Origin of the sequence: Niveibacterium sp. (assembly GCF_041909475.1) — a bacterium.
Classification (GTDB): Bacteria; Pseudomonadota; Gammaproteobacteria; order Burkholderiales; family Rhodocyclaceae; genus Niveibacterium.
The window spans coordinates 57,169-104,061 of sequence record NZ_JAYRDJ010000018.1 but is presented as its reverse complement, the minus strand read 5'-3'; the positions used below and the strand labels follow the sequence as shown (position 1 = coordinate 104,061).

Genomic DNA, 46,893 nt, shown 5'->3' with positions numbered 1-46,893 from the left:
GAAAAGGAGGAAAAACCGAACCGCAGGAACAACTGACTTTCACAGACCAAGGCCCCCTCGGGTAGCCTTGCAGGGTGGGTCAATTTTCAACGATCGCACTGGGTCAGTTTTAGGTGATCCTCAACACAAGGTGAGCAACTCCGTACAGTCAGAACTTGTTAGGTGCGGACTTCGCTGCTGACCGAATCAGCCGGGGGGACTGTTGGCCATCGCCCGAATGTACTATCCAATGAGTGACGCGCAAATACGGCTCTACGCCTCTTCTTGTTCATCTGTCATCTTACGCCATGGATCATCTGCGTCGGGAGCCTGAGCTTACGCATGGAGAGCCAGCCCTTCCGTCCGGAACGTTAGAGCCTCGTTTGCGCGAGGGATTCAGCCACTCAAGCCCGTAGCGAGCAGAGCGGATTTCTCTGCTGATATCCAGACGAGGTGCTCTGCACAACAAAAAGGCCCCTTTCGGGGCCTTTTTGTTGTGCACGTTTGTCTCATCAATTCGTGAGTTTCTTGTCTCAAGAATCAGGACTTTTTCTCACTTATTCGGGTTGCGCGCAGCACCCAACAATAATTACACATCAATATTCCGGGCATACAAGGCATTGCTTTCAATGAATTCACGCCTCGGTTCAACTTGATCGCCCATCAGAGTGGTGAATATTTCGTCGGCGGCGATGGCGTCGTCGATCTGCACCTTGAGCAGGCGACGGACAGCAGGGTCCATGGTGGTTTCCCACAGCTGCTCGGGGTTCATTTCGCCGAGGCCTTTGTAGCGCTGCTTGCTCAGATTGCGTTCGACTTCGTTGAACATCCAGTCGATCGCTTCCTTGAAGCTGCTGACGGCCGCGCCCTTCTCGCCACGGCGCATTTCTGCGCCTTCGCCGATCAGGCCGTTGATCATTTCTGCTGCGCGACGGATCTGCGCGTAGTCGCCGGAAACAAGGAATTCAGCGTCGATGAGGCCACGTCGGACGTTGCCGTGGTGCATGCGTTCCACAGCCAGCTCCCAGGCTTCACTTTCCTGATCGAAGTGCGGGTGAACGTTGACGCCTTTGGGCATCGAAGCTTGCAGACGAGCGGCGGAATCAGTGGCGGCGGCTTCGTCGGCGAGCGAGATCTGGATATCACCAGCCAGCATCGCGTGCAGCGCTGCAGGGTCGATGAAGCCTGAAACCCGGTTGATCACGGCTTCGGCGAGCAGGTAGTTGCGCGCGAGTTCGCCAAGGGTTTCGCCTTCGATCGGCGTAGCACCGGCCGACGGAATGAGTTGCGCACTGTCGAGGCCCATGCGCAGCAGGTGGGCGTCGAGTTCAGCGTCGTCCTTGATGTAGCGCTCGTTCTTGCCGTGCTTGATCTTGTAGAGCGGCGGCTGCGCGATGTAGATGTGACCGCGCTCGACGAGCTCGGGCATCTGGCGATAGAACAGCGTCAGCAGCAGGGTGCGGATGTGGGCGCCGTCGACGTCCGCGTCGGTCATGATGATGATGCGGTGGTAGCGCAGCTTCTCGGGCTTGAAGTCGTCCTTGCCGATACCGGTCCCGAGCGCGGTGATCAGCGTGGCGATCTGTTCGGAGGAGATGAGCTTGTCGAAGCGCGCGCGTTCGACGTTGAGCACCTTGCCGCGTAGCGGCAGGATCGCCTGGAACTTGCGATCGCGGCCTTGCTTGGCTGAGCCACCTGCGGAATCACCCTCGACGATGTAGATCTCGCACAGCGCGGGATCCTTCTCCTGGCAGTCGGCGAGTTTGCCGGGCAGGCCGACGCCATCGAGCACGCCCTTGCGACGCGTCATTTCACGCGCTTTGCGAGCAGCCTCACGGGCGCGCGAGGCCTCAACGATCTTGCCGCAAATGGTCTTGGCGTCGATAGGGCGTTCGAGCAGATATTCGGAAAGTTTGGCGGCGACCACTTCTTCGACGGCCGGCCGTGCTTCGCTGGAGACGAGCTTCATCTTCGTCTGCGAGGCGAACTTGGGATCTGGCATCTTCACCGACAGCACACAGGCAAGGCCTTCGCGCATGTCGTCACCGGTGATCTCGACCTTGGCCTTCTTCGCGATCTCGTTCTCTTCGATGTACTTGTTGATGACGCGGGTCATCGCCATGCGCAGGCCGGTGAGGTGGGTGCCACCGTCGGACTGCGGGATGTTGTTGGTGAAGCACAGCACCTGTTCCTGGTAGCTGTCGTTCCACTGCATCGCGACTTCTACCGTGAGCTCCACCGTGCCGCCGCCACCGCTGACCGGCACTTGCGTGGCGCCCGCGGCGTAGAAAACGTTGGGGTGCAGCACCGTCTTGGCGCGATTGATGTACTCGACAAAACCACGTACGCCGCCGGAGAAGGCGAAGTCTTCCTCACGGTTGGTGCGCTGATCAATCAGGCGGATGCGCACGCCGTTGTTGAGGAAGGAGAGTTCGCGCAAGCGTTTCGCGAGGATTTCGTAATGGAACTCGACGGTGCCGAAGATCTCTTCGTCGGCGAGGAAGTGGACTTCGGTGCCGCGCTTCTCGGTGTCGCCGATGACACGCAGTGGCGATACCTCAACCCCGTTCTGGACTTCGATCAGCCGGTCGACCGCATGGCCGCGGTTGAATTCGAGGAAATGCTTCTTGCCGTCGCGGCGAATCGTCAGCCGTAGCCATTTCGACAGCGCATTCACACACGAGACGCCGACGCCGTGAAGGCCGCCCGAGACCTTGTAGCTGTTCTGGTTGAACTTGCCGCCGGCGTGCAGCACACACATCACGATTTCGGCCGCCGAGCGTTTCGGTTCGTGCTTGTCGTCGAACTTGATGCCGACCGGAATGCCACGACCATTGTCGGTCACCGAGATCGAGTTGTCGGTGTGGATCGTGACGACGATGTCGTCGCAATGGCCGGCCAAGGCTTCGTCGATGGCGTTGTCGACGACCTCGAACACCATGTGGTGCAGGCCGGTGCCGTCCGACGTGTCCCCGATGTACATGCCAGGGCGCTTGCGTACTGCCTCCAGCCCTTCAAGCTGCTGGATGCTGTCTTCGTCGTAGGCGGGTTGCTGGTTCTGTTCGGACATCGGGTGACCTTGCTTCAAAACTTGAATTCTTCACCACGGATCAAGCGACCAGGCGCGAAGGGCCTTTCAACCGTTCGCGCCTGCCTGCTAATCCGTGGCCTAAGGCTGGGAGTGACTGCCGGCTTAGATCCGCATCGGCATCACGACGTACTTGAAGCGCTCGTCGCCCGGAAGGGTGATCAGCGCGCTGGAGTTGCCGTCGTTGAGCCGCAGTTCGATCTCGTCAGTGGCTGAATTCGTCAGCACATCGAGCAGGTAGGTGACGTTGAAGCCAATGTCGACCGAGTCGCCAGCGTAGTCGACTTCGATCTCTTCCTGAGCCTCTTCCTGTTCGGCGTTCGAACTGATGATCTTGAGGCTACCCGAGGACAGTACCACACGAACGCCCCGGAACTTCTCATTGGTGAGAATCGCAGCGCGATGCAGCGAGGCAAGCAGCATCGTGCGGCCAAGGATCAGCAGCTTCGGATGGTTCTGCGGAATCACGCGTTCGTAATCGGGGAACTTGCCGTCGATCAGCTTGGTGATCAGTTCGATCGGGCCGAAGCGGAAACGGGCCTGATTGCCGGCCAGTGCGATTTCGAGCGGTTCGTCGCTGTCCGCAAGCTGGCGTGCGAGTTCAAGCACTGTCTTGCGCGGCAGAATCACCTCGGTCTTGGGCAGATCAGCGTCGATCTCGGCAGATGCGAAGGCAAGACGGTGACCGTCAGTCGCCACCATGCGCAGTTCATTGCCCTGTGCAACGACCAGCAGGCCGTTGAGGTAGTAGCGGATGTCCTGCGCCGCCATCGAGTAGGCAACCTGCGCGAGCTGACGCTTGAAGGCCTTCTGCGACACGGTGAAGCTGACCGCTTCCGCATCATTGAACTGCATGCGCGGGTAGTCCGACGCGGGAAGCGTCTGAAGCGCAAAGCGGCTCTTGCCGGCATGCAAGGACAGGCGGTTCGCCTCCAGCTTGAGGTTGACCTCGGTGCCGTCGGACAAGGCGCGCAGGATGTCCTGGAACTTGCGTGCCCCCACCGTAAAGCTTGCATCAGTACCACCGCTTGCAACGCCGGAAGTACGGATCTGAATCTCAATGTCGGTCGCGAGCAGCGTGACGTCGTCGCCGTGCTTCTCGATCAGCACGTTCGACAAGATCGGCAGCGTGTGCCGCTTTTCAACGATCCCCGAAACCGACTGCAGGGGGCCCAACAAAGCTTCACGAGAAGCTGTTAACAGAAGCATTTAAGTAAACCTCTATTATTAGTTAACTGCACCCGGTTTCTGTGGATAAACACAGAATATCCAATAGATACAATCGCTTGATGTACTTAAAACCCTGTTCATAAACTGCGTAGCGTTTGATGAACAAGTGGGGAGCGTTTTGTTGCTCGCCCAAAATGATGGGTTTATCCCCAAATCTTGCCACGGTCTTCCCACTGAATACTCACACACACGCGGTTTCTGCTTCGGTCTGACGAAGGTAGACACCAAGTGCTCGAACACGCATTTGCGCCGTGATCAGTTGTTAACAAGATCTTGTAAACATATAACTACTATTAGTAAACCAAGGCCCGTTTCTGTGTATAAGTGACATTTATCCAATTTAAACAATCACTTAAAGCAAGTTAAACCCTGTTTGAAACGTCGGTACTGTCTGATGAACAAGTGGGGATGCTTTGTTGCCGCTTCCAAATAACTGAGCTTGTCCCCAAACGCCCCCTTGTCCTGTCCACGCTGAATCCACAGTTTTCGGTGTTCAGCCTCGCAAGGTTTGGGTCAGCACGTGCAGATCGTGGTTGAGCTGCTGATCGGCCAGTCGTAGCTCGGCGATGGTGCGACAGGCGTGCAAGACGGTCGTGTGGTCACGGCCGCCGAAGGCCTCGCCGATCGATGGCAGCGACGACGGCGTCAGTTCCTTGGCAAGGAACATCGCAACCTGGCGTGGCCGCGCGATCGCACGCGTGCGCTTCTTCGAATGCATGTCGGCGACCTTGATCTTGTAGTAGTCGGCGACAGTCTTCTGGATCAGTTCGAAGGTGATCTGACGGTTGTGCGCTGCGAGCAGGTCGCGCAGCGCTTCCTTGGCCAGTTCCAGGCTGATCTCGCGGCCGTGGAAGCGCGCGAATGCGAGCACCTTCTTCAGCGCGCCTTCGAGTTCGCGGACGTTGGAGCGTAGGTTCTTCGCGATCAGGAAGGCGACGTCATCGGTCAGCGCGATGCGCTCGACCTCGGCCTTCTTCTTCAGGATCGCGACTCGCATTTCGAGTTCGGGTGGCTCGATCTGAACCGTCAAACCCCAGTCGAAGCGCGAGATCAAACGGTCTTCGAGGCCGGCGACGTCCTTGGGATAGGTGTCGCAGGTGATCACGATCTGCTTGCGCGCTTCGGTCAGCGCGTTGAAGGCGTGGAAGAACTCTTCCTGCGTCCGGTTCTTGTTGTTGAAGAACTGGATGTCGTCGATCAGTAGCAGGTCGAGCGAGCGGTAGTAGCGCTTGAACTGGTCGAAGCTCTTCTGCTGGTAGGCACGTACCACGTCAGCGTAGTAGTCCTCCGCATGCACGTAACGGATCACCGCTTTCGGGTTGTGCTTCCAGACTGCGTTGCCGAGCGCGTGAATGAGGTGGGTCTTGCCGAGGCCGACGCCGCCGTAGACGAAGAGCGGGTTGTAGCTGGTGCCGGGGTTTTGCGCGACCTGCATCGCGGCAGCGCGAGCGAGATCGTTGGCGCGGCCGGTGACTAGGTTGTCGAAGGTGAAATCCGGGTTCAGCCGTGTGCGCTCGTAAGCCGCGGTCTCGCGGTTCTCGGCCGGCTGCGGCGCGCGCGCTTCGGTGTGTTTTGTCTGTGCCGCGGGTGCGCGTGGGGCGTCGGCGGTATGCACCGGCGAGGTGGCCGCCGGCTTTGGTGCCGCAGCGCTCGCGCGCGGCGCTGCTGCTTTGGCGCTGCCGCCGATCGCGAGACTGACTTGCACCGGTTCACCGAACAGTTCGGTGCCGATTTCCTCGATGCGGCGCAAGTAACGTTCGCGTACCCACTGCAGTACGAAGCGGTTAGGGGCGAGCAACTCCAGGCTGCGGGGGTCGGCAGCCGGCGAAGCGGACAGGGCCCGGATCCAGGTGTTGAACTGTTGTTGCGGCAGTTCAGCTTCGAGGCGGGACAGGCAGGTGGACCAGAATTCGTGACTCACGTTTTGCGCGAATGGCGCCCACCCCGCGGCGACGCGGTTAGCGTCGAGCGGTTCGGCATCAACTCTTTGTTTTTTATGTGGTTTTGAAGCTCGCCCGAGGCTTCGCACCGATGCTTCGCGGTGCAGTTCGGACGGCCATGGAAAGCGGTCTATTCTACGCTTCATCGACAGATTTATCCACAGGCTGCAACCTGTGGAAAAGATAAAAACGCTTGACAAACAGAGCTTTACGCTGTGTAATCGCGCGTTTTTCCCGGTTAGCAAGGAAACAAGAACATGAAGCGCACTTACCAGCCTTCCGTCGTCCGCCGCAAGCGCACGCACGGCTTCCTCGTCCGTTCGCGCACCCGTGGTGGCCGCGCTGTCCTCGCCGCTCGTCGCGCCAAGGGCCGTCATCGTCTCGCCGTCTGAACGGCAGGCTGAATCTGTCGGCTTCGAGTTGCTGGCAGCCTATCGGCTGCATACCGGCGACGAGTTTTCGACGGTTTTTGCCTTCCGCAGGGTTGTACGGGGCAGAGTTTTCAGCCTGCACTACCGACCCAATGCCTTGCCCAGTGCGCGAATCGGCTTGGTGGTTGCAAAGAAGCTGGCGCGCCAGGCAGTGCAGCGCAATCTGATCAAGCGGATCGCCCGCGAGGCGTTCCGCCTTCGGCGCGCGCGTCTGCCATGCTGTGACCTCGTACTTCGACTTTCGGCATCGCCGAAGACCGCCAGTCGCGCCGAGTTGCGCGCTGAGGTCGATGCCTTGCTCGACCGATTGCCGCAGGGATGATTCGCGATGAAAACCGTGTTGATCATCCTGCTGCGCGCCTACCGTTATTTCCTCAGTCCGTTCCTCGGACGTAACTGCCGCTTCCACCCGAGCTGTTCTGCGTACGCGATTGAAGCGCTGCAACGTTATGGTGCTATCAAGGGCACCTTGCTTGCGGTTCGCCGCGTCACGCGCTGCCATCCGTGGAACCCGGGCGGGTATGATCCGGTACCCTGAGTCGCGTCGCCGACGCCACTGTCTGATACACCTATCCGAAACGACCGAATCCGATGGACAACCGCCGCCTGATCCTTCTGGTGATCTTCAGCATGTCGCTCGTCATGCTGTGGGACGCCTGGCTAAAACATAACCAGCCGAAGCCTGTTGCCGGGCCGAGTGTGACGCAGAGCGCGACGCCGACACCTACCGCGCCGGGGCAGGTCGCGGCACCAGCTGCAGCTCCGCTTGCAGCAACCAGTGCGGAGCGTGCAAAGGCACCGAAGCTGACGGTTGAAACCGATACGGTGCGTGCTCAGATTTCGGCGCTTGGCGGCGATCTGGTTCGCCTTGAACTGCTCAAGCATGGTGCAAACAATGATCACACCAAGCCCTTTGTGCTGTTCGAAGAGGGCGGCGCGCACAGCTATATCGCGCAGAGTGGTCTGATTGGCGCTGGGCTGCCGAACCACAAGACGGTGTTTGCGCTGCCTGCTGCTGACAAGCTGGTATTGAAGGATGGCGAGCAGGCGCTGAGTGTTCGCCTCGAGGCGCCGGAGCAGAACGGCGTGAAGGTAGCGAAGGTTTTGACCTTCCACCGCGGCAGCCATGTCATTGATGTCGCTTACGAGATCGCCAACGGCAGCAGTGCCGCTCTGGCGGGGCACTCGTACTATCAGCTCACGCGCGATACCAAGGCGGCGGAGAACACCGCTGGCTTCTTCGGTGGTGCGCAAACGTATACCGGTCCGGCGTTCTACACCGATGCGGACAAGTACAAGAAGGTTGATTTCAAGACCATCAGCAAGGGCGAAGCGAAGCTGCCCAAGGCGTCCCCGGATGGTTGGGTCGCGATGGTTCAGCATTACTTTGTGTCGGCTTATGCGCCCAAGCAGGGTCAGCGTGAGTTTTTTGCACGTCCGCTCGACGGCGAAATGGTCGCCGCCGGCTTGATCCAGCCGTTGCCGCAAATTGCGGCCGGACAGAAGGCGACCGTGTCGGTGCCCTTGTACGCTGGTCCGCAGGAGCAACGCGAGCTGTCCGATCTGGCGCCGGGTCTTGATCTGGTGGTCGACTATGGTTGGCTGACCGTCATCGCCGCGCCGATCTTCTGGGGCCTGTCTTGGCTGCACAAGCTCGTGGGTAACTGGGGCTGGGCGATCATCCTGCTCACGGTGCTGATCAAACTTGCGTTCTTCCCGCTATCGGCGGCGTCCTACAAGTCCATGGCCAAGATGAAGACGGTCATGCCGCGCATGAAGCGGATCCAGGAGCAGTACAAGGATGACCGGATGAAGATGAACCAGGAGATGATGGAGCTGTACAAGAAGGAGAAGGTCAACCCGATGGGCGGCTGCTGGCCGATGCTGATCCAGATGCCGGTCTTCATTGCCTTGTACTGGGTGCTCCTGGGGGCGGTCGAGATGCGGCAAGCGCCGTGGCTCGGTTGGATCACCGATCTGTCGATCAAGGATCCGTACTTCATCCTGCCGATCATCATGGGCGTGACCAGCTTGGTGCAGATGCGCCTGTCTCCGTCGTCGCCAGATCCGGTCCAGCAGAAGGTCATGATGTTCATGCCGATCTTCTTTACCGTGATGATGGCGTGGTTCCCGTCCGGTCTCGTGCTTTACTGGGTCGTGAACAACATGCTGTCGATCGGTCAGCAGTGGTACATCACCCGGATGTTCGATAGTGGCGCAAAACCTGCGAACAGCTGAGTCGATAGCGGCGATTGCCACTGCGCCCGGGCGTGGTGGCATCGGCGTGGTAAGGGTGTCGGGCGGCCAATTGGCCGCCTTTGCACTGGCGCTGACCGGAAAGCAGCCCACGCCGCGGATCGCGCACTTCGCGAAGTTTCTGGATGCTGAAGGCCGGCCGATCGATGCCGGCCTCATGCTTTTCTTTCCTGGCCCGAATTCGTATACCGGCGAAGATGTGCTGGAACTGCAGGGACACGGCGGCCCGGTGGTGATGCGCATGTTGCTGGCCCGTTGCATCGAACTGGGTGCGCGTCTCGCGCGGCCCGGCGAGTTCACCGAGCGGGCGTTTCTGAATGACAAGCTGGATCTTGCGCAGGCGGAGGCCGTCGCGGATCTGATCGATGCCGATACCTCGGCAGCGGCACGTTCGGCGTTGCGTTCACTGGATGGTGATTTCTCGCGCAGGGTGCATGACTGGCGCGACAAGCTGGTCGATCTGCGGATGCTGGTCGAAGCGACGCTGGATTTTCCGGAAGAAGAGATTGATTTTCTGCGGGCCGCACGGGCCTTCGAGCGCCTTGATGTGCTGGGTGCCGATCTCGATGCGCTGTTGCTGAAAGCGAAGCAGGGCAGTTTGCTGCGCAGTGGCTTGCATGTGGTGTTGGCTGGTCAGCCGAATGTCGGGAAGTCGAGTTTGCTGAATCGTCTGTCGGGTGAGGATCGCGCGATCGTCACCGACGTGGCGGGTACGACGCGCGATGTGCTGCGGGAGACGATTCAGATCGAAGGCATCCCGCTGCATATCGCGGACACTGCCGGGTTGCGAGATGCGACCGATACGGTCGAGCGAATCGGCATCGAACGCAGCTGGAAGGAGATCGGGCGCGCCGATGTCGTGGTGCGTCTTGTCGATGCACGTTCGGGTATCAGCGCCGAAGATCATAAGATCGATGCGCGTTTGCCGGCGGGTGTTCCGGTAGTGTGGGTGTTCAACAAGATTGACTTGGCGGGCAAGACCGCCATGCGCGTAGACGAGGAAGACGGCGTCGAGGTGTTCGTATCGGCGGCGACAGGCGAGGGCATCGATCTGTTGCGCAGCGAGTTGCTGCGGATTGCCGGCTGGGAAGCGCATGGTGAGGAAGTCTTTCTCGCGCGTGAACGGCATCTGGAAGCGCTCCGAGAAGGGCGCGATCGGATTGCAATGGCACTCGCGCGTGCCCACGAGGATTCACTGGATCTGATGGCCGAAGAGTTGCGGCTGGCGCAGGAAGCAGTGAACAGGATTACCGGTGAGTTCGGCGCGGATGATCTGCTCGGCGTGATCTTCTCGCGTTTCTGCATCGGCAAGTAGTTTCCCCCCGAGAAGGTATTGATGATGAGCGAATTCGATCTGAAGTATTACGACGAAGAGGCGTCGAAGCTTGCACTGGAGATTGAGCGCAAGCTGGTGATCCTCGGGCTGGATTGGCAGAGCGAGTCGACGATGCGCACGCTCGCCTCCGAAGTGCTGGAAGTGAATCACTCTGGTCGGCAGATAGGCAGCGGCGCCGAGTTCTCCCAGGATCAGACCTACGAGGAGTTGTACGGCTTGATCGGGTTGATGAACAAGCTGATGGGCGAGGCGGCGGCGAAAGGTGTTTCGGTTCACGGCAACGATGCGTGGAAGGCAATCGCCCGCGCGCTGTGGGCACAGAAGGAAGTCAGGGACACGAGTGTCTGAGTGACGCTCTAGCGATGTTCCACGTGGAACATCGCGACGGAGGACGGAATGGATTGGGCTGTACTGATTGCGGGCGCCTTCATTGCCGGCATGGTGGATGCGGTAGTGGGCGGCGGTGGACTAATCCAGATTCCGTTGCTACTGACTGCCTTCCCCGCCGTGTCGATTCCAGTGCTGTTCGGCACCAACAAGGTTTCATCGGTCGTCGGCACACTGAGCGCCTGCGTCCACTACGCACGAACCATTTCGATCCCTTGGCGGATCGCGATGTGGGCGGCAGCGGCTGCCTTTGTTGGATCGTGGCTCGGTGCGCAGGTGGTGTCACTACTGCCGAAGGAGACGATGAAGCCCTTGGTGCTCGGTCTGCTTCTTGTCGTCGGTGCCTACACTTTCTGGCGGAAGGACTTCGGCAAACTGGAACGTCACGCGATGACACCGCGCTGGGTCGTCCCAGCATCGCTTCTGGCGGGTGGCGTGATCGGCTTCTACGATGGTTTCTTCGGGCCGGGTACGGGCAGTTTCCTGATCTTTATCTTCGTGCGTTGGTTCGGCTTTGATTTCCTCAAGGCGTCGGCGTCGGCCAAGGTGGTCAACGTTTCCACGAACCTCGCCGCGATCGCTTCGTTCGCAACGCACGAAGGCATTCTGTGGCGAGTGGGTTTGGTGATGGCAGTGGCGAACCTCGCGGGCGCTCAGCTTGGATCCCACCTCGCGTTGAAACACGGCAACGGATTTGTCCGCTGGTTGTTCTTGGTGGTAGTCACCATACTGATTGGAAAGCTCGGCTGGGAGCTGCTCGGCCCCCTCCTTTAACCGGATGTTCCACGTGGAACATCCATCGATTGATCAAGCGCCTCGATCGGCCTAGGCATTTTCTGAGCCGCGCCTTATCATTCCGCCCCTTCCCCTGAACCGGTCTGTCCGGGAGCACAACATGCTGTACCCCACTCGTTTTGATGTCATCGTTGTCGGCGGCGGTCATGCCGGCACTGAAGCTGCACTGGCTGCCGCCCGGATGGGCTGCGCAACCCTGCTGCTGACTCACAACATCGAAACCCTCGGGCAGATGAGTTGCAACCCGTCGATCGGCGGCATCGGCAAGGGCCATCTGGTCAAGGAGGTGGATGCTCTGGGTGGTGCGATGGCTGAAGCCACCGACGAGGGCGGCATCCAGTTTCGCATCCTCAACGCCAGCAAAGGCCCCGCCGTCCGTGCGACGCGCGCGCAAGCGGACCGCATTCTGTACAAGGCTGCAATCCGCCAACGGCTGGAGAATCAGCCCAACCTGACGCTGTTCCAGCAGGCGGTGGACGACATCACTGTTGTTGGCGATCGGGTGACCGGCGTGATCACGCAGATCGGGCTGCGCTTTGAGGCACCAACCGTGGTGCTGACCGCCGGCACCTTCCTCAACGGTCTGGTTCATGTTGGCCTCGAACATTACACAGCGGGCCGGGCCGGAGATCCGGCGGCGGTCACGCTGTCGTACCGTCTGCGCGACTTGAAGCTGCCGGTTGGCCGACTAAAAACCGGTACGCCGCCACGTATCGATGGCAAGACGATCGATTTCTCGCAGATGGAAGAGCAGCCGGGTGATGACCCGGTGCCGGTCTTCAGCTTCCTCGGCAAGGCCGCGCAGCACCCCAAGCAGTTGCCGTGCTGGATCACGCGGACCAACGAACGGACGCATGAAATCATCCGCGCGAACCTCGACCGTTCGCCGATGTACACCGGCGTGATCGAAGGGGTGGGGCCACGATACTGCCCGTCGATCGAAGACAAGATCCACCGCTTCGCCGACAAGGATGGCCACAACGTCTTCCTTGAACCCGAGGGCCTCTCGACCCACGAGTTTTACCCCAACGGTATTTCGACTTCGCTGCCCTTCGATGTGCAACTCGCGATTGTGCGTTCGATCCGCGGCATGGAGAACGCCCACATCCTGCGGCCGGGCTATGCGATCGAATACGACTACTTCGATCCGCGTAACCTGAAGAGCAGCCTTGAGACCAAGTCGATCTCCGGCCTCTTCTTCGCGGGTCAGATCAATGGCACAACCGGCTACGAAGAAGCGGCGGCGCAAGGCCTGCTCGCCGGCGCCAACGCTGCACTGCAGGCGAAGGGCAGGGCGAGCTGGTGCCCGGCACGTGGTGAGGCCTACCTCGGTGTGCTCGTCGACGACCTGATCACGCGCGGCGTATCCGAACCGTATCGCATGTTCACTTCGCGCGCCGAGTACCGCCTCAGCCTGCGTGAAGACAACGCTGACCTTCGCCTCACCGAAGCCGGCCGCGACCTCGGCCTGGTTTCTGACACGCGCTGGGATGCGTTCTGCCGCAAGCGCGATGCGATCGATCGCGAGACCGAGCGCCTGCGTTCGACCTGGGCGGTGCCGCACAAGTTGGCTGCCGGCGAGGCTGAAACCCTGCTCGGGCAGCCGCTGGAACGGGAAGCCCGCTTCTTCGATTTGCTGCGTCGTCCCGGCATCAGCTACGGCGCGCTGATGGCGCTGTCGACCGCACCGGCCGATCCGGTGACCGATCCGCAGGCGGTTGAGCAGATCGAGATCTCGGCCAAATACCAGGGCTACATCGATCGCCAGCAGGACGAAGTTGCCCGCCAGGCGGCGCAGGAGAACACGCCGCTGCCGATCGATCTCGACTACGCGCAGGTACGTGGACTGTCGAACGAAGTACGGCAGAAGCTTGCCGCACATAAACCGGAAACCATCGGTCAGGCGAGCCGCATCCAGGGTGTGACCCCGGCTGCGATCTCGCTGCTGCTGATCCATTTGAAGAAATCCAGCCAGATTCGCGACGCCGCTGCATGACGCCCAATCAACTGCTCGACAACGGCTTGGCCGAACTCGGCCTCGACCTGCCCACCGACACCCGCGAACGCCTTCTTGCCTACGCCGCGCTGATCGCCAAGTGGAACAAGGTCTACAACCTCACCGCGATCCGTAACGCGGAGGAGATCATCACGCTGCATCTGCTCGATTCGCTGACGGTGCTGCCGCATGTAAGTGTCGATCGCATCGCCGACATCGGCGCTGGCGCCGGCCTGCCCGGCATCGTTCTGGCGATCGTGCGGCCGGATCTGGAAGTGCATACGGTCGATACGGTGCAGAAGAAAGTCACCTTCATGCGCCAGGCGAAGATCGACCTGGGCTTGAAGAACCTTGAATCGCACCACGTCCGCGTCGAGCAATGGCAGTCGCCGGTGCGGTTCCCGGCTGTGATCTCGCGTGCTTTCTCCGACATGGCTGATTTCGTCAGGCTGACCGATCATCTGCTTGCTGATGGCGGTCACTGGCTGGCCATGAAGGGCGTGTATCCTCACGAAGAACTCGCACAGCTGCCGGCCGGCGTGCGGATGAAAGAAGCAATCGCCCTGCGGCTGCCCGGCGCGGCCGACACCCACCGACATTTGATCGTTCTCGAGCGCAACTGATGGCCCGCATCTTCGCAGTCGCCAACCAGAAGGGTGGGGTCGGCAAGACCACCACGACCGTCAATCTTTCCGCCGCACTGGCGGCGCATGGACAGCGCGTGCTGCTGGTGGATCTCGATCCGCAGGGCAACGCGACGATGGGATCCGGGGTAGATAAGCGTAGCCTCGCGACCTCGGTCTACCACCTGCTGGTCGGCCTGAATACGCTGCCGGAAGTGCGTGCGCGTTCGGAAGCCGGTGGCTACGACGTGCTGCCGAGCAACCGCGACCTTGCCGGTGCCGAAGTCGAGATGGTCGATCTCGACAACCGCGAGAACCGACTGCGCGATGCGCTACACGCCGTCGATGATGAATACGACTTCGTGCTGGTTGATTGCCCGCCCTCGCTGTCGATGCTCACCCTCAACGGCTTGTGCGCCGCGCACGGCGTGATCATCCCGATGCAGTGCGAGTACTACGCACTGGAAGGCCTGTCGGATCTGGTGAATACCATCAAGCAGGTGCACGCCAAGCTCAACCGCGATCTGAAGATCATCGGCCTGCTGCGCGTGATGTTCGATCCGCGCAGCACGCTGTCGCAGCAGGTTTCTGCGCAACTCGAATCGCACTTCGGCGACAAGGTCTTCAAGGCCGTTATCCCGCGCAACGTGCGGCTTGCCGAGGCGCCGAGCCACGGCCTGCCGGGCGTGGTGTTCGACAAGGCCGCCAAGGGCTCGCAGGCTTACCTCGCCTTTGCCGCTGAGATGATCGAGCGGATCCAGACGATCTAGCCCGACCATGGCGGCCGCATTCGATCCGAGCGCGATTCCCGAGTCCCTGCGCGACGCGCGTGACGCGCTCGCTGCACAGGCCGAGGATGCCGGCCTCAACGCGACCCATGTGCGCGAGCAAGCGCTGGTCGATGGCTGGCTGGTACGTTTTGCCAACAGCCGGGCAAAGCGGGCGCGTTGTGTGAACGCGATCGGCGACGGCAGCATGTCGATCGACGCGCGGATCGAACGTGCCGCGGCGCTGCTGCAAGCCGCTGGCTTGCCGCTCACTTTCCGCATCACGCCCTTTTCGCAGCCTGCGGGTCTGGACGCGGCGCTCGCAGAACGTGGCTTCCTCGCCCTTGAGGAATCCCGCGTGATGTGCCGTGAGCTGGTGGCGGGTGATCTGCCGGCCAGCACGCTGCCGCTGCATGAAGTGGGGCCACGCGAGTTCGCCGACAAGGCGGGGCGGCTGTACGGCGACGCGCCCGAACGCATCGCGGTGGACGTCGAACGCGCGGTGGCTTTCGCCGGCAGCGGTATCCGCCTGCTGATGGGTGAACGGGATGCGCCGGTCGCAGCGGGCTGTGTGCTGTTCGATGGTCGCATTGCCGGCCTCTACGGCGTCCATACGCAGGCCGAGATGCGCGGTAGGGGGTACGCCGCCGCGCTCGTCGAAACGCTGCTCCAGCGGGCGCAGAACGCCGGCGCGCAGCATGCGTGCCTGCAGGTGGGCGCTGGCAATGCCGTGGCGCGAGCGCTGTATCAGCGGCTCGGCTTTGCCGACCACTATGCGTACTGGTACCGGGCGCGCGAAATCGAATAGCACTACCCAGGCAAGCACACCGGGTCTCGTCGCGAATCGTGCGGCGGTACCCCTGAATTTGAACATCAGGAATCAGAAACATGGTCAAGAAACCCAAGGGCCTCGGCCGCGGGCTGGAAGCCCTGCTCGGCGCCGACACTTCCGCCGACAACAAGGGCCGCCTCGACACGCTGTCGATTGACGAACTGCAGCCCGGCAAGTACCAGCCGCGCACCCGCATGGACGCCGGCAGCCTGGAAGAGCTGGCCGCATCGATCCGCGCTCAGGGTGTGATGTCGCCGATCCTGGTGCGCCCGATCGGCGGTGGTCGCCACGAGATCATCGCGGGTGAGCGTCGCTGGCGTGCTGCGCGCATCGCCGAGCTGGCCGAAGTACCGGTGCTGATCCGCGAGATCCCGGACGAAGCCGCGCTGGCGATGTCGCTGATCGAGAACATCCAGCGCGAGAATCTGAACCCGCTCGAAGAAGCGCAGGGCATCCAGCGCCTGATCGACGAGTTCGGCATGACGCACCAGCAGGCGGCCGACGCGGTCGGCCGTTCGCGTCCGGCCACGTCGAACCTGCTGCGCCTGCTGGCACTGCCTGAACCGGTGCGTGAGCTGCTGATGCTGGGCGATATCGAGATGGGCCATGCGCGTGCGCTGCTCGCACTGGACCCGGCGCAGCAGATCCTGCTCGCCAACCAGGTCGTCGCACGCCGCCTGTCGGTGCGCGAAACCGAGAAGGCGGTGCAGAACGCGCAGAAGCCGGAAGCCGAGAAGCTGCCGAAGGCGGTCAATCGCGACGTTGCGCGGCTGGAGGAAGACCTCGCCGACAAGTTGGGCGCCACGGTGAAGATTGCGGCCAACAAGAAGGGTGCTGGCAAGCTGGTGATCGAGTTTGGCAGCCTCGATCAGCTCGACGGCATCCTCGGCCGCATCGGCTGAGCGCAGTCGAATCCGGCCAGGCCGCCTTCGGGCGGCTTTTTTGTTTTTTTAAGTTTTTACATCTCAAGCTCAAGTCTGCAGCAGAAACGCCCGTCAACTAAACGACGAGGCAGGCTGCCTGCCGGATGGAGCGTGCGATGAAGCAGCTGCAGTTGCTGGCCGACCATGTGAAGATCGGCGTACCGCTGCCGTGGAATGTCCGCGACGCGGTGGGCAATCTGCTGCTCAGTCGTGGCTATACGATCCAGAGCGAAGCGCAGCTGCAGACCCTGCTGGTCCGCGGCATGTTCGTCGATGAGGAGGAATTCCGCCGCCAGCGCCAGTCTTCCGAGAAGCCCAAACCGCAGGCTTTCGATCCGATCTGGCTGTGGTCGGATTTGCAGACCAAGCTGTCGCTGCTGCTGCGCGACAACGTGAAGGACCCGGACTTTCTCGACAAGCTGCAGCAGCTATCGATGCTGTTGCAGCTCCTCACCGATCGCGATGCGGATGTTGGCGTGTTCGTCATGATGCAGGCGGATTCGACCAAGTACGCGGTGGCGCACTCCTTGCACACGGCCGTGATCTGCGAGCTGATTGCCCGCAAGACCGAGGCATCGGACGACGAGCGGCGAACGCTGATCAACGCTGCGCTCACGATGAACCTGGGCATGTTCGAACTGCAGGCGATTCTGGCCGCGCAGAGCACACCGCCGACCGACCGCCAGCGCGCCGACATCAACGCCCATCCGGCACGCAGCGTCGCGATCCTGCAGCAGGCGGGCCTGCGCGACACCGAGTGGCTGCGCGCGGTGGCCGAACACCACGAAACGCCGGACGGTAAAGGTTATCCGCGCGGCGTGAAGAACATCTCCCCGCTTGCCGAACTGATCCGCCATGCCGACATCTTCGGCGCCAAGATCAGCCCGCGCGCCGGCCGCTGTGCGCTGCCACCGAACCGCGCCGCACGCGAGAGCTTCCTCTCGATGGGCGGGCAGGAGAATCCGCTGGCGGCTATGCTGGTGAAGGAAATCGGCATCTTCCCGCCGGGCGCCTTCGTACGGCTCGCCAACGGTGAAGTGGCCATCGTGCTGCGCCGTGGCAAGCTCGCCACCACGCCGACTGTCTTCAGCGTCACCAACAGCAACGGCGTGCCCTACGTTGAGCCGGTGCGGCGCGATACCGCGCGCAAGGAACATGCGATCGATTCGATCGTGCCGCGGCAGAGCGTGATGGTGCGGATCAATCCATCCCGCCTGTTCGGTTACGAAGCGCATTGAGCGCATGCGGCCCGCCCACACCGATGAATCAGGAGGTGGCGCATGAAATTCTGGTTCAGCTTGCTGGTGATGGCTGCGCTACCCGCCAGCGCAGCGGACGACAGCGTCCTCGTTTTTGGTGACGACAACTACCCGCCGGTGATCTGGGCCGAGAAGGGCGAGGCGCGTGGCGAACTGCCACGCATCCTCAAGGCGCTGGAGCCAGCGCTGGGGCAGAAGTTCCGGTTCGAACTCTCGCCATGGCGGCGTGCGTACGAGAGCGCGGCGGCCGGCCGTGGCGCCCTGATCGGCGTATCGCTGACCAGCGAACGGCAGAAACTGTTCGACTTCTCTGACCCGGTTTATGACGACAACATCAACGTCGTCGTGCTGCGCGGACGGGAATTCGCCTACCGCGAACTGCACGACCTGCGCGGCAAGAAGCTCGGAGGACAGCTCGGCGCGAGCTATGGCGAAGCCTTCGACCGCGCGCTACAGTCGGGCGATGTGGCCGTGGAGCGCGACACCAACCAGGTGCTGCGGCTACGCAAGCTGCTTGCCGGTCGCATCGACGCCGCCCTGGTCGGCAACGGGCAGGCCGGCATCGACGCCACGATTGCGGCCGACCCAGAACTGCAGCGCAACCGCGAGCGTTTCGTCGCACTCGATCGCCCGCTGACGGTCGATCAGCTCTACCTCGCCTTCCCGAAAAGCATGATGGCGAAGCCGCTGCTGCTGCAGTTCAACGCTGCCTTGCGCGCGATGCGCCCGGTCGCTACCCGCTGATCACGCCGGCCAGCACACCCGTACCCGCAGCCCGCCTTCCGCGCGGTTCTCCAGCACCACCGTGGCGGCATGCCGCTCTGCGATGCTCTTGACGATCGCGAGCCCGAGCCCGGTGCCCGGCTGTTCGGCGCCGGCAAGCCGGAAGAAACGCTCGAACACGCGCTGGTGCGCCGCTTCCGGGATGCCGGGCCCGCTGTCTTCGACGCGCAGTTCCACGCCGCCGGATTCGCTGCGCAGCACCGACACATCGACTTGCCCGCCGGCCGGTGTGTAGCGCACCGCGTTGTCGATCAGGTTGTTCAACAGCATGCGCAACTCGGCCTCGCTGCCGTCCACCGTGGCGGCGATGCAATCGCCAAGGCCGAGGTCGATGCCGCGCGCTTCCGCGAGCGGCGATTGCGCGATCACGCTGTCGCGGGCGAGGGTTTCCAGCGCCACTGGCGCGCGGCCCGGCTGATTGTCGGGGTCGAGCCGCGCCAGCGCGAGCAACTGCTCGACGAGATGGGTCGCGCGCAGGCAGCTCGCTTCGATGTTGGCAATCGCGCTGTCGCGCTCGGCCGCCGTCTCGGCGCGCTGCGCCAGTTGCGCATACAGGCGGATTGCAGTGACCGGTGTGCGCAGTTCGTGCGCCGCATCGGCGATGAAGCGGCGCTGGCCTTCCAGCAAGCCTTCAACGCGTTCGAGCAGGCCATTCAGCGTGCCGACCAGCGGCACCAGTTCGCGCGGCGCATCGTCCACCGGCACCGGCGTCAGCGAACTCGGGTCACGCGCCGACAAGGCGGCACGCAGCGCGGATAGCGGTGCCAGCGCGCGATTGACGCGTATCCCGAGCAACACCGTGAGCAGGGTCGCGAGCCCGGCCAGCACCGTCAGCATCGGCAGAGAGATCCGCATGAACAGCTCGCGCCGTGCACCGGCCTCGCGCGCGACGAGGATGGTCTGCCCGCCGTAAGTGCGCGCAAAGCCGTGCCACGAACGGTCGTCGTAGGAGAAGTCGAACTCGCCCAGCTTCCTGGGCTTGGGCACCGCCGGATCGTGACTCGCGTAGGCCAGGCGTCCGTTCGCGTTCCACACCTGGCTGAGAAAGTCGCCCGGCTGCTCGTCGTCGTCGGTGTCGGGCTCCACGCCATGGCGCGCCACGGCATCGGCGATCTGTGCGAGTTCCAGGTTACGCAGCGTCTCGAACGAACGCACCGCCAGCGTGTAGGCGGCCAGCACCGCGACGCAGCCGAGCAGCAGCATCGCGCCCAGCTGCCAGCCGAGCACCGTCGCGCGGATCGAGCGCGGAGCGCTCACGCGACCACCTTGTAGCCCACGCCGCGCACATTGCGGATGCGATCGGCGCCAAGCTTGCGACGCAGGTTGTGCAGATGTACTTCGAGTGCGTTGGAGGAGGGCTCCTCACCCCAGCCGAAGAGCTTTTCCTCCAGCTTCTCGCGCGACAGCACCGCGCCCGGCTTTTCGAGCAGGATTTCGAGCAGCGACAGCTCGCGTGCCGACAACGTGACCGGTTCGCCATCGAGCTTGACGGTGCGTGCCTCGGTATCGAACGCGATCGCACCGCAGCTGATCACCCGCTGCGTGCGGCCGCTGTTTCGCCGAATCAGCGCGCGCAGGCGGGCGACCAATTCGTCCAGGTCGAAGGGTTTGGTCAGGTAATCGTCGGCGCCGGCGTTGAGGCCGGCGACGCGGTCCGACACTGCGTCGCGCGCCGTGACCACGATCACCGGCAGCCGGTTGTCCTGCTGGCGCAGATGCGACAGCAGCGACATGCCGTCGATCTTCGGCAGCCCCAGATCCAGCACCGCGGCGCTGTATTCGTTGGCTTCGATCGCCAACTCGGCGGCGCGCCCGTCGCGCACCCAGTCGACGGTGAATCCAGCTGCAAGCAAACCCAGCCGGCTTGCATCGCCGACCATCGGATCATCTTCCACCAGCAACACGCGCATCCAGCTCGTCCCTTCCGGTTTTCGTGGCGGCGATTATCGTTCAGGCGCCAACAAAAAAACGGGCTCCGGCAAGTTGCCGGAGCCCAACTCTCCCCCTCCGCCGCTAGGGCGGCCGGACGGGTTACTGCTTGACCGGCGCTGCTTCGGTTTTCTCGGCAGCGGGCTTTGCGGCCTTCTTGTGACTGGTCTTCTTCGTTTTCGTCGTCTTGGCCGGCTTGGCGGCTTCGGCCGCCGGTTTTTCGGCCGGGGCGGGTGCGGCGTCGGCGGCGAACACGCCGGCAGCAAAGGTCATCGCAAACAAGGCAGCAAGCAGCTTCTTCATGGTCATCACTCCTGATCGGTTGGGGTTCGTTGCTGTTCAACGCGCTTGCATCTTGCAGGCGCGAGACTTAACACCGACTGAAGCCGACTTAAGCGAGACTTAAGACTGCCACCGCGCGGCCGAGCGCGAGATCGAGCCGCGCAAAGCCGGCAGCGTCGGCTGGCAGGCCGAAGCGCAGGCTTTCCGGGTTGTCGAAACGCCGCACCAGCACGCCCTGATGCGCCAGCGTGTGAGCAATTTCCGCCGCGTGCTCGCTGCGCACCCACTGGAACAGCGCGTTGCTGCCGGTGGGCGGCAGGCCGTGGCGCGCGAGCAGGGCGCGCAGCGCTTCGGCCTGTTGCGGCAAGCGCTGGCGTTGGGTTGCCTGCCATGTGTGGTCGCCCAGCGCGAGCATCGCCACAGCCCGCGCCGGCCCGCTGACGGCCCAGGGGCCCAGCAGATGTGCCAGCCGGCCGCGCAGCGCCGCGTCGGCGAAGACAAAGCCGACGCGCGCACCGGCCAGCCCGAAGAACTTGCCCAGCGAGCGCAGCACGATCAGCCCGCGCATGCCGGCATGGGTGACCAGGCTTTCCGCCGGTGTCGCATCGATGAAGGCTTCATCCACCACCAGCCAGCCACCACGGGCCGCGAGTTGGCGGTGCCAGCCGTGCAGCCGCGCGATCGGGTAGCGCTCGCCGGTGGGGTTGTTCGGATTGACCAGCACCAGTGCGTCGAGCGCTGGCAGCAGGCTGTCGATCGTGTCCGGCTCGACTTCCTCAACATGGTGCCCGGCGCGCAGCCAAGCAGCGGCGTGCTCCGCGTAACTCGGCCCGACCACGCCGACGGCGCCGTGCGGCCGCAGCCAGGGCAGCGCCTGCAAGGCGGCCTGCGATCCCGCCACTGGCAGCAGCATCTCGCTGCCGTAGTACTGCGCCGCGGCGATTTCGAGCCCGTCGTCGTCTTCCGGCAAGCGCTGCCAGCAGCTCAGCGGCAGCGGCGGCACCGGCCAGGCGACCGGATTCACGCCGGTCGATAGGTCCAGCCATTGGTCGAGCGCAATGCCATAGCGGCGCGAGGCTTCGCGCAAGCGTCCGCCGTGCGGGCTCGCCAACTCAGGTGCCGATGCAGGTCGCAAGGAGGCCTCCCAGGGTGATGGCTGCGAGCCACAGCAGCAGCGCGCGGCGCGTCAGGCGCAACGCCGCGTCGATGTCAGCCGACGTGGCATCGCGGCCACGGCCCAGCGTCGGGCGTTGCTCCAGCTTTCCGTGATACACCGCCGGGCCGCCGAGCGCCAGCCCCAATGCACCGGCGCCGGCTGCCATGACCGGCCCGGCGTTGGGGCTGTCGTGGCGCGCGGCCTGGCTGCGCCAGCAATGCAGCGCGTTCGCGCATTGGCCGGCGAGCGCATAACTCAAAGCGGTGAGCCGCGCCGGGATCATGTTCAGCAGATCGTCCAGCCGCGCCGCCGCCCAGCCGAAGTGCAGCAGGCGTGGCGTGCGGTAGCCCCACATCGCATCCAGCGTGTTGGCGAGGCGGAACAGCATTGCGCCCGGCGCACCGGCGACGACGAACCAGAACAGCGCGCCGAACACTGCGTCGTTGCCGTTCTCCAGCACCGATTCACAGGTTGCGGCGGCGACACCGGATTCGCCGAGGGTTGCGGTGTCGCGGCTGACGATCATCGCCAGTGCCTGCCGTGCCGCCGCCAGTTCGCCGCGCTGCAAGGGCGCGGCGACAGCGCGCGCATGTTCGGCGAGGCTGCGTGCGCCGATGGCGAAGTACAGCACCAGCACTCCGAACAAGGTATCGAGCGGCGCGGGCAGCGGCAGCGCACACAGGGCCACCGGCGGCAGCACCAGCAGCGCCCAGCAACCGAGGCCGGCAAGCCGGGCGAACGGGCGGCCGGCTCGCCGGTTGCAACGTGCTTCGAGTGCCTGCGCCAGACGGCCGAAACCGACCAGCGGATGCCAGCGCCGCGGTTCGCCGAGCAGGGCGTCCAGCGCAAGTGCCAGCAGCACAGCCGCTACGGTGCTCACTGCACGAGCCCTGTCTGCGTTTGATCGACGCGTGTGGTGGGCCTCATGTGCGTTGTCCGCGTGGCGCGGTGTGCGCCAGCATCGCGAAGCAAGCGTGCACGCCGGTTGCCATGACGATCCAGAAGGCGGTGTTGCTGAGATCACCGGGCAGGTAGGTCGCCATCCGTTCCGCGAACACCGTGAGCGTGGGCGCCGCGAAACGGCCGGAGAAGAAGTAGAAGCTGCCGCTGGAAATCAGCTCGCAGATCACGACTCCGCCCAGCGCGCACAGCGCCAGCCAGGGCAGGGCGCGCAGCGTGTCGCTATGGCGCGTGGCGTAGACCCGGCCGGCAACCCACAGCGCCGCGTAGGCCGGGATCAGCGCGGCGTAGGCGGCACTGACGCAGACGTCGCTGACGCCCTGCCAGGCGATCGCGACGTAGTCGAGCGAGAAGGCGAGGCCGAGCAGGGCCGGGAAGGCCCAGCGCGGGCGCAGGTAGGCGCCGGCGAGGAAGAACACCGCCCAGGAGGCGCCAGGCAGATGCGCGAGCGAGGCAAGGTGATGGCCGCGGCTGGCGATCATCAGCAATACGAGGGAGACGGCAATCGCCTGTTGCGGACGGCGGGCGGGTGCAAGCATGGAAAGACCCTTTCGGAGCGGACCGGGGCCAAGCTGGCCGGCACGGTCGCGTTGCGATACCCCGAAGCCGCGCAACGCCCGCGCCGCATCGGGAACGAACGGGCTCGTCCGGGGGGAAGGTCGCGCCAGGGCCAAGGCCCCACGCAGCACCGCCAACCCGCGATACCCGCTGTCAGCGTCAGGCCGGTCTCCGGGCTTGCGAGCGTGCCGGCTGGCACCGACGCAGCGCCTTCCCGTGTTGCCACAGTGGCGTGTTGCCGCGTCTTCAATCGCTTACCGTTGCGGGGGCAGCGCCGGAATGGCCCGAGGGCGCACCGGCTTCCCGTTTCACCCCTCCGGCGAACGCCGTCGGGGCACCTGCTGCTGTGAGGGCTGAGTGTACCCGCACGGTGTGGTGGCGGCGAGCGCCGTGTGCTTGATCGGATCGGCACCGAAATCGATCGGCTCAGCACGCAAAGCGCGGTGTTCAGTGCCGATACTGGTTACACCGAAACCCTGCAAGGAAGCCCGCCATGCAACTCAGACCTCTCGCCCTGATCGGCGCCCTGATCGCGATGCCAGCCAGCGCGGCCGATTTCACACTCCGCAGCGATGCGCTCGCGAGCGGCAAGCTGGCGCCGGCGCAATACGCCAACGCGTTTGGCTGCAGTGGCGGCAACCTCTCGCCCGATCTGCGCTGGGACAACGCGCCCGCCGGCACCAGGAGCTTTGCGGTGACGATGTACGACCCGGATGCACCGACCGGCTCCGGCTGGTGGCACTGGGTCGTCGCGAACCTGCCGGCCGACACGAGCGCCTTGCCGGCCGGCGCCGGCAGCGCAGCGGGCAAGCTGCCGGCGGCCGCGATGCAGCTCAACACCGATACTGGCCAGCCCGGGTTCCTCGGCGCCTGCCCGCCGGAGGGCGAAACGCACCGCTACATCGTCACCGTGCATGCGCTGAGTGTGGAACGCTTCGACCTGCCCGCTCACGCCACGCCGGCGATGCTCGGTTTCATGATGCGCAGCGTTACGCTCGGCCGCGCTGCGCTCACCGCCACCGGCGCGCGCTGAGGGGTGCAGATCGGCGACACTGGCGGGTATCCACATCCGCCATGTGACCCATGAGCCCCGAGATCCACACCCGCCCCGGCGTCGGCAGCACCGCGCGCATCGTGCAGCGACAGGCGCTGCGCTTTGCGCGGGTGTTCATCGACACGCCGATCCTGATCTTCATCACGCACGGCGAGAAGGCGCTCAGCTGGGCCGATGGCGACTGCGTGTTGCACGCCGGCGAGGCGCTGGCGATTGCCGGCGGGCAGCATTTCGATGTGACCAACCGGATTGGCCCGGACGGCCGCTACGAGGCTTTCTGGCTGGTGTGGGAGCCGGCGCTGTTGGCCGCACAGGTTTGCGACGCACCGCCGATCCGCGATGTGCTGGCGATCCACCCGCAGGGCGACGCCTTCGCCAACGCCTGCCTGCATGCGCGCGACGCGATCGCGCAGGCCGACACGGTGCCCGCAGGGGTCGCGCGCCACCGCATGGCCGAGCTGCTGGTGTGGCTCGCCCATCACGGCGGCCGCTTCGCCGAGGCGCCGCCGCCGTCCTTCGTGCGGCGGGTGCGTGGGCTGCTCGACGCCGAACCGGGCCGCGCGTGGAACACCGACCAGGTTGCCGGCGCCATGGCGATCAGCGAGGCCACGCTGCGCCGCCGCCTCGCGGCCGAAGGCACGGCGCTGAGCGAACTGCTGGTCGATGTGCGCATGACGCGCGCAATGCAGCTGCTGCAATCCACCGCAATGCCGGTCACGCGCATCGCGGAGGCGGTCGGTTACGAATCCGCCTCGCGCTTCGCATCGCGCTTTCGCAGCCGTTTCGGTTTCGCACCGACGGCGATCCGCGGCCACCGCCGTGCGCTAGCCGAGCCGGCATAGGGTTGTTGCGGGCTTGACCAGCCCGCACCCGCGGCACCACCATCGCCGACTCAACAGAACCCGTCGGGGAGCCGTACATGGACCGCAGCGCGCCGCAGATCACCTCTTTCCACCCGCCCCGTCGCGTGCTGATGGGCCCCGGCCCGAGCGATGTACCGGCGCGTGTGCTGCAGGCGATGGCGCTGCCGACGGTCGGCCACCTCGACCCCGCCTTCACCGGCATGATGGAAGAACTCAAGACCCTGCTGCGCTGGGCCTTCCAGACGAAGAATGAACTGACTTTCCCGGTCTCCGCGCCCGGTTCGGTCGGCATGGAAACCTGCTTCGTGAACCTGGTTGAACCGGGCGATACCGTGATCGTGTGTGTCAACGGCGTGTTCGGCGGCCGCCAGGCCGAGAACGTGCGGCGCTGCGGCGGCACGCCGGTGATCGTGGAAGACGAATGGGGTGCGCCGGTCGACCCGGACAAGGTGCGCAAGGCCTTCCAGGCGCATCCGCAGGCGCGCATCCTCGCCTTCGTGCATGCCGAAACCTCGACCGGCGCACTGTCGGACGCCGCCACGCTGGCGCAGATCGCACGCGAACACGATGCGCTGACGATCATGGACTGCGTCACCTCGCTCGGCGGCGTGCCGGTGCTGCTCGACGAATGGGGCATCGACGCGGCGTACTCGGGCAGCCAGAAGTGTCTTTCGAGCACGCCAGGCCTCTCGCCGGTGAGCTTTGGCGAACGCGCGGTGGCGAAGCTGAAGGCGCGCAAGCATCCGGTGCAGAGCTGGTTCCAGGATCTGAACCTGGTGCTCGGCTATTGGTCCGGCGCCGGCAAGCGCACCTACCACCACACCGCGCCGGTGAACCCGCTCTACGGCCTGCACGAATCGCTCGTGATGCTGGCAGAAGAGGGGCTGGAAGCATCCTGGGCGCGCCACCGCGCGATGCACGAGATGCTGCGTGACAAGCTCGAAGCGATGGGTATCGAATTCGTCGTGCGGCCCGATGCGCGACTGCCGCAGCTCAACGCAGTGCGTATCCCGGCTGGCGTGGATGACGCCGCCGCGCGCGCGGCGCTGCTCAGCGACTACGGGCTGGAGATTGGTGCCGGCCTCGGCGCGCTGGCCGGCAAGGTGTGGCGTATCGGCGTGATGGGTTACGGTGCACGCGTCGAGAACATCCGCCTCTGCACCGCCGCGCTGCGCGACGTACTGGGTCGCTGAGCGGCGTCACCGGCGAACCGGGCCGCGCCGCTGGGCGTTTGCGCACTGCGGCCGGCGCATCGAGAAACCAATATGGACAACCCTTACCTCGGCGTTACGCCGACGCGGCTGCTGTGGTCGTTGATTGCAGTGGCGGTGGCGATCGGCCTCGTCACCGCGCCGTTGTCGTGCAGCAACGGCCGCATCGAGAAAGCGAACGTGGTGCTTCAGTGCAAGAACGCCACCCGCTTCGATCCCAAACAGCGCACGGCATTGGAATCGACCAAGGCCTTCGTCGCCTGCGTCGATGCGAAGTCGGACGAAGCCGGTCGGCGCAGCTTCGCCGAGCGTCGCAAGCTGTTCGACGCGCTGCCCAATACGCCCTGCGAATACGTCGGCATCTGGGCGGCGACGCGTGGTAACGAGCACTACCGCGTGGTGCTGGACGAAGACGGCAGCTTCCGTGCCGATGCGTATCGCGACACCGCGCGGCCGCGCACCGCGATGTCCGGCTCCTGGGGCATTGCCGGCAAGCAGATCGTGTGGATGTACGACACCGGCCTGGTCTGGCCGCCGGATGTAAACGCGATCACGCCGCTCGGCAAGGACGCCTTCGAGCTGAAGGAAGTGGACGGCAGTACGACCCGCTACGACTTGCTCGATCGCACGCCGTTCGAGCGCTGCGGACCGCCAAACGCTGGCTAGAGCTGCGATTCGATCGGCAGCAGGCCAAGGAACCACACGCCGATACGGCGCATCAGGCCAACATCCGGCTCTTCGGTGCGCGTCAGTGCGCCGTCCGGCGTTTGTTCGATCCAGACCAGTTGCTTTCGGCCGTTCGCATCGGGTGCCAGCGCGAGCCGCCACGCGACGGCATCGAGATTGTTCTCCAGCCCTTCGGCCATGCGGCGCGTCATGTCCGCGCTGTCGCAGAGCAGGCCGATCTCGGTGTTGAGTTCGATCGATCGCGCGTCGAGGTTCAAGGATCCGATGAACACGGCGTGCCGGTCGAACAGGAAGGTCTTGGCGTGCAGCGATGCGCGCGACGCGCCAAACAGCTTCTTCTTCTTGTCCTTTGCTGCTTCGATGGCGGTGGGCTTGAGTTCATAGAGCCGCACGCCAGCCTCAAGCAGCGCCTCGCGATAGCGCTTGTAGCCCGAGTGCACGGCGCCGACGTCGCTGGCTGCGAGCGAGTTGGTCAGGATGGTGACCTTCACGCCGCGATCGGTGAGCTTGCGAAACCAGGCAACGCCAGCGTCACCAGGGATGAAGTAGGGCGACACCACGAACAGGTCGGTGCGCACCTCGTCGCCGATGTTGCCGAACTGGGTCAGCAGGGTGCCTTGTGCCTGCCCGGGTGCATGCTGGATCTTGTTCGGGTCGTCGTGCAGCAGCCGCGCTTTGCCCCAGAACCACTGGCCGTCGCGCTCGTCCGTCACGCGCGCAACCTCCGCGGCAAGGCCCTGGACATACGGGCTTTCGTTTTCTGCCACTACGAAGTCATCGAGTGCCGCGCGGGTACTTGCGAGCGCTGCTGCGTCGCCAGCGCGCCCGGCGAGCGCTGCGATCGGCAACGAGGCTGCGGCGTTCCAGAAACTGTCGAAGCTGGCCGAGACCTCCGGCACCACCGGGCCGAGGGTCAGCACGTCGAGGTCACCAAAGGCGACGTCGCTGCCGGCGTCGAAGTACTCGTCGCCGATGTTGCGGCCGCCGAGGATCGCGGCCTGGTTGTCGGCGATGAAGGCCTTGTTGTGCATGCGCCGGTTGGTGCGCTCGAAGTCCGAGACCATGCCCAGCATGCGGAAGCTGCGGTTGGCGACCGGGTTGAAGAGGCGGATCTCGATGTTCGGATGCGCATCGAGCGCCAGCAGCACCGCGTCGTCGGCGCCGGTACCGATGTCGTCGAGCAGCACCCGCACGCGCACGCCGCGATCGGCGGCGTCGAGCAGCGCATGGGCGAGGTGGCGGCCGGTCAGGTCGTCGCGCCAGATGTAGTACTGCAGATCGAGCGTGCGATCCGCCGCCTTCGCCAGTGCGAGCCGCGCAAGCAGGGCGTCGACACCGTCGGGCAGCGGCCGGAAGCCGTTATCGCCAGCGTGGGCGGCTAATCGGGGTGCCGCGGCGCGGCCGAGCCGTGTGTCGGCGGTGTCACTCAGGGTATGGGATTCGGTGCGCGCGATATCGGCCGGCAGCGTCGCGCAGCCACCGATGGCTACCGCACCGGCGACCAGGGCGGCGCGTAACAGCTTCAGCGGGCGCATTCGAGGGCGATATCCGCGTAGTCGCCGCTGGCCTTCGCGCCGGTGTTGTCGGTGTCGCTCATCACCGCCACACCCAGCACCGGCCCCGCTTCGCTGCCCCAGGCACGGCGATAGTCGGCCGCGAGGTCGCGCGACACGCTTTGCCACTGCCCGAGCGCGCCGGCTGCGATGCTGATCATCTTGACCTGACTGCTGTGGGCCGAGGGCACCACCGTGTCGTTGGGGATCTTGTCGCTCCAGGTGTACATCAGCACCGCATAGGGCACGTCCTTGCCAAGCAGCCGCTTGGCGCGCGTGAAGCGCTTCTGCTCGGCTTCCGGCAAGGTCGAGATGTCACCATCGAAGGCCACGATCACGCGCAGCGGTGCGTCTTCCTTCGTCTTGTCGCGGTTGTCGGCGCCCGGCACCGCAGCGTCGGTTTTCCAGCGCCAGCTCAGCCGTGGCGGTGCGCTCACCGGGCTGGCGAGGGCATTCGCGAAGAACGAGGCCGATCCATCGGCCTCCGCATGCAGCAGCTTGGTGCCGCCGTTGTCGAGCAGCGTGTACTTCGTATCGCGCTTGGTCTTCGACAGCGGGCGGTGGGTCCAGCCGGGCTGGTCGAAACCGAGTTTTCTCGGCGTGCACGGCGCGTCGGCCGCAAAGCCGGCGCCTGCGAAGCAACCCAAGGTGAGCGCGAGCAGCGATGTGCGAAGGGCAGCGGACATGCGGAACTCCGGTCGGCGGCGGGATGCCGGCATCTTGCGCCGCTTTGGCGGCCCGTGCACCGCGTCAGCGCGCGAGTTTGTCGCGGAACAAATCGATCAACGCATGGTTGGCCTTGTCCGGGTCGATCGGCATGCCGTAGCCGTAGTACAGCGCGAAGTGGTCTTCGTGATAGCTGTGCCAGGTCCAGGGCAGATCGGCGGCTTCGGCCAGATCGACCATGTCGGCGGCCCAGCCGATGCCGTTGCGATTCGCCTCGAACGCGGCGCGGATCAGCCCGAATTCGCCGAGGTAGAGCGGCACGCGATGGCGCGCGCCCCAGTCGAGGTAGCGTTGCAGGCCGGCGGCGAGTTCGGCGCGCCGTGACGGCCCCCACTGGCCACCTTCCACACGCGCCATGCCGGCCCAGGGGGCGTGCGCGTGCGTGAAGGCGAAGGGTTCGTAGAAGTGGAAGGTGTAGACGACGTTGGGGTCGTCGATGGTGACGAAGTTCATCTCGGCATCGTTGTCCCACTTTCCGGCGACGGCGTTCACGCGCTCGACGATCACGCTGTGGCGGCGGTCGACCTCGCGGATCGCGTTGGCGGTGCGCTGCGCCAGGCGTTGCCATTCGCGCTTGTCGTGCGGCACGACAGGCTCATTGAGCAGGTCGTAGCCGGCGATCACCGGCTCGTTCGCATAGCGCGCCGCAATGGCCCGCCACATCGCGACGAAGCGATCCTGGTTGGCCGGCTGCGACCAGAGCGCACCGCCCTCACCGAGCGACTGGAAGCCGCCCTGCGGCGCATGCACATTCAGGATCAGGTACACGCCGTGTGCGCGTGCCCACGCGATGTTGCGGTCGAGCCAGGCCCAGCCCTCGTCCTTGTAGTGGAAGGGCGCCGCGTCGTCTTCCAGCGTGCCGTAGTAGAGGTAGAAGCGCACCAGGTTCATGTCCATCGCACGCAGCCGCGCGTAGTCGGCTTCGCCGTGGTGGGCCGTCGGCAGCGGGTTCTTCGAGTAGACCTCGTTGCCGAAGGCGATGCCGCGCAGCCGCACGGGCATGCCCGCGCCGTCTACCCAGCGGGCGCCGGCCGCATGCAGAAAGCCGTGTGGGCCGACAGTTTCCGGTGCGGCACGCTTGAGCGACGGTGCGGCGGGTGGCGCGTAGTCCGGCGCGCTGGCGCAGGCGGATACGGTGAACAGCAGCGCAATCAACAGTCGGCGCATCGGCGTGGCCCTCGAACGGCGAGCGCCCATCTTGCGGCGCGATACCGGGCCTGCAAAGCCAGCCGCCGCGGTTTTGCTGACTCAGCTCAGAAGCTCGCGCCAACGAGGTAGAGATCGAGCAGCACGATCAGCGTCGTGGCGGAAACCAGGGCCACCTTCGCGAAGCCCCCCAGCGCAAGCCGGCCCATCAGTTCGCTACGGCAGGCCAGCCACGCCAGTGGTACCAGCGCGAAGGGCAGGGCAAGGCCCAGCACCACCTGGCTCAGCACCAGCAGGCCGTCCGGGTCACCCACGCCGCGCCAGGCCATGAAGGCGAGCGCGATGGTCACCGCCGCGAGCCGGGTCACGATGCCACGCAGGCGTTCGGACCCGGTTTCGCCACGGAAGCCGCGCGTCAGTGCGCTGCCCGCCATCACACCGGTGATCGCTGAACTTTGGCCGGCGGCGTAAAGCGCCACGCCGAAGGCAATCGCAGCGAGCGGGCCGAGCTGGTCGCGCATCGCCGCGTAGGCGCCGTCGAGGCTGCTGACATCGGCGCCACCGGCCAGCGAGGCGGCTGCAACGATCATGATCGCGCCGTTGATCGCCATCGCCAGCGTCAGCGAAACCACGGTGTCGTTGCGCGTCACGCGCAACGCGTCGATGCGTGCCTGCACGCCGAGGCCCTGCGCACGGCGGGCGATCTCGCTGCCGTGCAGGTAGAGGTTGTGCGGCATCAGCGTCGCACCGAGGATGCCCAGCGCGATCATCAGGCCCTTCGGATCGGCCAGTGCGCTGCCGGTCTGCGCCACGCCCTGCGCGGCCGCGCCCCAATCGGGGCCGATCTTCACCAGCAGCAGCAGGAAGGCGAGCGCGACGATCGCCACCAGCGCACTCACCAGTTGTTCATGCGTACCGCTGCGCAGCCGCGACACCGACAGCACACTGATCGTGCCGATCGCAGTCAGCACCACGCCGACTGGCAGCGGCAGGCCGAGCAGCAGGTTCAGGGCGATACCGCCGCCGATCAGTTCCGCCAGCGCGGTCGCGAGAATCGCCGCCTCGCCCGCCAGCCACGCCGCCTTGGCAACCGGGGAAGGCAAGTGCCGGCGCGTGAGGCAGGAAAGATCCTCGCCGGTCGCCAGCGCGAGCCGCGCCACCAGCACCTGGAAGCCCATAGCCAGCACGCTGGCGAACACCACCACCGCGAGCAGCCGGTAGCCAAAAGCGGCGCCACCGGCGATGTCGGTCGCCCAGTTGCCCGGGTCCATGTAGCCGACCGCGACCATCAGGCCCGGGCCGACCATGCGGCGCAGCGTGGCGGGCGGCAAGCTCGCCTCGCGGCTGCCCGACAGGGCAAGGATCAGCTGGGTCATGGCGCGGCTCCCGGTCGCGTGGTTGAGCTTGCAGTGTCGCGCGCCCCCCGAGGCCCGGTCGAATTGCATCTTGCTGTCGCGGCGATTGTTTCGCCCTATCGGTGCAAAAACAAACGGGCCGGGCTCGCTATGGAGCCCGGCCCGTCTGATTGGTGTTCGCGGCGCTTACTTCTTCGGCGCTTCAGTCGGGGTGCCGGCCGGCGCTGCGTGCGCCTTGCTGGCCTTCACCTTGTGCGTCTTCGCCTTCTTCGCGGGTGCGCTGGTCTTCGTCGGGGTCGTTGTGGCAACCGCCTCGCTCTGCTTGGCCGGCGCCGCCGTTTCGGTCTTGCTCGTCTTGGCCGCTTCGGCGGTCTTCACCGCCGGTGTGGCGGTCGGTGCGGTCTTCGCGGCGGGTGCGGCATCGGCAGCGAACACGCCGGCAGCGAAGGTCAGGGCAGACACGGCAAGGATCAGCTTCTTCATGGTCATTCTCCGGTTGTTTGCTTGGTTCGGCGACTCGTCATCGAGTGCACGACTGCATTCTGCAAACGGCTGGATTAAGACCTGCTTAGGCTGAATTAAGCCCGGCTTAACGCCGGGCGTCTTGCGCGGGATTCAGCGCCAGGCGTCGAACATCGGGCCGACTTCGATCTTGGCGACTTCGGCGCGCGCGCTGAACCAGCCCTCGACCGCTACGCGGTTGGCCTCGCTCGGTGAGCCGCGGTGGCGCGACGCCACGCTGCCGAAGATTGCACCGTCTTCTTCCAGGCGGGCCATGCCACCGACGATCGGGCCGGTGTCGCCGACGAAACGGCCGAAGGCTTCCGAGAAGTGTGCGAACTCGCTGGCCGACAGCGGCGAGTGGGTCGCCAGCCGGAACGCGAAAACGAACTCCTGGAATTCGCCGACGCGGATCTTCTTGCGCTGGCGGCGGTTCATTCCACGGATGCGGGTTCGGGTATTGGCGTGGGGCATGGCAGATCCTTCGCGTTGACGCGGCAAAGCCCGGGCACACCGGTGGGCGTGCAGGGCGAGTGGTACGGGATGGCGCATCGGCGGGCCGGGTAGGCCGCGCCGGAGGGCAATCGGTGTCCGAGCGGGAACCGAACTGAGGAGGGCCGGTGACCGGCGTGGCATGAGGCCCGACGATCAGCGAACGGCCTCTGAGCGATCGTTGCTGTGGGCGCCATTATCGCCCGGATTTGCGCTCGCGTCGGGAGTCATCGCAACTTGCGGGCGCTTGGCTGCGATCACCTGATCGCGGCAGGCCAACGCTGATGACGAGGGCATCGGGTAGACTCTGTGTCTAGGCGAGGCGCAGGTGTTTGCGCTGCTCGCCCGAAGAACGGAAACCCATTCATGCACGTAGCCCGACTTACCCTGCTCGCGCTAGGCGCGGCCCTGATCAGCCCGATCGCGCAATCCGCGACGCCCAACACCGTGTGGCAGAACGGCGGTATCACGATGTCGCTGTACGGCCCCGACGCTGCCAACGAAGCGCAGCAGAACTGCATCAACAACCGGCTCCAACCCCTGGTTCGCCAGATGCGCGACGAGCGCCTGAAGCCGGTTGGCGAAGCGTTGAACTTCAATCACCCCATCGTTCTGGCGCTGCTGGATGGTGCCAGCGTGAAGGTGGTGCCGGTGGTCGGCGGGCGCACCGAATACTGGTTCCCGCTCAAACCGGATGCCAAGTCCGTGATCGTGCGCCGCAACGGCATCAACTACGAGGGGGTGGCGAGCGCCGAACGCACGCCGCTGCCAGATCTGCTGGGCTGCCTGGCCGGCCGCTGAGGGTGCGCCAAGCGTAGCGGCGACGCGCCGCCTACGCGCGCTCTGCGCTCATGTCGGACGCGGACAGGCGGGCTGTCAAACCTCGCCGATCTCTTCCAGCTCAGTGTGGATTTCCAACCAGCGCAGTTCGCCGTCGTCGATCAGCGTGCTCAGTTCGCCCTGGCGCTTGAGCAGGGTCTGGATCTGCGCGTTGTCGGTGCTGCCGTTGTAGAGCGCCGGGTCGGCGAGGCGGGCATCGAGCAGTTTCTTCTCACCGTTCCAGCCTTCCATCTTGCGTTCGAGCTGTTCGAGTTCCTTCACCAGCGGGCGGCGGCGGGCGATCTTGGCTTGCCGTTCCGCCTTCTCGTCGGCGCGCGCCTGCAGGCGCTCGGCCTTGTCCTGTGCGGCAACCTGGCAGACGTTGGCGGCGGCGGTGCGGGCGCGGCGCGCTTCGAGCCAGGCGAGGTAGTCGTCGAGGTCGCCGTCGAAGGCTTCGACTTTGCCGTCCGCCACCAGCAGGAAGGCGTCGCACACGGTGCGCAGCAGCGCGCGGTCGTGCGAGACCAGCACCATGCTGCCCTCGTACTCGGCCAGGGCCTTGGTCAGCGCGTGGCGCATTTCCAGATCGAGGTGATTGGTCGGCTCATCGAGCAGCATCAGGTTCGGCTGGCCACGCACCAGCAGCGCGAGCGCCAGCCGCGCCTTTTCGCCACCCGAGAAGGGGCCGATCGGGGTATCCGCCATCGTGCCGCGGAAATCGAAGCCACCGAGGTAGTTGCGCAGATCCTGCTCGCGCGTCTGCGGCTCGCGGCGGACGAAGTGTGAGAGCGGCGATTCGTCTTCGCGCAGGTGTTCAAGCTGGTGCTGCGCGAAGTAGCCTACGGCAAGGCCCTTGGCCTCGATGCGCTCGCCAGCGAGCGGCGTCGCTTCACCGGCTAGCAGGCGGATCAGCGTGGACTTGCCGGCGCCGTTGGGGCCGAGCAGGCCGATGCGCATGCCGGGGCGCAACGTCAGCGCCACATTCTCCAGCACGCGCTTTTCGGCATAGCCGGCGGCAACGCGGTCGAGCACCAGCATCGGGTCCGGCGCGCGCTCGGGCGCCGGGATCGTGAAATCGAAGGGCGTGTCGACGTGCGCGGCGGCGATGCGCTCCATGCGGTCCAGCGCCTTGATCCGGCTCTGTGCCTGGCGCGCCTTGGTGGCCTTGGCGCGGAAGCGGTTGATGTAGCTTTCGAGGTGGGCCACTTCACGCTGCTGGCGCTCAAACATCGACTGCTGTTGCGCCAGTTGCGCGGCCTTCTGGCTTTCGAAATCCGAGTAGTTGCCGGTGTAGAGCGTGAGGCGTTGGTCGGCGAGGTAGAGCACATGGTCCACCGTGCCGTCGAGGAAATCGCGGTCGTGCGAAATCAGCACCAGGGTGCCACGGTAGCCGGCCAGCCACTTCTCCAGCCAGATCACCGCGTCGAGGTCGAGGTGGTTGGTCGGTTCGTCGAGCAGCAGCAGGTCGGAGCGGCACATCAGCGCCTGCGCGAGGTTCAGTCGCATACGCCAGCCGCCGGAGAAACTCGCCACCGGGCGCTCGATCTCGTTCGGCAGGAAGCCGAGGCCATCCAGCAGCGCCGCGGCGCGTGCGCGTGCGCCGTAGGCGTCGATCTCCAGCAGGCGGGCGTGGATTTCGCCGATGCGGTGACCGTCGTGTTTCTCCTCGGCGACTTTGAGCTCGGCCTCCAGCCGGCGCAGTTCAGCGTCGCCGTCGAGCGCGTATTCGATCGCCGGCTGGTCTAGCGCCGGGGTCTCCTGCGCCACATGGGCGATCGTCCACGTCGCAGGCATCTCCAGATCGCCCGACTCCGCATGCAGCAGCCCGCGTAGCGCGGCGAACAGCGTGGATTTGCCGCTGCCGTTGGCGCCGACGAGGCCGATGCGCCAGCCGGGGTGGATCTGCAGGCTGGCGCCGTCGATCAGGCGCTTGGCGCCGCGGGCGATGACGAGGTTGCGGAAGAGGATCATGAGAAGGCCGGGCTGCGAAAACCCACAATTGTAACGGCGCGCTGCGCTGCAAAATCGGCTATCGTTCTGCCTCCCCGATTCCGTCTTTCCGCATGTCGCGTTCCGTCACGCCTCTTCTCCTAGTCCTCGCTATGTTTGCTGTGCCGGCCATGGCCGACGATGAGGGCTCGGCACGCGACAAGGCCGATCGCCAGCAGGCCGAGCAATTGCGCGCCGCGGCCGCGGCCGAGTTCGCAACGATCGAGCGCGACCGCGTGGCGGGTGAAGCTGAATGCGCGGGCAAGATTCTTGTCAATCGCTGTCGCGACCAGTTGCACGAATCGCTGGTGGCGCGCCGCAAGGCCGTGCGCGAGAAGGAAGTTGCTGCCAGCCGGCTGGAGCGTGCCGTCAAGGCGCGTGAAGTGGCCGCGCGAGATGCGGAACGCGAGGCCGGACGGCCCGAGCGAGCCAGCCAACAACAGCGACAGGCTGATGATTCCGAGGCATCGCGTGCCTTGCAACAGCAGGAGAGCGCGCGTCGACAAGCCGAGCACAACCGTCGTCTCGCAGAAGGCCCGCAACACGCCAAGGCTGAGCAGGCGAGCCGCAAACAACGGGAGACCGAGCTTGCCACCAAGCGCGCGCAGGATGCCCGCGAGGCGGCAGCGCGCGCCGAACAGGCCAAGCGTGATCGCGAGCACTACGAGGCCAAGCAACGCGAATACGCTGCCAAGCAGGCTGCAAAGCAGACCAAGCCGGGTGACGCGACGCCAAAACCGGCAAGTTCACAGCCCGCGCCGGCGCGTTAGGCCCCGATCCGCACTTCCGCTTCCAGTCCGCCGTCCGGGTGGTTGCGGAGCTTGAGGCGGCCGCCTTGGGCGCCGAGGAGGTTGGCCGCGATCGCGAGGCCAAGGCCGGTGCCGCCGGTTTCGCGCGAGCGTGAGCCTTCGAGGCGGAAGTAGGGTTTCAGCACGTTTTCCAGCTGATCGGGCGGGACGCCGGGGCCGTGGTCGCGCACCCGCACGGTAATGTCGCCGCCATGGCGGCCGACGCTCACTTCCGCATCGCCGCCGTATTTCACCGCGTTGTCCATCAGGTTCAGGAACACCCGCCGCAGTGCGTTGGCGCGTGCGGCGATGATGATGCCGGCCTCACCCTTGAAAGCCACCGCCTGGCCGGCGTCGCGGGCGTCTTCGCAGAGGCTGTCGAGCAGGGCGGAAAGGTCGATCCGCTGCGCTTGTTCCTGCGCATCCACGCTACGGGCGAAATCCAGCCCCTCATCGATCAGCGACTGCATTGCACCGAGGTCTTCGCCGAATTTGTTGCGCAGCGCATCCTCGTCGATCAGTTCGAGCCGCAGCCGCATGCGGGTGAGCGGTGTCTTCAGGTCGTGCGCGATCGCAGCCAGCATCTGCGTGCGTTCGTCGATCTGGCGGCGGATCTGCGCTTGCATGGTATTGAAGGCGTGCGCGGCGTCGCGCACCTCGGTTGGGCCGTTCTCGTCCAGCGGCGTGCGGCGCAGATCGCGCCCGAGCCCGGTTGCGTGTTCGGCCAGCGCGCGCAGCGGCCGCGTCGCAATGCGCACCGACAGCCATGCCAGCACCACCAGCATCGCGATGCCGATCACCCAGGGCACCCAGTCGGCGTCGCCGATCTTGATCCAGCGCGTGGTGTACTCCACCCGCACCGGCTGTCCGTCGGCGAGCGCCAGTTCCGCTGCGAAACGTTTGGCGAGATCCTTGCAGTCCGGCATCACCTCAGGTGTGCAGGGCGGCGGCGGCAGCGCTTCGAGGCTGACCTTTCCCGGTGCGCGGCGGATGCCGCGTGCGAGTTTTTCGCTCAGCGCCGGCTCGACTTCGACGCCATTGCCGATCTGCGCCGGGAAGCTGACCGTCAGGCGCTCGAAGGAGATCCCCGCGGCGGCTTGCGGCCGTTGCTCGCGCGGCAGCGCATCGAGCACCCGCACGACATCGCTGATGCGCTCGATCGCCGAGGTGCGGCCGAGTTGTTCCAGTTCGTTGGTGTAGAGCTTTTCGATCACCCAGCGCGACAGGAAGGTGGCAGCGACAATGCCGCCAGCCATCAGAAAGAAGATGCGGACCGCGAGCGACTTCGGGATCAGGCGCAGTTTCATCAGGCCGCCTCGGTCTCGACCGGTACCGCGAAGACGTAGCCCTCGCTGCGCACCGTCTTGATCAGCCGCGGGCTGCGCGCATCCTCGCCGAGCCGCGTGCGCAGCCGGCTGACCTGTAGGTCGATCGAGCGGTCGAAGGGGTCGGCATCGCGGCCCTTCGTCAGATCCATCAGCTGGTCGCGGTTGAGCACCCGGCCAGGGTGGGTAAGGAAGGCGTTGAGCAGGCGGAACTCGGCGCCCGATAGTGGCACCAGCACGCCGTCGGGCGAGGTCAGCTGGCGTGTCTCGACCGCCAGATGCCAGCCCTCGAAGCGGAAGTTGCGTGCGCCGGGCGTGCTCAGGTTGGTCGGCAGCGCCTGCGCACGCCGCAGCACGCTGCGGATGCGGGCGAGCAGTTCGCGCGGCTCGAAGGGCTTGGGCAGGTAGTCGTCGGCGCCCATCTCCAAGCCGAGGATGCGGTCCACCGGTTCGCCGCGCGCGGTCAGCATGATCACCGGTGTGCGATCACCGGTGCCGCGCAGCGTGCGGCACAGCGAAAGGCCGTCTTCGCCGGGCATCATCAGGTCGAGCACGACGAGGTCGATGCGCGAGGCTTCCATCACTTCGCGCATCTGTCGGCCTTCGCCGGCCAGGCTCACACGGCAGCCGTTGCGGCCCAGATAAGCGGCGAGCAGGGCGCGGATCTCGCGATCGTCATCGACGATCAGGATGTGGGGCATCTGTTCCATGCTGCGTTTATACCGCCAAGCGCGGTGCGCTGACACCTGCGCAGTAACAGCACTTGTCGCTCGGCGAGCGGGACACAGAACGATACACGGCGCCCGGCCAGCGACATGGTGCCGACATGCGGCGGGCGTTTGATGCCAGCCTGCGCGGCCCCGCTCTACCCCGAGTCCTCCCGCCGCGCGGCCGAAGCCCATCCGGCGGCATGGGCAGAAATGAGGAAGCGATGAAATCCACCGTATTGTTGCTGGCGGCACTGCTGGGTGCGGGCACTGCCCAGGCGGCCGACCAAGGCTCACGGCCCGGCAAGGCGCCGATCACGATGCCGCTGCAAGCGGATGCGCCGGTGCCGCGCATCGTTGTGGTCGGCCGTCGCAGCGTGGCCGATCAGGCAAAGTTGGGCCCGGCCAAACCCGTTGCGGTGGCGCAGGCCAAGCCGCGTCGGGACGCGAACTGCCGCGGCTGACGCTGCGCGCCAGCCGAATTACAGCGTGCCTTCAGGCCGCGATGCCACCCACGAAGCGGCCGCGGCCCTTTCTCATTGCACGCCAACCGCGGCGATGTAGGCGTCGCGCAGGTCGCGCTCGCGCCCGATGCTCATGTCCAGATCACGCACCAGACCATCCTGCAGGCCATAGCACCAGCCATGTACCATGACGGGCTGGCCGCGCTGCCAGGCATCCTTCATGACGGTGGTCTGCGCGATGTTGACCACCTGTTCAACGACGTTCAGCTCACACAGCCGATCGACCTTCGCCTTCTCGTCGTCGATCGTCGCCAGTTGCTCGCGATGTTTGTCGCGCACGTCCTGCACATGGCGCAGCCAGTTATCCACCAGGCCGAGGCGCAGATCGTTCAGCGAGGCCTTGATGCCTCCGCAGCCATAGTGGCCGACCACCAGAATGTGCTTCACACGCAGCACATCAACGGCATACTGCAGCACTGACAGGCAGTTCAGATCGGTGTGCACCACCAGGTTGGCGACGTTGCGGTGGACAAACACTTCACCCGGCGCAAGGTCTACGATCTGGTTGGCGGGCACGCGGCTGTCGGAGCAGCCGATCCAGAGGTATTCGGGATTCTGCTGGGCGACCAGACGCGAGAAGTACTCGCCGTCTGCCGCGATCATCTCGCGGGCCCATTCCTCATTGCGTTCAAGCAGTTGGTCGAGTCGTTTCATGTTTGCGGCCAGTGCGGGGGGATGCGCGATATTACCCGGCTGCGGCGGCTCTGCCTGCACCGCTACAATCCGCGCAACAGGAGCGCAGCATGTCCATCATCACATTCAAGTCCCGCGCGGCGGGCGACGTCATCATGTTCGGCAAGGTCGCCAAGGTCTTGCTCGCGGTGATTGGCAAGGACCCTGAGGACACCCGCGGCATCGTCACCGTCGTGCAGTTGCCGGGCGCGATCGCTGCGCTGCGCGACGCGGTGGCCGCCGACAAGGCGCGTGCGCCGGCCGTGTCGGAAGATTCAGACGACGAGGATGCACCGCGCGGCATGGAGGGGCCGGTCGCGCTATGGCAGCGCGCCGCGCCGCTGATCGAGCTGATGCAGTACTCGCTCGCCGAGGAACAGCCCGTCATCTGGGAATGACACGTCGCCTGCTGCTGGCTCTGCTGCTGTTCGGCGCCGCCTTCAATGGCGCGGCGGCCGATGCTGTGCCGACGCTGACCGTGGTGGGTGATCAGGCACCGCCTTTCCGCATCTTCGGTGACGTGGAGCCGCGTGGCATTTATTTCGATCTGATCAAACGCGTCGCGCAACGTGCCGGCTGCCGGCTGCGCTTCGTAGAAGTGCCGCCGGCGCGCGGGCTGGCGATGATGCGCCAGGGCGAGGCTGACCTGATGATCGGCCTGCTGCTGACGCCCGAACGCGCCGCCTTCCTGCACTACCTGCAACCCAGCCTGCCCGCGGTGGATAAACGCTTCCTCGTGCGGCCCGGCGGCCCCCGCATCGAGCGCTACGAGGATCTGGCCGGGCTGCAGATCGGCGTCGAGATGGGCAAATCCTATTCGCCCGCTTTCGACCACGATCCGAAGCTCGCGAAGGACGTCTCCGACAGCTATGCCACCGCGCTGCGCAAGCTGCAGGCCGGCCGGCTCGACACCGTGGTGATACCCGAGGCGGAGGCGGACTGGCTGACGCGCGAATCGGGCGCGCGTTTTGACAAGGCCGCTTTCCGCATTGCAGGCCAGCCGACCTACCTGACGCTGTCGCGCGCCTCGACGCAGCAGCGCCTGCTCGGCTCACTCGAACAGGCGCTCAGCGAACTCGTTGCTTCCGGCGAATTCGCTGCGCTGCTGCAACGCTACCGTTAAGCGCTGCGTACCTCGTTGGCAAGCGTGTCGCCGCGTGCGAAGGCGCTTGCGTTGTCGAGTGCGGTGCCCGCAATCGCGGCCAGCGCTTCACGCGTGAGAAAACCCTGGTGCGAGGTGATCAGCACATTGGGGAAGGTCATCAGCCGCGCCAGCGTGTCGTCTTGCAGCGGCTGGTCGGAAAGGTCGTGGAAGAACACGCCTTCTTCCTGCTCATAAACGTCCAACCCGACCCCGCCGATCTTCCCGCTTTTGAGTCCGTCGATCAGCGCCTGGGTGTCGATCAGGCCGCCCCGGCTGGTGTTGGCGATCACCACGCCGCGCTTCATCTGCGCGATCGCGGCATCGTCGATGATGTGGTGGCTCTGATCGCTCAGCGGCAGATGCAGCGAGATCACATCGGCCTCGGCAAGCAGCCGCGCCAGTGGCACGTACTCGAAGCCGATCTCGGCCGCGATGGCCGGGTTTTCATACGGGTCGTAGGCCAGTAACTTGCAGCCGAAGCCCTTTGCGATGCGTAGCGCGCACTGGCCGATGCGGCCCGCGCCTAGCGCGGCGTAAGTCTTGCCATGCAGGTTGAAGCCTTCCAGCCCGTCGAGCGAGAAGTTCTGTTCGCGCACGCGGTTGAAGGCGCGATGCGTCTTGCGGATCAGCGTTAGCAGCAGTGCGAAGTTGTGCTCGGCCACCGCTTCCGGCGAGTAGGCCGGCACCCGCGTGACCTTGATGCCGAGCCGTTCGGCGGTTGCGATGTCGATGCCGTTGTAGCCGGCGGCGCGCAGCGTCACCAGCTTCACGCCGAAGCTCGCCAGCTTGGTCAGCACGCGCTCGCCGAGGCGGCAATTGACGAAGGGGCATACGGCATCGAAGCCCTGTGCGAGGTCTGCAGTCTTGCTGTGCAGGCGTTCCTCGAAGAACTCCAGTTCGTGTTCCCCGGCCGCATTCGCTTCGTTGAGTGCGCGCTCGTCGTAGGGGTGGGTGTCGAAAACGGCAATACGCATCGGGGCCTCCAGGGGGTGAGGGAAATCCGGGTTCTATTTTTGGGCGTCGCGGTCGACCACGACGAAGTGTTTGCGTACGGCTTCGAGCACTTCAAAGCTGCCTTCGAAGCCGGCCGGGATCACGCCTGCATCACCCGGCCCGAACTCGCGTGCCGTGCCGGCGACGTCCGTGATGCGGATACGCCCCTCCAGCACATGGAAGTACTCCTCCTTGCCGGCGGGAAAGGCAATCCGCCAGGCCCCCGGTTCGCAGGCCCAGATGCCCGCGCTGGTGAGGCCGTCGCCGCTTTCATGCAGCGTCCAGGTCAAGCGCGCGGGGTTGCCGCGGATCAGGCGACCAGGTCGCGGTCGGTCGGGGCTGGGGTTGGGCAGCGGGTCGGCGAAGTGCGTCAGTGTCGGCATGGCGAAGAAGGCGGTTTGGCTCTTTCCGGTTTGGCGGCGCGTGCCTTCGGGCTGCCGTGGCGCGCGCCGCAGGGCTGTTACATTCTGGGCATCCAATCCCTGATTTTGTTCCATGCACAAGCACGACGACGACCCCTTCGATCCTCCCCCCGAGGCGCCAACACCACCGATGGACGGTGAGTGTTGTGAGAGCGGCTGCGGCGAGCAGTGCGTGTGGAACCGTTACAACGCCGAGCGGGCCGAGTACGAACGTGCCTACGCGGCCTGGCGCGCGCGCCACCCGGACGACGCGCATTTTCGCTGACGCGGCTCACATCGCCCGCAACGGGCTGTGCTCGATCAGCGTGGCGAAGCGGTCGAACAGCCAGGGGTCGAGCTTGCGTCCGCGCTCGGCTTCCAGCGTGGCCATCGTGTTGTGGTGCGGGCGCGCATCGCGGTAGACGCGGCGGGTGGCGATCGCGTCGTAGCTGTCCGCCATCGCAATGATGCGCGACACGACCGGAATTGCCTCGCCGGCGATGCGGTCGGGGTAGCCCTCGCCGTTGAACTGTTCATGGTGATGCCGGATCGCCAGCCCCACCGCATCGGCGTGATCCAACCCGAGGGTCGCAAGGATGCGTTGGCCGCGCTCGGGGTGGGTTCGCATCACCGCCCAGCCGGCCGCATCGAGCGGGCCGGGGTTGTGCAGTACGTCATCCGGCACCCCCAGTTTGCCGATGTCGTGCAGGCAGGCCGCCACGTGCAGCACGCGCAGCTCCGTGCGGCTGAGTTTGCAGGCGGTGCCCAGCATGTCGGCCAGCGCGACGACACGTTCGCAGTGCGCGCGCGTGCCTTCGTCGCGCTCGCCCAGCGCGGTGGCCAGCGTGCGTGCGACACGCAGGGTGATTGGTTCATGAGAACGGCGGGGGCTCGGCATCGGTGGCTTGGGGGAGTGGGGCCAGCAGCGAGATTACACCGGCTTGGCGCCGGTGCGAACGCTGGCCCGAAGCCCACTTGTGGGCGGATAATGCCGACGTGCTGGGAATCGCACGCTGAACCACGATAGCCTTCATTGCGCCGCGCGGGAGGGGACATGGAAGTCATGCTGGCGGACATGGTGTTTGCGCTGTCTGATGCGGTCGATCTCGTCGGTGTTGACGATGACCTGCACGGCAAGCGGGTTGCCGTGATGGCGGCTGAGTGCGGACGCGAGCTGGGCTACGACGACGACCACTGCGCGCGCTTGCTGCACGCCGGCATGCTGCACGATTGCGGCGTTTCTTCGACGCGGGTGCATCAGCATCTGGTGGGTGAATTCGACTGGGTGGGGTCGCAGGCGCACTGTGTGCTGGGTGCCCGCCTGCTGGCCGATGTGCCAGCACTCACGCGGCTCGCGCCGGTGGTGCGCTGGCACCACACGCACTGGTCGGCGATGCCCGCGGATCTCGATCCCGAAGTCGCACGCGACGCCAACCTCATTTTTCTTGTCGATCGTGTCGATGCGCTGACCGCGCCCTTCTACGGCGCACCCGACTATCTGATGCGCAAGGAAGACGGGTGCCGCACGATTGCCGCCAACGCTGGCGGCCGGTTCTGCCCCGAGTTGGTCGACGCCTTCATGGCTGCCTCGCGCCGCGAGGCATTCTGGCTGTATCTGGAACGCCGTTACCTGTGGCGCTATCTGCACGACGTTGCGAAACGCGGCCTCGCAACGGACATCGATCTTGCTGGCCTGCGCCAGTTTGCGCTGATGTTCGCGCAGATCATTGATGCGAAGAGCCCGTTCACCACCGAGCATTCACTGGGCGTCGCACGCCTTGCGCTGCATCTTGCCCGCCATCTGCGGCTCGATGCGTCGACTTGCGCTCGGATCGAGATCGCCGCGCTGCTGCACGATGTTGGCAAGCTGCGCGTGCCCGACGCGGTGCTGGAGAAGCCCGCCCCGCTGGAACCCGGCGAGCGCGCCGCGATGCTGCGGCATTCCTTCGAGACCTACCAGATCCTGCACTGGATCGGCGGCATGGAAGAGATCGCGCTGTGGGCGGCAAGCCACCACGAAAAGCTCGATGGCTCCGGCTACCCCTTCCACCTTGCGGCCGGCCAACTGCCACTGCCGGCGCGCATCATCGCGGTGGCCGATGTGTGCCAGGCGCTGGTGCAGAACCGGCCTTACCGAGCGCCGATGCCGGATGACGCGGTGCTTGCCGAGCTGCGGCGGCTGATCGCTGCCGGCCTGCTGGATCGCGAGGTCGTCGCATGCCTTGAAGCCGATCTCGCTGCCAGCATGGCGGTGGCGCGTGGCGAAGGCGCAGCGACCTAGCCGCCGTGGACCCGCGCGGCGGCGAGTGCTTGCCCGAGCGTGTGCGCGCCCGGGTGCAGGGTCTGTACCGCGAAGCCAAGAATAGCGAGCATCACTGCGGTGATGATGAAAGGCTTGCGAGTGCTTCGCCAGGCGGTCTCCAGCCAGTGCTGCACATCACCATGCCGCATCCGGTGGTAGAGGCTGGCGCTCAGTGCGCTGTCGACCAGCAGTTCGGCGAAGAGGGTGGGCGCACCGGTCACGATCCACAGCGCCGCGAGCAGCAGCGTGACAACGAATACGATCGCGAGCAGCGGCAAGGCGAACTCGTCCGCCGCCGCGAGGCCGTCGAGCAGGTCGCCCGCGCCGGCTTCGGGCGTGCCGTGGCCGCCGCTTGCGGCGTGTGAGCCCTTTCCTTCGGGCAACAGGTCGAGCGCGTCGCCGGTGTCGCCCGCGTCGGCGCCGCCGTCCTGATCGCGCGCCTTGAGCCAGATCCACAGCAAGGCGACGAAGGCGCCCCAAGCGAGCAGCACCGCGAGCGGATAGCGCAGCGCCATGCTGCCGACGCCGGCACGCAGCAAGCCCCAATTGCCGAGAAAGCCGGCCGCCCCCGCCAGCGCTACCAGCAGACTCATCTGCAGGCGAGGCCACTCCCGTGTTTCGAGGCGGTGCCGCATCGCGCGCACCCGCTCATTGCGCGTCGGCCACTTCATGCTGGGCGGCGCGCCAGACCCGCGCGCAGGCCATGCGCGACCAGCGCACATGCCGTCGCGAGCGTAAAGGCGGGCACGGCTGCCATCGTGGGCAGCAGGGCTGCCAGCAGGGCGCAGAAGGCGACCACCGAAATCATGCCGCGCACCATGCCTTGCAGCAGCCGTGCGGCAAACGCGGCGCCATCGTGGCGCTGTGTGGCGATTGCCATCACGCTCATCATCACCGGGAACAGCGACAGCAGGCCGCTGATGCGTGCGTCCAGCACTGCAGCGGACAGCGTGACCGCCAGCGTCAGTACCGCCCCCGCGAGCATGCGCCCGGCGAGTGGCGGCGGGTGTGCCGATGCCCGAGCGCTGCCGCTGTCAGCGGGGAAGCAGCGCGGCAACGCCAGCGCGCACGCAAGCCCGAGCAGCGTCGCGAGGGGCAACTCGGGCTGCCAGGCCAGCACCAGCGTGCCCGCGATGGCCCAAGCCAGCAGTGCGAACAATTCGCTCAGCACCCAGCCGGCACGCTGCGCGGCCCATGCGTAGGCGAGGGCGAAGCCGATCGAGGCCGGCACCGCGGCCAGCGCACCCAGCGCTGCGTGCGCCGCATAGGCCGCACCTTGTTCCGAGGCGAGCAGCGCCAGAATCGGCCCGACGATGATCGGCAGACCCGCCAGAAAGCCCGCCATGCCTGCACCCCAGCGGCGGCCTGCAGCCGTGACCGCCGCAATCAGCAGCGGCACCAGCCCCAGTTTGAGCAGCAGCACCGTCATGCGTGGGCAGGCGGCCGGCGATCAGGCCGGTGGCTGTGTCTGCGCGAAGGAAGGGCGCTGCATCAGTCCGTCCACCCAAGCGGCGAGCGCCGGGTAGCGGGCTGGCAGCCCGGCTTGGGGGAAACGCAGCATGAGCCAGCCCCACATGCAGCCGATCGCTATGTCGGCAAGGCTCATCGACTCGCCGACCGCCCATGTCCGCCCAGAAAGCAGCGTTTGCAGCGCGCTGAGGCCGCTCTCGACCTTGCCCCACTGGCGCGTGCGCCAGGCTTCGCTTTGCTGTTCAGCGGCGCGGCGACTTTCCATCAGCACTAGGATGCCGGCGTCGGTGACGCCATCGGCGAGCGCTTCCACCTGCCGCACTTCGAGCGCCGCGAGGCGATCGGCGGGCAGGAAGAAGGGCGCGGCGGAAAGTGTTTCGATGTACTCGGCGATCACCGGCGAATCGAACCAGGTGCGGCCGTCGTCCGCTACCAGCGCCGGCACCTTGCCGAGCGGGTTGTAGTGGCCGATCGGGCTTGCCGGGTCGTGCGGGTTTTCCGGCAGCAGCACATAGGGCAGGCCTTTTTCGGCCAGCTGCACGCGGATCTTGCGCGCGAAGGGGCTGGTGAGGGATGCGATCAGTTGCATGGTGACTCCTTGTCTGGGGCGGCGCGGGGCCCGCGCCGCAGGGATACCGCTCAGCGGCGGGGCCGGCGCTGT

Annotated in this window: 51 protein-coding genes and 1 riboswitch (1 of these 52 only partly in view); of the genes, 25 read left to right on the top strand and 26 right to left on the bottom strand. The window is 65.4% G+C overall.

Annotation, left to right across the window (positions count from 1 at the left end; translation table 11 throughout):
- Positions 1-568: 568 nt before the first annotated feature.
- From gyrB to dnaA, 3 genes are all read right to left on the bottom strand, one after another.
- The gene (gyrB, locus tag ACE3P0_RS13220) at positions 569-3,049 is read right to left on the bottom strand and encodes a DNA topoisomerase (ATP-hydrolyzing) subunit B (RefSeq protein WP_374403123.1); all 2,481 of its coding nucleotides are present in this window, start codon (positions 3,047-3,049) and stop codon (positions 569-571) included.
- 123 nt (positions 3,050-3,172) lie between these two features.
- Positions 3,173-4,276, bottom strand: coding sequence for a DNA polymerase III subunit beta (gene dnaN / locus ACE3P0_RS13215; RefSeq protein ID WP_374403122.1), 1,104 nt, complete (start codon positions 4,274-4,276; stop codon positions 3,173-3,175).
- A 514-nt stretch (positions 4,277-4,790) separates the two neighbouring features.
- A complete protein-coding gene (dnaA, locus tag ACE3P0_RS13210; RefSeq protein WP_374403120.1) occupies positions 4,791-6,218 on the bottom strand; it encodes a chromosomal replication initiator protein DnaA in 1,428 nt (475 codons plus the stop codon).
- Positions 6,219-6,494: 276 nt separating this feature from the next.
- Between dnaA and rpmH the strand changes: the two genes are divergently transcribed.
- The 14 genes from rpmH to ACE3P0_RS13140 all read left to right on the top strand — a co-directional run bounded on the left by rpmH (position 6,495) and on the right by ACE3P0_RS13140 (position 18,586).
- The gene (rpmH, locus tag ACE3P0_RS13205; RefSeq protein ID WP_114403167.1) at positions 6,495-6,629 is read left to right on the top strand and encodes a 50S ribosomal protein L34; all 135 of its coding nucleotides are present in this window, start codon (positions 6,495-6,497) and stop codon (positions 6,627-6,629) included.
- Positions 6,571-6,990, top strand: a complete 420-nt coding sequence (gene rnpA / locus ACE3P0_RS13200) for a ribonuclease P protein component (protein ID WP_374403119.1) — start codon at positions 6,571-6,573, stop codon at positions 6,988-6,990. Before rpmH ends, rnpA begins: the two co-directional genes overlap by 59 nt.
- 6 nt (positions 6,991-6,996) lie before the next feature.
- The gene (yidD, locus tag ACE3P0_RS13195) at positions 6,997-7,206 is read left to right on the top strand and encodes a membrane protein insertion efficiency factor YidD (RefSeq protein ID WP_374403118.1); all 210 of its coding nucleotides are present in this window, start codon (positions 6,997-6,999) and stop codon (positions 7,204-7,206) included.
- Positions 7,207-7,259: 53 nt separating this feature from the next.
- Positions 7,260-8,906, top strand: coding sequence for a membrane protein insertase YidC (yidC, locus tag ACE3P0_RS13190; protein ID WP_374403116.1), 1,647 nt, complete (start codon positions 7,260-7,262; stop codon positions 8,904-8,906).
- A complete protein-coding gene (gene mnmE, locus ACE3P0_RS13185; protein ID WP_374403124.1) occupies positions 8,878-10,239 on the top strand; it encodes a tRNA uridine-5-carboxymethylaminomethyl(34) synthesis GTPase MnmE in 1,362 nt (453 codons plus the stop codon). Before yidC ends, mnmE begins: the two co-directional genes overlap by 29 nt.
- 21 nt (positions 10,240-10,260) lie before the next feature.
- Positions 10,261-10,608, top strand: a complete 348-nt coding sequence (locus ACE3P0_RS13180) for a hypothetical protein (protein ID WP_374403114.1) — start codon at positions 10,261-10,263, stop codon at positions 10,606-10,608.
- A gap of 48 nt (positions 10,609-10,656) precedes the next feature.
- The gene (locus tag ACE3P0_RS13175; RefSeq protein ID WP_374403113.1) at positions 10,657-11,421 is read left to right on the top strand and encodes a sulfite exporter TauE/SafE family protein; all 765 of its coding nucleotides are present in this window, start codon (positions 10,657-10,659) and stop codon (positions 11,419-11,421) included.
- Positions 11,422-11,542: 121 nt separating this feature from the next.
- Entirely contained in the window at positions 11,543-13,438 is a 1,896-nt protein-coding gene (gene mnmG, locus ACE3P0_RS13170; protein WP_374403112.1) for a tRNA uridine-5-carboxymethylaminomethyl(34) synthesis enzyme MnmG, read from the top strand.
- Positions 13,435-14,061 (top strand): 16S rRNA (guanine(527)-N(7))-methyltransferase RsmG, encoded by a 627-nt coding sequence (rsmG, locus tag ACE3P0_RS13165; protein ID WP_374403111.1) that lies wholly within the window; start codon positions 13,435-13,437, stop codon positions 14,059-14,061. Before mnmG ends, rsmG begins: the two co-directional genes overlap by 4 nt.
- Positions 14,061-14,831, top strand: a complete 771-nt coding sequence (locus ACE3P0_RS13160; RefSeq protein WP_374403110.1) for a ParA family protein — start codon at positions 14,061-14,063, stop codon at positions 14,829-14,831. Before rsmG ends, ACE3P0_RS13160 begins: the two co-directional genes overlap by 1 nt.
- A gap of 7 nt (positions 14,832-14,838) precedes the next feature.
- A complete protein-coding gene (locus ACE3P0_RS13155) occupies positions 14,839-15,636 on the top strand; it encodes a GNAT family N-acetyltransferase (protein WP_374403109.1) in 798 nt (265 codons plus the stop codon).
- Between the two features lie 80 nt (positions 15,637-15,716).
- Positions 15,717-16,562, top strand: coding sequence for a ParB/RepB/Spo0J family partition protein (locus ACE3P0_RS13150; RefSeq protein WP_374403107.1), 846 nt, complete (start codon positions 15,717-15,719; stop codon positions 16,560-16,562).
- Between the two features lie 137 nt (positions 16,563-16,699).
- Positions 16,700-17,821: an HD-GYP domain-containing protein gene (locus ACE3P0_RS13145; protein ID WP_374403106.1), complete on the top strand. Its 1,122-nt coding sequence runs from the start codon at positions 16,700-16,702 to the stop codon at positions 17,819-17,821.
- A gap of 42 nt (positions 17,822-17,863) precedes the next feature.
- Positions 17,864-18,586 carry a substrate-binding periplasmic protein gene (locus ACE3P0_RS13140; protein ID WP_374403105.1) on the top strand — a complete coding sequence of 241 codons (723 nt, stop codon included), beginning with the start codon at positions 17,864-17,866 and terminating at the stop codon, positions 18,584-18,586.
- On the opposite strand, the gene ACE3P0_RS13135 is transcribed toward ACE3P0_RS13140, so the two are convergent.
- The 6 genes from ACE3P0_RS13135 to ACE3P0_RS13110 form a co-directional block, all read right to left on the bottom strand.
- Positions 18,587-19,882: an ATP-binding protein gene (locus ACE3P0_RS13135; protein ID WP_374403104.1), complete on the bottom strand. Its 1,296-nt coding sequence runs from the start codon at positions 19,880-19,882 to the stop codon at positions 18,587-18,589.
- On the bottom strand, positions 19,879-20,535 hold the full coding sequence (locus tag ACE3P0_RS13130) for a response regulator (RefSeq protein WP_374403103.1): 657 nt from the start codon (positions 20,533-20,535) through the stop codon (positions 19,879-19,881). Before ACE3P0_RS13130 ends, ACE3P0_RS13135 begins: the two co-directional genes overlap by 4 nt.
- A 121-nt stretch (positions 20,536-20,656) precedes the next feature.
- The gene (locus ACE3P0_RS13125; RefSeq protein ID WP_374403102.1) at positions 20,657-20,857 is read right to left on the bottom strand and encodes a hypothetical protein; all 201 of its coding nucleotides are present in this window, start codon (positions 20,855-20,857) and stop codon (positions 20,657-20,659) included.
- Positions 20,858-20,945: 88 nt separating this feature from the next.
- On the bottom strand, positions 20,946-21,971 hold the full coding sequence (cobD, locus tag ACE3P0_RS13120; protein WP_374403101.1) for a threonine-phosphate decarboxylase CobD: 1,026 nt from the start codon (positions 21,969-21,971) through the stop codon (positions 20,946-20,948).
- The gene (gene cbiB / locus ACE3P0_RS13115; RefSeq protein WP_374403100.1) at positions 21,949-22,872 is read right to left on the bottom strand and encodes an adenosylcobinamide-phosphate synthase CbiB; all 924 of its coding nucleotides are present in this window, start codon (positions 22,870-22,872) and stop codon (positions 21,949-21,951) included. Before cbiB ends, cobD begins: the two co-directional genes overlap by 23 nt.
- Positions 22,873-22,915: 43 nt before the next feature.
- Positions 22,916-23,491, bottom strand: coding sequence for a hypothetical protein (locus ACE3P0_RS13110; RefSeq protein WP_374403099.1), 576 nt, complete (start codon positions 23,489-23,491; stop codon positions 22,916-22,918).
- Positions 23,492-23,654: 163 nt separating this feature from the next.
- Positions 23,655-23,867: riboswitch (cobalamin riboswitch) on the bottom strand.
- A gap of 136 nt (positions 23,868-24,003) precedes the next feature.
- Between ACE3P0_RS13110 and ACE3P0_RS13105 the strand changes: the two genes are divergently transcribed.
- The 4 genes from ACE3P0_RS13105 (at position 24,004) to ACE3P0_RS13090 (ending at position 27,304) form a co-directional block, all read left to right on the top strand.
- Entirely contained in the window at positions 24,004-24,543 is a 540-nt protein-coding gene (locus ACE3P0_RS13105) for a YbhB/YbcL family Raf kinase inhibitor-like protein (protein ID WP_374403098.1), read from the top strand.
- A 50-nt stretch (positions 24,544-24,593) separates the two neighbouring features.
- Positions 24,594-25,406, top strand: coding sequence for a helix-turn-helix transcriptional regulator (locus tag ACE3P0_RS13100; RefSeq protein ID WP_374403097.1), 813 nt, complete (start codon positions 24,594-24,596; stop codon positions 25,404-25,406).
- 77 nt (positions 25,407-25,483) lie between these two features.
- Positions 25,484-26,620 (top strand): alanine--glyoxylate aminotransferase family protein, encoded by a 1,137-nt coding sequence (locus tag ACE3P0_RS13095; RefSeq protein ID WP_374403096.1) that lies wholly within the window; start codon positions 25,484-25,486, stop codon positions 26,618-26,620.
- A gap of 72 nt (positions 26,621-26,692) precedes the next feature.
- Positions 26,693-27,304, top strand: coding sequence for a hypothetical protein (locus ACE3P0_RS13090; protein ID WP_374403095.1), 612 nt, complete (start codon positions 26,693-26,695; stop codon positions 27,302-27,304).
- Here the strand turns inward: ACE3P0_RS13090 and ACE3P0_RS13085 are convergent.
- The 6 genes from ACE3P0_RS13085 to ACE3P0_RS13060 all read right to left on the bottom strand — a co-directional run bounded on the left by ACE3P0_RS13085 (position 27,301) and on the right by ACE3P0_RS13060 (position 33,080).
- Entirely contained in the window at positions 27,301-28,860 is a 1,560-nt protein-coding gene (locus ACE3P0_RS13085) for a phospholipase D family protein (RefSeq protein ID WP_374403094.1), read from the bottom strand. The two genes, ACE3P0_RS13090 and ACE3P0_RS13085, sit on opposite strands and share 4 nt — an antisense overlap.
- Positions 28,848-29,564: a DUF3047 domain-containing protein gene (locus tag ACE3P0_RS13080; protein ID WP_374403093.1), complete on the bottom strand. Its 717-nt coding sequence runs from the start codon at positions 29,562-29,564 to the stop codon at positions 28,848-28,850. Before ACE3P0_RS13080 ends, ACE3P0_RS13085 begins: the two co-directional genes overlap by 13 nt.
- Positions 29,565-29,628: 64 nt before the next feature.
- The gene (locus ACE3P0_RS13075) at positions 29,629-30,771 is read right to left on the bottom strand and encodes a glycoside hydrolase family 5 protein (protein ID WP_374403091.1); all 1,143 of its coding nucleotides are present in this window, start codon (positions 30,769-30,771) and stop codon (positions 29,629-29,631) included.
- Between the two features lie 86 nt (positions 30,772-30,857).
- Positions 30,858-32,126 (bottom strand): Nramp family divalent metal transporter, encoded by a 1,269-nt coding sequence (locus tag ACE3P0_RS13070; RefSeq protein WP_374403090.1) that lies wholly within the window; start codon positions 32,124-32,126, stop codon positions 30,858-30,860.
- Positions 32,127-32,291: 165 nt separating this feature from the next.
- A complete protein-coding gene (locus tag ACE3P0_RS13065; RefSeq protein ID WP_374403089.1) occupies positions 32,292-32,588 on the bottom strand; it encodes a hypothetical protein in 297 nt (98 codons plus the stop codon).
- 132 nt (positions 32,589-32,720) lie between these two features.
- Positions 32,721-33,080, bottom strand: a complete 360-nt coding sequence (locus ACE3P0_RS13060) for a 50S ribosome-binding protein YggL (RefSeq protein WP_374403088.1) — start codon at positions 33,078-33,080, stop codon at positions 32,721-32,723.
- Positions 33,081-33,464: 384 nt separating this feature from the next.
- Here ACE3P0_RS13060 and ACE3P0_RS13055 point away from each other — a divergent pair, with 384 nt between their 5' ends.
- On the top strand, positions 33,465-33,899 hold the full coding sequence (locus ACE3P0_RS13055; RefSeq protein WP_374403087.1) for a hypothetical protein: 435 nt from the start codon (positions 33,465-33,467) through the stop codon (positions 33,897-33,899).
- A gap of 75 nt (positions 33,900-33,974) precedes the next feature.
- On the opposite strand, the gene ACE3P0_RS13050 is transcribed toward ACE3P0_RS13055, so the two are convergent.
- A complete protein-coding gene (locus ACE3P0_RS13050; protein WP_374403086.1) occupies positions 33,975-35,888 on the bottom strand; it encodes an ATP-binding cassette domain-containing protein in 1,914 nt (637 codons plus the stop codon).
- 149 nt (positions 35,889-36,037) lie between these two features.
- Here ACE3P0_RS13050 and ACE3P0_RS13045 point away from each other — a divergent pair, with 149 nt between their 5' ends.
- Positions 36,038-36,676: a hypothetical protein gene (locus ACE3P0_RS13045; RefSeq protein ID WP_374403085.1), complete on the top strand. Its 639-nt coding sequence runs from the start codon at positions 36,038-36,040 to the stop codon at positions 36,674-36,676.
- On the opposite strand, the gene ACE3P0_RS13040 is transcribed toward ACE3P0_RS13045, so the two are convergent.
- Both ACE3P0_RS13040 and ACE3P0_RS13035 read right to left on the bottom strand, forming a co-directional pair.
- Positions 36,673-38,001, bottom strand: a complete 1,329-nt coding sequence (locus ACE3P0_RS13040) for an ATP-binding protein (RefSeq protein ID WP_374403084.1) — start codon at positions 37,999-38,001, stop codon at positions 36,673-36,675. The two genes, ACE3P0_RS13045 and ACE3P0_RS13040, sit on opposite strands and share 4 nt — an antisense overlap.
- Complete coding sequence (locus ACE3P0_RS13035) at positions 38,001-38,729, bottom strand: response regulator (RefSeq protein WP_374403083.1); 729 nt, start codon at positions 38,727-38,729, stop codon at positions 38,001-38,003. Before ACE3P0_RS13035 ends, ACE3P0_RS13040 begins: the two co-directional genes overlap by 1 nt.
- A 221-nt stretch (positions 38,730-38,950) precedes the next feature.
- On the opposite strand from ACE3P0_RS13035, the gene ACE3P0_RS13030 reads away from it, so the two are divergent.
- Positions 38,951-39,190, top strand: coding sequence for a hypothetical protein (locus ACE3P0_RS13030; protein WP_374403082.1), 240 nt, complete (start codon positions 38,951-38,953; stop codon positions 39,188-39,190).
- A gap of 72 nt (positions 39,191-39,262) precedes the next feature.
- Here ACE3P0_RS13030 and can read toward each other — a convergent pair whose 3' ends face one another.
- Complete coding sequence (can, locus tag ACE3P0_RS13025) at positions 39,263-39,904, bottom strand: carbonate dehydratase (protein WP_374403081.1); 642 nt, start codon at positions 39,902-39,904, stop codon at positions 39,263-39,265.
- An 89-nt stretch (positions 39,905-39,993) separates the two neighbouring features.
- On the opposite strand from can, the gene ACE3P0_RS13020 reads away from it, so the two are divergent.
- Both ACE3P0_RS13020 and ACE3P0_RS13015 read left to right on the top strand, forming a co-directional pair.
- Complete coding sequence (locus ACE3P0_RS13020; RefSeq protein ID WP_374403080.1) at positions 39,994-40,320, top strand: DUF1840 domain-containing protein; 327 nt, start codon at positions 39,994-39,996, stop codon at positions 40,318-40,320.
- A complete protein-coding gene (locus ACE3P0_RS13015; protein WP_374403079.1) occupies positions 40,317-41,045 on the top strand; it encodes a substrate-binding periplasmic protein in 729 nt (242 codons plus the stop codon). Before ACE3P0_RS13020 ends, ACE3P0_RS13015 begins: the two co-directional genes overlap by 4 nt.
- Here the strand turns inward: ACE3P0_RS13015 and ACE3P0_RS13010 are convergent.
- Both ACE3P0_RS13010 and ACE3P0_RS13005 read right to left on the bottom strand, forming a co-directional pair.
- Positions 41,042-42,040: a 2-hydroxyacid dehydrogenase gene (locus ACE3P0_RS13010; protein ID WP_374403078.1), complete on the bottom strand. Its 999-nt coding sequence runs from the start codon at positions 42,038-42,040 to the stop codon at positions 41,042-41,044. The genes ACE3P0_RS13015 and ACE3P0_RS13010 overlap by 4 nt on opposite strands.
- A 33-nt stretch (positions 42,041-42,073) precedes the next feature.
- Complete coding sequence (locus tag ACE3P0_RS13005; protein WP_374403077.1) at positions 42,074-42,442, bottom strand: cupin domain-containing protein; 369 nt, start codon at positions 42,440-42,442, stop codon at positions 42,074-42,076.
- Between the two features lie 112 nt (positions 42,443-42,554).
- Here ACE3P0_RS13005 and ACE3P0_RS13000 point away from each other — a divergent pair, with 112 nt between their 5' ends.
- Positions 42,555-42,746, top strand: a complete 192-nt coding sequence (locus tag ACE3P0_RS13000; RefSeq protein ID WP_374403076.1) for an oxidoreductase-like domain-containing protein — start codon at positions 42,555-42,557, stop codon at positions 42,744-42,746.
- Between the two features lie 6 nt (positions 42,747-42,752).
- Here ACE3P0_RS13000 and ACE3P0_RS12995 read toward each other — a convergent pair whose 3' ends face one another.
- The gene (locus tag ACE3P0_RS12995) at positions 42,753-43,358 is read right to left on the bottom strand and encodes an HD-GYP domain-containing protein (RefSeq protein WP_374403075.1); all 606 of its coding nucleotides are present in this window, start codon (positions 43,356-43,358) and stop codon (positions 42,753-42,755) included.
- Between the two features lie 156 nt (positions 43,359-43,514).
- Between ACE3P0_RS12995 and ACE3P0_RS12990 the strand changes: the two genes are divergently transcribed.
- Positions 43,515-44,741, top strand: coding sequence for an HD-GYP domain-containing protein (locus tag ACE3P0_RS12990; protein ID WP_374403074.1), 1,227 nt, complete (start codon positions 43,515-43,517; stop codon positions 44,739-44,741).
- Here ACE3P0_RS12990 and ACE3P0_RS12985 read toward each other — a convergent pair.
- The 4 genes in view from ACE3P0_RS12985 to ACE3P0_RS12970 are tightly spaced (at most 50 nt apart) and all read right to left on the bottom strand, a layout consistent with a single transcriptional unit that may run on beyond the window.
- A complete protein-coding gene (locus ACE3P0_RS12985) occupies positions 44,738-45,433 on the bottom strand; it encodes a hypothetical protein (protein WP_374403072.1) in 696 nt (231 codons plus the stop codon). The two genes, ACE3P0_RS12990 and ACE3P0_RS12985, sit on opposite strands and share 4 nt — an antisense overlap.
- Positions 45,430-46,191, bottom strand: a complete 762-nt coding sequence (locus ACE3P0_RS12980) for a hypothetical protein (protein WP_374403071.1) — start codon at positions 46,189-46,191, stop codon at positions 45,430-45,432. Before ACE3P0_RS12980 ends, ACE3P0_RS12985 begins: the two co-directional genes overlap by 4 nt.
- A 21-nt stretch (positions 46,192-46,212) precedes the next feature.
- A complete protein-coding gene (locus tag ACE3P0_RS12975) occupies positions 46,213-46,821 on the bottom strand; it encodes a glutathione S-transferase (protein ID WP_374403070.1) in 609 nt (202 codons plus the stop codon).
- A 50-nt stretch (positions 46,822-46,871) separates the two neighbouring features.
- Positions 46,872-46,893 carry the end of an FUSC family protein gene (locus tag ACE3P0_RS12970; protein ID WP_374403069.1) on the bottom strand. Its footprint extends 959 nt past the window's final position, so only the last 22 of its 981 coding nucleotides appear in the window; its start codon lies beyond the right edge, outside the window — the gene reads right to left on this strand; its stop codon occupies positions 46,872-46,874.

Coding starts and splice junctions, on each gene's coding strand:
- ACE3P0_RS13095 (WP_374403096.1), top strand. CDS start 25,484: ATGGACCGCAGCGCGCCGCAGATCACCTCTTTCCACCCGCCCCGTCGC.
- ACE3P0_RS13050 (WP_374403086.1), bottom strand. CDS start 35,888: ATGATCCTCTTCCGCAACCTCGTCATCGCCCGCGGCGCCAAGCGCCTG.
- ACE3P0_RS13155 (WP_374403109.1), top strand. CDS start 14,839: ATGGCGGCCGCATTCGATCCGAGCGCGATTCCCGAGTCCCTGCGCGAC.
- yidC (WP_374403116.1), top strand. CDS start 7,260: ATGGACAACCGCCGCCTGATCCTTCTGGTGATCTTCAGCATGTCGCTC.
- ACE3P0_RS12990 (WP_374403074.1), top strand. CDS start 43,515: ATGGAAGTCATGCTGGCGGACATGGTGTTTGCGCTGTCTGATGCGGTC.
- ACE3P0_RS13035 (WP_374403083.1), bottom strand. CDS start 38,729: ATGGAACAGATGCCCCACATCCTGATCGTCGATGACGATCGCGAGATC.
- ACE3P0_RS13010 (WP_374403078.1), bottom strand. CDS start 42,040: ATGCGTATTGCCGTTTTCGACACCCACCCCTACGACGAGCGCGCACTC.
- ACE3P0_RS13000 (WP_374403076.1), top strand. CDS start 42,555: ATGCACAAGCACGACGACGACCCCTTCGATCCTCCCCCCGAGGCGCCA.
- ACE3P0_RS13110 (WP_374403099.1), bottom strand. CDS start 23,491: ATGCTTGCACCCGCCCGCCGTCCGCAACAGGCGATTGCCGTCTCCCTC.
- ACE3P0_RS13160 (WP_374403110.1), top strand. CDS start 14,061: ATGGCCCGCATCTTCGCAGTCGCCAACCAGAAGGGTGGGGTCGGCAAG.
- ACE3P0_RS12980 (WP_374403071.1), bottom strand. CDS start 46,191: ATGACGGTGCTGCTGCTCAAACTGGGGCTGGTGCCGCTGCTGATTGCG.
- rpmH (WP_114403167.1), top strand. CDS start 6,495: ATGAAGCGCACTTACCAGCCTTCCGTCGTCCGCCGCAAGCGCACGCAC.
- ACE3P0_RS13040 (WP_374403084.1), bottom strand. CDS start 38,001: ATGAAACTGCGCCTGATCCCGAAGTCGCTCGCGGTCCGCATCTTCTTT.
- ACE3P0_RS13130 (WP_374403103.1), bottom strand. CDS start 20,535: ATGCGCGTGTTGCTGGTGGAAGATGATCCGATGGTCGGCGATGCAAGC.
- can (WP_374403081.1), bottom strand. CDS start 39,904: ATGAAACGACTCGACCAACTGCTTGAACGCAATGAGGAATGGGCCCGC.
- ACE3P0_RS13140 (WP_374403105.1), top strand. CDS start 17,864: ATGAAATTCTGGTTCAGCTTGCTGGTGATGGCTGCGCTACCCGCCAGC.
- ACE3P0_RS13060 (WP_374403088.1), bottom strand. CDS start 33,080: ATGCCCCACGCCAATACCCGAACCCGCATCCGTGGAATGAACCGCCGC.
- ACE3P0_RS13075 (WP_374403091.1), bottom strand. CDS start 30,771: ATGCGCCGACTGTTGATTGCGCTGCTGTTCACCGTATCCGCCTGCGCC.
- dnaN (WP_374403122.1), bottom strand. CDS start 4,276: ATGCTTCTGTTAACAGCTTCTCGTGAAGCTTTGTTGGGCCCCCTGCAG.
- ACE3P0_RS12995 (WP_374403075.1), bottom strand. CDS start 43,358: ATGCCGAGCCCCCGCCGTTCTCATGAACCAATCACCCTGCGTGTCGCA.
- ACE3P0_RS12985 (WP_374403072.1), bottom strand. CDS start 45,433: ATGAAGTGGCCGACGCGCAATGAGCGGGTGCGCGCGATGCGGCACCGC.
- ACE3P0_RS13085 (WP_374403094.1), bottom strand. CDS start 28,860: ATGCGCCCGCTGAAGCTGTTACGCGCCGCCCTGGTCGCCGGTGCGGTA.
- mnmG (WP_374403112.1), top strand. CDS start 11,543: ATGCTGTACCCCACTCGTTTTGATGTCATCGTTGTCGGCGGCGGTCAT.
- ACE3P0_RS13015 (WP_374403079.1), top strand. CDS start 40,317: ATGACACGTCGCCTGCTGCTGGCTCTGCTGCTGTTCGGCGCCGCCTTC.
- gyrB (WP_374403123.1), bottom strand. CDS start 3,049: ATGTCCGAACAGAACCAGCAACCCGCCTACGACGAAGACAGCATCCAG.
- ACE3P0_RS13005 (WP_374403077.1), bottom strand. CDS start 42,442: ATGCCGACACTGACGCACTTCGCCGACCCGCTGCCCAACCCCAGCCCC.
- ACE3P0_RS13180 (WP_374403114.1), top strand. CDS start 10,261: ATGATGAGCGAATTCGATCTGAAGTATTACGACGAAGAGGCGTCGAAG.
- ACE3P0_RS13125 (WP_374403102.1), bottom strand. CDS start 20,857: ATGAAGAAGCTGCTTGCTGCCTTGTTTGCGATGACCTTTGCTGCCGGC.
- ACE3P0_RS13020 (WP_374403080.1), top strand. CDS start 39,994: ATGTCCATCATCACATTCAAGTCCCGCGCGGCGGGCGACGTCATCATG.
- ACE3P0_RS12975 (WP_374403070.1), bottom strand. CDS start 46,821: ATGCAACTGATCGCATCCCTCACCAGCCCCTTCGCGCGCAAGATCCGC.
- ACE3P0_RS13175 (WP_374403113.1), top strand. CDS start 10,657: ATGGATTGGGCTGTACTGATTGCGGGCGCCTTCATTGCCGGCATGGTG.
- ACE3P0_RS13100 (WP_374403097.1), top strand. CDS start 24,594: ATGAGCCCCGAGATCCACACCCGCCCCGGCGTCGGCAGCACCGCGCGC.
- ACE3P0_RS13105 (WP_374403098.1), top strand. CDS start 24,004: ATGCAACTCAGACCTCTCGCCCTGATCGGCGCCCTGATCGCGATGCCA.
- ACE3P0_RS13030 (WP_374403082.1), top strand. CDS start 38,951: ATGAAATCCACCGTATTGTTGCTGGCGGCACTGCTGGGTGCGGGCACT.
- ACE3P0_RS13080 (WP_374403093.1), bottom strand. CDS start 29,564: ATGTCCGCTGCCCTTCGCACATCGCTGCTCGCGCTCACCTTGGGTTGC.
- ACE3P0_RS13070 (WP_374403090.1), bottom strand. CDS start 32,126: ATGACCCAGCTGATCCTTGCCCTGTCGGGCAGCCGCGAGGCGAGCTTG.
- yidD (WP_374403118.1), top strand. CDS start 6,997: ATGAAAACCGTGTTGATCATCCTGCTGCGCGCCTACCGTTATTTCCTC.
- ACE3P0_RS13090 (WP_374403095.1), top strand. CDS start 26,693: ATGGACAACCCTTACCTCGGCGTTACGCCGACGCGGCTGCTGTGGTCG.
- ACE3P0_RS13150 (WP_374403107.1), top strand. CDS start 15,717: ATGGTCAAGAAACCCAAGGGCCTCGGCCGCGGGCTGGAAGCCCTGCTC.
- ACE3P0_RS13055 (WP_374403087.1), top strand. CDS start 33,465: ATGCACGTAGCCCGACTTACCCTGCTCGCGCTAGGCGCGGCCCTGATC.
- ACE3P0_RS13045 (WP_374403085.1), top strand. CDS start 36,038: ATGGCCGACGATGAGGGCTCGGCACGCGACAAGGCCGATCGCCAGCAG.
- rsmG (WP_374403111.1), top strand. CDS start 13,435: ATGACGCCCAATCAACTGCTCGACAACGGCTTGGCCGAACTCGGCCTC.
- ACE3P0_RS13065 (WP_374403089.1), bottom strand. CDS start 32,588: ATGAAGAAGCTGATCCTTGCCGTGTCTGCCCTGACCTTCGCTGCCGGC.
- ACE3P0_RS13145 (WP_374403106.1), top strand. CDS start 16,700: ATGAAGCAGCTGCAGTTGCTGGCCGACCATGTGAAGATCGGCGTACCG.